This window comes from Acinetobacter sp. NS-4 (genome assembly GCF_037402435.1).
In the GTDB taxonomy this organism is placed as follows: domain Bacteria; phylum Pseudomonadota; class Gammaproteobacteria; order Pseudomonadales; family Moraxellaceae; genus Acinetobacter.
In genome coordinates this window covers 1-57,671 of record NZ_JBBEUE010000017.1, presented here as the reverse complement: position 1 = coordinate 57,671, position 57,671 = coordinate 1, and the positions used below count along the sequence as shown (strand labels likewise).

56 protein-coding genes and 1 pseudogene (1 of these 57 running past the window's edge) are annotated in these 57,671 nt (G+C 44.1%); 20 read left to right on the top strand and 37 right to left on the bottom strand.

What is annotated here, in order from left to right; genetic code table 11:
- Together secD and secF are read left to right on the top strand one after the other, a co-directional pair.
- Positions 1-1,143, top strand: the 3' portion of a protein-coding gene (gene secD, locus WAE57_RS12815; protein ID WP_337710889.1) for a protein translocase subunit SecD. It extends 756 nt beyond the left edge of the window; the window shows 1,143 of its 1,899 coding nt (coding positions 757-1,899); the start codon falls outside the window, past its left edge; it ends in the stop codon at positions 1,141-1,143.
- 10 nt (positions 1,144-1,153) lie between these two features.
- Positions 1,154-2,119, top strand: coding sequence for a protein translocase subunit SecF (gene secF / locus WAE57_RS12810; protein ID WP_337710888.1), 966 nt, complete (start codon positions 1,154-1,156; stop codon positions 2,117-2,119).
- Positions 2,120-2,261: 142 nt separating this feature from the next.
- Here secF and WAE57_RS12805 read toward each other — a convergent pair whose 3' ends face one another.
- The 23 genes and pseudogenes from WAE57_RS12805 to cysM all read right to left on the bottom strand — a co-directional run bounded on the left by WAE57_RS12805 (position 2,262) and on the right by cysM (position 24,703).
- On the bottom strand, positions 2,262-2,696 hold the full coding sequence (locus tag WAE57_RS12805; protein ID WP_337710887.1) for an excinuclease: 435 nt from the start codon (positions 2,694-2,696) through the stop codon (positions 2,262-2,264).
- 20 nt (positions 2,697-2,716) lie between these two features.
- Positions 2,717-3,937, bottom strand: coding sequence for a beta-ketoacyl-ACP synthase (locus WAE57_RS12800; protein ID WP_337710899.1), 1,221 nt, complete (start codon positions 3,935-3,937; stop codon positions 2,717-2,719).
- Complete coding sequence (locus tag WAE57_RS12795; protein WP_086199781.1) at positions 3,937-4,662, bottom strand: 3-ketoacyl-ACP reductase FabG2; 726 nt, start codon at positions 4,660-4,662, stop codon at positions 3,937-3,939. The genes WAE57_RS12800 and WAE57_RS12795 overlap by 1 nt, the downstream gene beginning before the upstream one ends.
- A complete protein-coding gene (locus tag WAE57_RS12790; protein WP_086199782.1) occupies positions 4,659-5,096 on the bottom strand; it encodes a 3-hydroxylacyl-ACP dehydratase in 438 nt (145 codons plus the stop codon). Before WAE57_RS12790 ends, WAE57_RS12795 begins: the two co-directional genes overlap by 4 nt.
- Positions 5,093-6,292, bottom strand: coding sequence for a beta-ketoacyl-[acyl-carrier-protein] synthase family protein (locus WAE57_RS12785; RefSeq protein WP_337710886.1), 1,200 nt, complete (start codon positions 6,290-6,292; stop codon positions 5,093-5,095). The genes WAE57_RS12790 and WAE57_RS12785 overlap by 4 nt, the downstream gene beginning before the upstream one ends.
- Positions 6,293-6,304: 12 nt before the next feature.
- Positions 6,305-6,871 (bottom strand): DUF3261 domain-containing protein, encoded by a 567-nt coding sequence (locus WAE57_RS12780; RefSeq protein WP_337710885.1) that lies wholly within the window; start codon positions 6,869-6,871, stop codon positions 6,305-6,307.
- Position 6,872: 1 nt separating this feature from the next.
- Positions 6,873-8,171, bottom strand: a complete 1,299-nt coding sequence (locus WAE57_RS12775; RefSeq protein WP_337710884.1) for an NAD(P)/FAD-dependent oxidoreductase — start codon at positions 8,169-8,171, stop codon at positions 6,873-6,875.
- A 19-nt stretch (positions 8,172-8,190) separates the two neighbouring features.
- A complete protein-coding gene (locus WAE57_RS12770) occupies positions 8,191-10,515 on the bottom strand; it encodes a hypothetical protein (protein ID WP_337710883.1) in 2,325 nt (774 codons plus the stop codon).
- Positions 10,490-11,137, bottom strand: a complete 648-nt coding sequence (locus tag WAE57_RS12765) for an outer membrane lipoprotein carrier protein LolA (protein ID WP_337710882.1) — start codon at positions 11,135-11,137, stop codon at positions 10,490-10,492. Before WAE57_RS12765 ends, WAE57_RS12770 begins: the two co-directional genes overlap by 26 nt.
- A 5-nt stretch (positions 11,138-11,142) precedes the next feature.
- Positions 11,143-11,562, bottom strand: coding sequence for a thioesterase family protein (locus WAE57_RS12760; RefSeq protein ID WP_237787711.1), 420 nt, complete (start codon positions 11,560-11,562; stop codon positions 11,143-11,145).
- Between the two features lie 19 nt (positions 11,563-11,581).
- Positions 11,582-13,114, bottom strand: coding sequence for an aromatic amino acid ammonia-lyase (locus WAE57_RS12755; RefSeq protein ID WP_337710881.1), 1,533 nt, complete (start codon positions 13,112-13,114; stop codon positions 11,582-11,584).
- Positions 13,114-14,043: an acyltransferase gene (locus WAE57_RS12750; protein ID WP_337710880.1), complete on the bottom strand. Its 930-nt coding sequence runs from the start codon at positions 14,041-14,043 to the stop codon at positions 13,114-13,116. The genes WAE57_RS12755 and WAE57_RS12750 overlap by 1 nt, the downstream gene beginning before the upstream one ends.
- Positions 14,044-14,047: 4 nt before the next feature.
- The gene (locus WAE57_RS12745; protein WP_337710879.1) at positions 14,048-14,782 is read right to left on the bottom strand and encodes a glycosyltransferase family 2 protein; all 735 of its coding nucleotides are present in this window, start codon (positions 14,780-14,782) and stop codon (positions 14,048-14,050) included.
- A 12-nt stretch (positions 14,783-14,794) separates the two neighbouring features.
- Entirely contained in the window at positions 14,795-16,465 is a 1,671-nt protein-coding gene (locus WAE57_RS12740; protein ID WP_337710878.1) for an AMP-binding protein, read from the bottom strand.
- A 12-nt stretch (positions 16,466-16,477) separates the two neighbouring features.
- A complete protein-coding gene (locus WAE57_RS12735; protein ID WP_337710877.1) occupies positions 16,478-17,032 on the bottom strand; it encodes a septation protein IspZ in 555 nt (184 codons plus the stop codon).
- Positions 17,029-17,277: an acyl carrier protein gene (locus tag WAE57_RS12730; protein WP_237787717.1), complete on the bottom strand. Its 249-nt coding sequence runs from the start codon at positions 17,275-17,277 to the stop codon at positions 17,029-17,031. The genes WAE57_RS12735 and WAE57_RS12730 overlap by 4 nt, the downstream gene beginning before the upstream one ends.
- A 9-nt stretch (positions 17,278-17,286) precedes the next feature.
- Entirely contained in the window at positions 17,287-17,547 is a 261-nt protein-coding gene (locus WAE57_RS12725; RefSeq protein WP_086199792.1) for a phosphopantetheine-binding protein, read from the bottom strand.
- Positions 17,531-18,344, bottom strand: a pseudogene (locus WAE57_RS12720) (lysophospholipid acyltransferase family protein). Before WAE57_RS12720 ends, WAE57_RS12725 begins: the two are co-directional and overlap by 17 nt.
- Entirely contained in the window at positions 18,338-18,976 is a 639-nt protein-coding gene (locus WAE57_RS12715) for a beta-ketoacyl synthase chain length factor (RefSeq protein WP_337710876.1), read from the bottom strand. The pseudogene WAE57_RS12720 and the gene WAE57_RS12715 overlap by 7 nt, the downstream one beginning before the upstream one ends.
- A gap of 231 nt (positions 18,977-19,207) precedes the next feature.
- The gene (locus tag WAE57_RS12710) at positions 19,208-21,514 is read right to left on the bottom strand and encodes a bifunctional (p)ppGpp synthetase/guanosine-3',5'-bis(diphosphate) 3'-pyrophosphohydrolase (RefSeq protein WP_337710875.1); all 2,307 of its coding nucleotides are present in this window, start codon (positions 21,512-21,514) and stop codon (positions 19,208-19,210) included.
- 29 nt (positions 21,515-21,543) lie between these two features.
- Positions 21,544-22,935 (bottom strand): 23S rRNA (uracil(1939)-C(5))-methyltransferase RlmD, encoded by a 1,392-nt coding sequence (gene rlmD / locus WAE57_RS12705; protein ID WP_337710874.1) that lies wholly within the window; start codon positions 22,933-22,935, stop codon positions 21,544-21,546.
- Between the two features lie 6 nt (positions 22,936-22,941).
- Entirely contained in the window at positions 22,942-23,763 is an 822-nt protein-coding gene (locus WAE57_RS12700; RefSeq protein WP_337710873.1) for a 3'-5' exonuclease, read from the bottom strand.
- A 19-nt stretch (positions 23,764-23,782) separates the two neighbouring features.
- Positions 23,783-24,703: a cysteine synthase CysM gene (gene cysM, locus WAE57_RS12695; RefSeq protein WP_337710872.1), complete on the bottom strand. Its 921-nt coding sequence runs from the start codon at positions 24,701-24,703 to the stop codon at positions 23,783-23,785.
- 153 nt (positions 24,704-24,856) lie between these two features.
- On the opposite strand from cysM, the gene WAE57_RS12690 reads away from it, so the two are divergent.
- From WAE57_RS12690 to rsfS, 5 genes are all read left to right on the top strand, one after another.
- Positions 24,857-27,667 (top strand): ATP-binding protein, encoded by a 2,811-nt coding sequence (locus WAE57_RS12690; RefSeq protein ID WP_337710871.1) that lies wholly within the window; start codon positions 24,857-24,859, stop codon positions 27,665-27,667.
- A gap of 128 nt (positions 27,668-27,795) precedes the next feature.
- On the top strand, positions 27,796-28,584 hold the full coding sequence (locus WAE57_RS12685; RefSeq protein ID WP_237787723.1) for a crotonase/enoyl-CoA hydratase family protein: 789 nt from the start codon (positions 27,796-27,798) through the stop codon (positions 28,582-28,584).
- Positions 28,585-28,620: 36 nt separating this feature from the next.
- Entirely contained in the window at positions 28,621-29,487 is an 867-nt protein-coding gene (locus WAE57_RS12680) for an NAD(P)-dependent oxidoreductase (protein ID WP_086174371.1), read from the top strand.
- A gap of 34 nt (positions 29,488-29,521) precedes the next feature.
- Positions 29,522-30,316, top strand: a complete 795-nt coding sequence (locus WAE57_RS12675; RefSeq protein ID WP_237787724.1) for a TIM barrel protein — start codon at positions 29,522-29,524, stop codon at positions 30,314-30,316.
- A gap of 77 nt (positions 30,317-30,393) precedes the next feature.
- Positions 30,394-30,795, top strand: a complete 402-nt coding sequence (rsfS, locus tag WAE57_RS12670; RefSeq protein WP_337710870.1) for a ribosome silencing factor — start codon at positions 30,394-30,396, stop codon at positions 30,793-30,795.
- Positions 30,796-30,905: 110 nt separating this feature from the next.
- On the opposite strand, the gene WAE57_RS12665 is transcribed toward rsfS, so the two are convergent.
- The 5 genes from WAE57_RS12665 to WAE57_RS12645 form a co-directional block, all read right to left on the bottom strand.
- Positions 30,906-31,514 carry a hypothetical protein gene (locus tag WAE57_RS12665; protein ID WP_237787726.1) on the bottom strand — a complete coding sequence of 203 codons (609 nt, stop codon included), beginning with the start codon at positions 31,512-31,514 and terminating at the stop codon, positions 30,906-30,908.
- A gap of 21 nt (positions 31,515-31,535) precedes the next feature.
- On the bottom strand, positions 31,536-32,870 hold the full coding sequence (locus WAE57_RS12660; RefSeq protein ID WP_237787727.1) for an ammonium transporter: 1,335 nt from the start codon (positions 32,868-32,870) through the stop codon (positions 31,536-31,538).
- A gap of 380 nt (positions 32,871-33,250) precedes the next feature.
- Positions 33,251-34,705, bottom strand: a complete 1,455-nt coding sequence (locus WAE57_RS12655; RefSeq protein ID WP_337710869.1) for an NAD(P)(+) transhydrogenase (Re/Si-specific) subunit beta — start codon at positions 34,703-34,705, stop codon at positions 33,251-33,253.
- Positions 34,706-34,708: 3 nt separating this feature from the next.
- The gene (locus WAE57_RS12650; RefSeq protein WP_086195869.1) at positions 34,709-35,029 is read right to left on the bottom strand and encodes a proton-translocating transhydrogenase family protein; all 321 of its coding nucleotides are present in this window, start codon (positions 35,027-35,029) and stop codon (positions 34,709-34,711) included.
- An 11-nt stretch (positions 35,030-35,040) separates the two neighbouring features.
- Positions 35,041-36,168, bottom strand: coding sequence for a Re/Si-specific NAD(P)(+) transhydrogenase subunit alpha (locus tag WAE57_RS12645; RefSeq protein ID WP_301432891.1), 1,128 nt, complete (start codon positions 36,166-36,168; stop codon positions 35,041-35,043).
- 971 nt (positions 36,169-37,139) lie between these two features.
- Here WAE57_RS12645 and WAE57_RS12640 point away from each other — a divergent pair.
- Positions 37,140-38,066: a DMT family transporter gene (locus tag WAE57_RS12640; RefSeq protein ID WP_337710868.1), complete on the top strand. Its 927-nt coding sequence runs from the start codon at positions 37,140-37,142 to the stop codon at positions 38,064-38,066.
- 187 nt (positions 38,067-38,253) lie between these two features.
- Positions 38,254-39,447 carry an MFS transporter gene (locus tag WAE57_RS12635; protein ID WP_337710867.1) on the top strand — a complete coding sequence of 398 codons (1,194 nt, stop codon included), beginning with the start codon at positions 38,254-38,256 and terminating at the stop codon, positions 39,445-39,447.
- A gap of 54 nt (positions 39,448-39,501) precedes the next feature.
- Here WAE57_RS12635 and WAE57_RS12630 read toward each other — a convergent pair whose 3' ends face one another.
- Positions 39,502-40,146 (bottom strand): hypothetical protein, encoded by a 645-nt coding sequence (locus WAE57_RS12630; RefSeq protein ID WP_337710866.1) that lies wholly within the window; start codon positions 40,144-40,146, stop codon positions 39,502-39,504.
- Between the two features lie 212 nt (positions 40,147-40,358).
- Here WAE57_RS12630 and dusA point away from each other — a divergent pair, with 212 nt between their 5' ends.
- Positions 40,359-41,378, top strand: a complete 1,020-nt coding sequence (gene dusA / locus WAE57_RS12625) for a tRNA dihydrouridine(20/20a) synthase DusA (protein ID WP_337710865.1) — start codon at positions 40,359-40,361, stop codon at positions 41,376-41,378.
- Positions 41,379-41,583: 205 nt separating this feature from the next.
- On the opposite strand, the gene WAE57_RS12620 is transcribed toward dusA, so the two are convergent.
- Positions 41,584-41,964: a cytochrome b562 gene (locus tag WAE57_RS12620; protein WP_337710864.1), complete on the bottom strand. Its 381-nt coding sequence runs from the start codon at positions 41,962-41,964 to the stop codon at positions 41,584-41,586.
- Between the two features lie 156 nt (positions 41,965-42,120).
- Entirely contained in the window at positions 42,121-43,386 is a 1,266-nt protein-coding gene (gene coaBC / locus WAE57_RS12615; protein ID WP_237787735.1) for a bifunctional phosphopantothenoylcysteine decarboxylase/phosphopantothenate--cysteine ligase CoaBC, read from the bottom strand.
- Positions 43,387-43,499: 113 nt separating this feature from the next.
- Here coaBC and radC point away from each other — a divergent pair, with 113 nt between their 5' ends.
- The gene (gene radC / locus WAE57_RS12610; RefSeq protein ID WP_237787736.1) at positions 43,500-44,183 is read left to right on the top strand and encodes a DNA repair protein RadC; all 684 of its coding nucleotides are present in this window, start codon (positions 43,500-43,502) and stop codon (positions 44,181-44,183) included.
- 82 nt (positions 44,184-44,265) lie between these two features.
- Entirely contained in the window at positions 44,266-45,177 is a 912-nt protein-coding gene (locus tag WAE57_RS12605; protein ID WP_337710863.1) for a bestrophin family protein, read from the top strand.
- A gap of 129 nt (positions 45,178-45,306) precedes the next feature.
- On the opposite strand, the gene WAE57_RS12600 is transcribed toward WAE57_RS12605, so the two are convergent.
- Positions 45,307-46,158 (bottom strand): PHP domain-containing protein, encoded by an 852-nt coding sequence (locus WAE57_RS12600; protein ID WP_337710862.1) that lies wholly within the window; start codon positions 46,156-46,158, stop codon positions 45,307-45,309.
- A gap of 45 nt (positions 46,159-46,203) precedes the next feature.
- On the opposite strand from WAE57_RS12600, the gene WAE57_RS12595 reads away from it, so the two are divergent.
- From WAE57_RS12595 to mnmC, 4 genes are all read left to right on the top strand, one after another.
- Positions 46,204-46,818 (top strand): septation protein IspZ, encoded by a 615-nt coding sequence (locus tag WAE57_RS12595; RefSeq protein ID WP_086176838.1) that lies wholly within the window; start codon positions 46,204-46,206, stop codon positions 46,816-46,818.
- A gap of 26 nt (positions 46,819-46,844) precedes the next feature.
- On the top strand, positions 46,845-47,147 hold the full coding sequence (locus tag WAE57_RS12590) for a YciI family protein (RefSeq protein WP_337710861.1): 303 nt from the start codon (positions 46,845-46,847) through the stop codon (positions 47,145-47,147).
- A gap of 4 nt (positions 47,148-47,151) precedes the next feature.
- On the top strand, positions 47,152-47,673 hold the full coding sequence (locus WAE57_RS12585; RefSeq protein WP_337710860.1) for a hypothetical protein: 522 nt from the start codon (positions 47,152-47,154) through the stop codon (positions 47,671-47,673).
- Positions 47,674-47,740: 67 nt separating this feature from the next.
- Positions 47,741-49,642 carry an FAD-dependent 5-carboxymethylaminomethyl-2-thiouridine(34) oxidoreductase MnmC gene (mnmC, locus tag WAE57_RS12580; protein ID WP_337710859.1) on the top strand — a complete coding sequence of 634 codons (1,902 nt, stop codon included), beginning with the start codon at positions 47,741-47,743 and terminating at the stop codon, positions 49,640-49,642.
- Between the two features lie 112 nt (positions 49,643-49,754).
- On the opposite strand, the gene WAE57_RS12575 is transcribed toward mnmC, so the two are convergent.
- Positions 49,755-50,069 (bottom strand): rhodanese-like domain-containing protein, encoded by a 315-nt coding sequence (locus WAE57_RS12575; RefSeq protein WP_237787742.1) that lies wholly within the window; start codon positions 50,067-50,069, stop codon positions 49,755-49,757.
- Between the two features lie 91 nt (positions 50,070-50,160).
- Here WAE57_RS12575 and WAE57_RS12570 point away from each other — a divergent pair, with 91 nt between their 5' ends.
- Both WAE57_RS12570 and WAE57_RS12565 read left to right on the top strand, forming a co-directional pair.
- Positions 50,161-50,649, top strand: a complete 489-nt coding sequence (locus tag WAE57_RS12570) for a YajQ family cyclic di-GMP-binding protein (protein ID WP_086176843.1) — start codon at positions 50,161-50,163, stop codon at positions 50,647-50,649.
- A gap of 31 nt (positions 50,650-50,680) precedes the next feature.
- Complete coding sequence (locus WAE57_RS12565; RefSeq protein ID WP_301432878.1) at positions 50,681-51,181, top strand: DUF4442 domain-containing protein; 501 nt, start codon at positions 50,681-50,683, stop codon at positions 51,179-51,181.
- A gap of 98 nt (positions 51,182-51,279) precedes the next feature.
- Here WAE57_RS12565 and WAE57_RS12560 read toward each other — a convergent pair whose 3' ends face one another.
- The 3 genes from WAE57_RS12560 to WAE57_RS12550 are packed head-to-tail and all read right to left on the bottom strand — an operon-like array spanning position 51,280 to position 53,041.
- Complete coding sequence (locus WAE57_RS12560) at positions 51,280-51,705, bottom strand: acyl-CoA thioesterase (protein WP_237787745.1); 426 nt, start codon at positions 51,703-51,705, stop codon at positions 51,280-51,282.
- A 1-nt stretch (position 51,706) separates the two neighbouring features.
- Positions 51,707-52,144, bottom strand: coding sequence for a thioredoxin TrxC (gene trxC, locus WAE57_RS12555; RefSeq protein ID WP_086176846.1), 438 nt, complete (start codon positions 52,142-52,144; stop codon positions 51,707-51,709).
- Positions 52,145-53,041, bottom strand: a complete 897-nt coding sequence (locus WAE57_RS12550) for an alpha/beta fold hydrolase (RefSeq protein WP_337710858.1) — start codon at positions 53,039-53,041, stop codon at positions 52,145-52,147. It abuts the gene before it with no gap.
- Positions 53,042-53,165: 124 nt separating this feature from the next.
- Between WAE57_RS12550 and WAE57_RS12545 the strand changes: the two genes are divergently transcribed.
- Positions 53,166-53,501, top strand: coding sequence for a TIGR01244 family sulfur transferase (locus WAE57_RS12545; protein ID WP_337710857.1), 336 nt, complete (start codon positions 53,166-53,168; stop codon positions 53,499-53,501).
- 561 nt (positions 53,502-54,062) lie between these two features.
- Here WAE57_RS12545 and WAE57_RS12540 read toward each other — a convergent pair.
- Complete coding sequence (locus WAE57_RS12540) at positions 54,063-56,045, bottom strand: hypothetical protein (protein ID WP_337710856.1); 1,983 nt, start codon at positions 56,043-56,045, stop codon at positions 54,063-54,065.
- 153 nt (positions 56,046-56,198) lie between these two features.
- Between WAE57_RS12540 and WAE57_RS12535 the strand changes: the two genes are divergently transcribed.
- On the top strand, positions 56,199-57,572 hold the full coding sequence (locus WAE57_RS12535) for a dihydrolipoyl dehydrogenase (protein ID WP_337710855.1): 1,374 nt from the start codon (positions 56,199-56,201) through the stop codon (positions 57,570-57,572).
- The last annotated feature ends 99 nt before the right edge of the window (positions 57,573-57,671 follow it).

Genomic DNA, 57,671 nt, shown 5'->3' with positions numbered 1-57,671 from the left:
GGTAGCAACCGTATTGTGGTTGAACTGCCAGGGGTGCAAGACACTGCTGAAGCGAAACGTGTCTTGGGTCGTACAGCCAACCTGGAATTCCGTATCGTTTCCGATTTGAATGACCAGTATATCGATCCATATACAGGTCAGGTAAAAGGCACACTCCCACCAGGTACAGAAGCTTTTGCTTATGAATCGCTGGATAGCGGTCGTCAATTACTGCTCAACCGTAACCGTATTCTGACCGGTGAACGTGTACAAAATGCATCGAGTGGCTTTAGCCAGGATACCGGTGGTGCTGAAGTAAATATTACTCTGGATAGCGCTGGCGGTAAGCTGATGGCCGACGCAACCCGTAATGCAGTTGGTAAACGCATGGCGGTATTGTTCATCGAGAACAAGCAGAAGATCAGTTATGTTCCAGATCCTGTGACTGGTGCGCAAACTGAAGTTCGTACCCCTTATGCAGAATCTGTGATCATTAATGCTGCTACTATTCAGGCAGTATTAGGTTCCCAGTTCCGTATTACCGGTCTGGATTCACCACAGGAAGCAGCTGAACTTGCCTTGATGCTTCGTGCTGGTGCACTTGCTGCGCCGATGTACTTCGTCGAAGAACGTGTGGTGGGTCCGAGCCTGGGTCAGGAAAACATTGACAAAGGTGTGTTATCGACTCAAATCGGCTTCCTTCTGGTCGCAATCTGGATGGTGGTGTTCTTCCGTTTGTTCGGTGTGATTGCCAACTTTGCACTGGTGTTTAACCTGGCTATGATCCTGACCGTCATGTCATGGATTGGTGCTTCCCTCACCCTTCCGGGTATTGCCGGTATCGTAATTACCATTGGTATGGCGGTCGATGCCAACGTACTGATCTGTGAGCGAATACGGGAAGAAATGAAATGGGGGGCCTCGCCCAAACAGGCGATTGTCGCCGGTTATGATCGGGCCTATAACACCATTTTTGACTCGAACCTGACCACCTTCCTGGTTGCATTCATTCTGTTTGCCATCGGTACAGGTCCGATTAAGGGCTTCGCGGTGACATTAATGATCGGTATTGTCTGCTCGATGTTTACAGCCATTACTGTAACACGTGCCATCGTACAGCTTATTTATGGCAAAAAACGTAACTTGAAAAAGTTGAGCATTTAGGAGATCGAAGATGACTGATATGACTCAACCGAAAAAGAAATACGGTCGCCCGGATGATGAGCGCATCATTGACTTTATGAAGATTGCCAAACCGGCAGCAATCATCTCTATTCTTTTAACTTTGGCCAGTATTTTCTTTATTGCCACCAAAGGTCTAAACCTCGGTTTGGACTTTACTGGCGGTGTATCTGCCGAGCTGAACTATAAACAACCGGCCAATCAGGTCGAAGTTATTCAGGCTTTGAACCAGGCCGGTTTTAAAGATGCGGTGGTACAAACCCTCGGCAGTAACAAAGACCTTTTGGTTCGTATGCCTGTTCAGGACATTGAAGTAGAAGATCTGAATAACGCCATCACCAAAGCGGCTCAATTACCCAACAATCCGGCTGAAGTCCATAAAGTCGACTCTGTCGGTGGACAAGTCGGTAATGAGCTTTATATTCGTTCGGCAGGTGCCGTAGCACTGGCATTACTGTTAATGCTGGTTTACGTGACCATCCGTTTCGAGTTTAAGCTGGCTTTAGGTGCGGTGCTTTCGTTATTCCACGACGTCATTGTAACCATTGGTGTTTTTGCCATGATGCAATGGCCATTTGACTTAACCGTATTGGCAGCCATTCTTGCACTGTTAGGCTTCTCGCTAAACGACAACATCGTGGTCTCTGACCGTATCCGTGAAAATTTCCGTAAGATTCGCGGTGCTACGCCTCTTGAAGTGGTCAATATTTCTTTGACTGAAACTTTACGTCGTACCATTCATACCTCAATGACTTTATTGCTGGTTGTTGTGGCAATGATGTTCCTGGGTGGTGAAGGTTTGCACTGGTTCTCTGTCGCCATGTTTATTGGGGTATTTGTCGGTACTTATTCTTCAATTTATATCGGTACTGCATTTGCCTTATGGCGTGGCCTGAACCGTCAGGACTTTATCGTTCAGGTTAAACCTGAATTTGAAGAAGAAGAAATTCCTAAATGATCCAAGCGATCTAAGTAGTTTCTCTCTAACCTTCTTTGAATAGACATAAAAAAGCCCATCATCTGATGGGCTTTTTTATGTCGGTCAAAAATACAAAACGCTGTACCTAAACCTGAGATTTTATAGATTCAAATGCTCAAGCTTATAGCTTGGCAATATCCCCTTTTAATGCCACTCCTGCAACCGCCATGCCTTTGGCACATTGATAAGTCGTGCTGCTCTTGGTTTCGTTAGATTTATAGAAACTCACGATATTGATCACAGCATTGGCACCCTTTGCCTTTGCGGTGTTCTGGAACTGGATTAAGGCTGAACGCAAAACATGATCACATGATGTTTCAGCAGATTTGGCAAAGCCATTGGTTTTCTTGTTGGTCACCAAGCCTTTCTGAATGACTTTGCCACCAGCGCGCGTACCCGCCAGGTAAAACTTAACCGAACCGTCTAGTGTACCGTCAGCAACGGCACGACTGACTGCTTCCTGAAAGTTAAAGTCATGCATTTGGTCTGCAGCCTGAGCTGAAACCACCCCACCCAAACACAATGCAGCTGTAAGTGCTAATTTTTTGATGAACATGATGTACCCTCTAGTTGTTGTTAGACACGTTTAAAAATCAGGGAGGTATTAATTCCTCCAAAAGCAAAATTATTACTCATAATAATGTCGGCATGTATATTTCTTGACTGTTTGACGATGTAATCCAGATCGCCGCAGGCTGCATCAATTTCATCCAGATTTAAAGTCGGGATAAAGGTATTTCGTGACATCATCTCAATACTGAGCCAAGCCTCAATTGCCCCGCAAGCCCCCAAAGTATGCCCAAAATAGCTTTTCAGTGAGCTGATCGGTTTCTTGCCAAGTACGCGAGCAGTGGCTTGGGTTTCTGCAATATCGCCCTGATCGGTGGATGTACCGTGTGCATTGACATAGTCAATCTGATCTGCCGGAATTTGCGCATCTGCCAAGGCCAGCTCCATACAACGTCCCATCATCTCGGAATCTGGACGGGTCACATGCTGACCGTCGGTATTGCTGCCATAACCGATAATTTCTGCATAAATTTTAGCACCACGTGCTTTGGCATGCTCATATTCTTCCAGAATTAAACAGCCAGCCCCTTCACCGACCACCAGACCATCACGCTTGGCATCGAATGGACGCGGTGTTTTTTCCGGATATTCATTTTGGCTGCTGGTGGCCAGCAGTACATCGAACACCGCAGAACCTGCGGCGCTGAGTTCCTCTGCCCCACCGGCTAGCATTACAGTTTGCTTGCCGTATTTAATCGCTTCATAGGCCTGGCCAATCGCCATAGAACCAGAAGTACAGGCACTTGAAGTGGGCAAGGTTAAGCCTTTTAAGCCAAAATAAACGGTCATGTTGACTGCACTGGTATGCGACATCATGCGGATATACGTGGTGGCATTGAGCTTGTTCATGTTGTTATCAATCAACATGCTGCCAAATTCGCCAATTGCATCGACGCTGCCCGCAGATGAACCAAATGCCACACCGGCTTGACCACTGCTTAAGATCGGATCATGCAATAGGGCTGCATCTTCTAGAGCCTTTTCCGCACATACGGTTGACATCAAGGCGACTCGGCCCATGCCGCGGGTCACCTTACGGTTAAAATGCTTTGGGATGGTATAGGATTCGACTGGGCCGCCCAGTTTGCTGCGCAAGTCGGTATACACTTCCCAGTCGGGCATATAGCGAATGCCACTTTTACCCTGTTCAAATTGACTAAAAATCTGCTCCGCGGTTTCACCCAAAGAGGTAATCCCAGCCATGCCCGTGACCACAACACGTTTCATCAAATCAAGCCCCCATTGACTGAAATCACCTGTCGGGTGATATAGCTGGCATCATCACTGCATAAAAATTTTACGACCTTAGCCACTTCATCAACATGTCCCATGCGTTGCAGTGGAATCATTTTTAAAGCATGTTCTTTCACTTCTTCAGTGACCATTTCAGTTTCAATTAAACCCGGTGCCACGCAGTTAACGGTAATTTTGCGTTTTGCCAGCTCCAGTGCCAAAGCCTTAGTCGCACCAATTAAACCGGCTTTTGCCGCACTGTAATTCACTTGTCCACGATTGCCCATTAAACCTGACACAGAAGACAGGGTCACAATACGTCCGCCTTGTTTCAGGCGAATCATTGGCATAACCAGCGGTTTTAAAACATTATAAAAACCGCCCAGAGAAGTCGAAACCACTTCGTCCCAGTCACTGTCGGTTAAAGCCGGAAATGCTGCATCACGGGTTAAGCCTGCATTCAATACCACACCATAAAATGCGCCATGTTCTGCAACATCTTGCTCCAGCAATTGCATGACTTTTTCGCGCTCATTTACGTCAAATAAGAGTGCATGGCTGGCTTGTCCCAAGGCCTGAATTTCCTGCACGACCTGTTCGGCTTCTTGTAGTCTGGAGCGTGCATGGACGGTGACATCAAATCCTGCCTGTGCCAGTTGCAAGGCAATGGCTTTACCAATTCCGCGGCTTGAGCCTGTTACTAAAATTCGTCTACTCACACTGACTTCCTGATCTCTTCTTTCATTTCTGGCGGCTCAAATACACTCAACATGGCACTAAAGCGATGTTCCCGGTATTCAATTTCACAGTGAAACTGCCCCAGCCCCTCATGTAAATAGCCTTGTTCGGCTTTAATCCGTAGGGTTTCCCCTAAAGCGAAATAAGGCACGGGCAACTGCATTTTACGCGTACCCAATAAAAACCCGATTTTCGGTGGCAAGCCCGACATTTTTCCTTTATGCCCCGCATAGACGCTAATAGTCTGCGCCATCAACTCAATACTGGTCCAGGTCGGTAAACCTTCAGCTTCACAAAACATCAGTTCAGGCCGAATCACCAATTCCGCAATGGCAAACACATCATTGGCTTCAATCAGATGATCGACAAACACCATTGGCTGTTCATGCGGGATAAACTGTACTGCATCCATCATTTCAGTTTTGTTCCAAAAATTAGGCTGATATTGCTGCCGCCAAAGGCAAAAGAATTACTCATGACATATTCTATCGGTTGTTGCAACTGCGCATTCAGCACATAGTTGGCTTCGTCCAGTTCCGGGTCGATGCTTCCAAAATGATGCAAAGGTAACCAGGATTGATCGGCTAGCATCTGCTGACAAATCACCGCTTCAATGGCACCTGCTGCACCCAGACAATGTCCGGTTTTATGCTTAGTACTGCTGATAGGAACGTCATGTGACTGAAATACCGTCTGCACGGCTTTGATTTCCATGGCATCATTTTGCGGGGTTGCCGTTCCGTGCATATTTAAATAGCCAATCTCGCTGGCTGTAATACCTGCCATATCCAGCGCTTTTTGCATGGCTTCGGCCGCGCCTTTTCCTTCCGGATGCGGCGCAGAAATATGCCAGGCATCCATCGACTCGCCGGCTGACATCAGCATCACTGGCGCAGTTTCTTTGGACAATAAAAACAGCCCGGCCGCTTCGCCAATATTAATCCCGTCACGCTGTGCGCCACAGGGCTGACATAAATCATTAGACAGACTTTCCAGACTATGAAAACCATTCAATGTCAGTTTACATAGGGTATCGACACCACCCACCAGTACCGCATCCGCCAGACCGGCATTAATCAAACGCTGTCCTGCTGCCATGGCTTTGGCACTGGAAGAACAGGCCGTCGAAATGGTATATGCCGGACCTTCCCAGCCCAGATACATTTGCAGGCCTTTGGCCAGACTACCCATTTCCTGCTTATAATGATCAATTGCAATCTCGGTGTGATTATTAAAATACTGTTTCAGCAGTTTTTCATTGTCAGCAATACCTGAAGTAGAAGTACCCAGAATAATCGCCAGACGTTTGCGGCCAAATTGCGCGGTATAGTCGCGAATTTCAGTTTCAATAGAACTTAAAGCCGTTAAGGCAAAACGTAGATTACGCGAATCCACATCCTGCAAAAACGCTGGGATATTATCGATTAAGGGCTGTTGATAAGCCCCCACCCAAACCTTTTTTTCTGGAATAAAACCTTTACTTAAGCTCAAGGTATTTTGCGGTGTAGTCAGCGCCTGCTTGATCTGTTCAGCCGTATTTCCGAGTGCAGATAAGCCGACGCTAAACTGAATGCCCACTGCAGGATGTTGTGTCGTGATTTTATCGCCCATAATCATCCCTTCTTATTCAGTGCTTTCCAGATTTGTACTTTCCACATCTGAGTTTTCCAAGCCATCATTGATGCGACTGATGACCATTTGATACGGCACCTGTACATTATTCAGCTCAATGGCATCATCCTGCTGCTGGATATTGAGCACATGCTGCTGATTGATAAACACTTTCTGGGTCTGAGCTGAAGTTTCAACTCTGATATTCTGCTGCTGTAACTGGGCAAAATTCGGATAGGTGGCATAGAGAATATCGCGCACTACAAATTCAAATGGCAACAGTTTCATTTGCTCAATGCGCTGTTCGACATGAACCTTGCGGCCATCAAAACTGAGCTTGAATAACTGCTGCCCGGTCAGGGTCAAAGCCAGCATTTCCAGCTTTGAACCCTGTTGTTGCTGATACAGCAAAAAGCTGAAACTGTGCTCTTTCCACTGAATTTCTAACTGATCCTGACGCTGGTAGTTTTGTGCAGCCCAGGCTGCCGTTGCCAAACCTGGTGCTTTAGGCAACATGGACTGGCAGCCACCGCATAGCAGGACAGTACCAAGCAAAATCCCCATCCATTTCAGTTTCATTCTAGGCACCGTTCATCTCGATGTGTTGTAATTGCGGATCACGGCAATATTCTGCCAGCGTGCTTAAACGCTTTTTGGCATTTTTATAAATTGGATTGGTTGTATCCCAAGCATATCCTGCCAATAGCGATGACACCATACGGCGGATTTTGTCATCCTGATTTTTCGAAAACACCACATCCTGAAATTCACCGCTATACCACGATTCCACATAGGCGCGGAACACCTGAATGCCTGCACGTAACGGTTTTTCATATTGCTCTGTCCAGTCGACCGGCTGTCCTTGCAGCTGCTGATCGACCAGAGGAATGGCCAGACTTGAAGATTTTAAGGCAATCGTTACACCTGAAGAGAATACCGGATCGAGGAATTCACCGGCATTACCGAGCAAGGCATAGTTGCGTTCTGCCAGATGTTTGACATCGGCAGAATAGCCCACCAGTGTACGTACCGGCGTGTCAAATTTGGCATTGCGCAGTACATGTGACAGGCTTTCTTCATCTGCCAGAATACGCTTGAATAAAGCTTCCAGATCGTAATCGGCACTGCCATCAAAGCCATAGTGCTCAAAGAAATCCTGCTCTGCCACCACCCCGAAAGAGCAACGGCCATCGGCAAATGGAATCAGCCAATACCAGGCCCGTGGATCTTTGGCATGCACCGTAATCAGAATTTTTTCGCGGTCAAAATCGGGATCATCCAGAATGCCATCTTCAATATGAGTAAACACGGCACGGCGTACCGGGAAATCAGACGGGCTTTCCAGGTTCAAAAATTTTGGCAGGATTCGGCCAAAACCACTGGCATCGAGTAAAAATTTACCCTGAATCTGATACACATTTTGCTGTTCATCTTTTACGGTTAACACTGGATGCTCCGGAGCAACATCAACATCGACTACTTCATGACCGAAACGGATGTCTGCACCGTATTTTTCTGCCTGTTGTGCCAGCAAATGGTCAAAATTGGCACGGCGCACTTGCCAGGTGGTGCCTGGGCCATCGCTAAATTTCTCGCGGAAATCATAAAAACTGCGCTGCTTGCCCTTTAAGAAGGCTGCACCATTTTTAAACTGGAAAGCAAACTGTTCGACATGCTCACGCACGGTTTCCAGCAAGCCTGCTTCTTCCAGAAATACCATCGATTGTGGCAGTAATGATTCCCCAATGGAAAAGCGTGGAAAATGTTGTTTTTCGATGATCGTGACCTGATAGCCCTTTTGGCGCAGTAATGCTGCTGCCGAACTCCCCGATGGCCCTGCGCCAATAATTAATACATCTGTATGTTGCATAGTGCTCATTGCACGGTACCTTATTTTCTCAGCTCTTTGGCTGATATTGTTGAAGTACAACATGTTTGGCATCGGATGATGTAAACAATGTTGCATAGATAAATGAAAAAATAACCCCAAGTAACACGGTCAGACCAAAGCAGTGAATGGCATAGGTATGGCTAAAGGATAATAACCCGAAACCGAGCAAGGTCGACATCATACATAGGAATAAGGCCATGCCCACCACTTGAGGATGGTCATGTCCGTGTCTATAGAAAATGGCATAGTCCACACCAATCCCGATAATCAGGAAGGTGCCCATAATGCTGAACAGATTGATTTCCACACCCAGCCAGGCCTGAATCGCAAAGGTGGTCATCAACGCCAGACTCACCGGTAGCACCAAAGGCAAAACTGACTTGATGCCATAAATGATGCCCAGACCAATCATCAAGCAGATTAAAGCAGAAACCAGTAACCACTGCGCCTGAATACGGTGTTGCTGGAACAGCTCAGACAGCTGATTCACCGGACGCAATAATTGGGTCTGCGGACTATTCAGCTGCTGCAAGGCAGTTACATCATGGACATTTTGCAACAGCACCAGACGCTCGGTTGGACTCATTTGTAAAAAGGCTAAAGGATGCTGCTTCATTTCAGTAGAACTGAGTAAAGGCTGCTCGGCCAACTGCTTTTGCCAGGCCAGTACTTCTGCCGGATTCAGTTGCAAGGCTGCTGCATAGTCCTGCAAGGCACTGGCTGGAATGGCCTGCAACAACTCAATATTGTGTTGCTGCTGTGCTTTGGATGGCAGCCATTGGCCTAGAGCCTGGAAATTTTCCAGTTTGTTTTGTTCCTGTAACACTTGCAGTTTTTGTAGCAGTTGCTGTTCGTTTTGTTCCAGTTCCTGAGCCGTGTTGCCATGCACCACAAAGTATTCGCTGCTTTGCTGCTGCATAAAGCGTTCACGCACATACTGGTCTTCCTGTTTCAGCTTTTGATCCATACTTTGCAGGTTACGGATATCATCATTGCTTTGCAGCAACATCAGGCTGCTGCCGGTGACGACCGTAATCACAGCGATCAAGCCATAACGCAACCCCTTTCTGGCCTGAATAAAGGTTCGGGCTTGGCCAATAAAACTTAGGCGGCGAATCGCCGGTTCAGCATTTAACGCCGGCAGTCTTGGCAACAATAAAATGCTGGTGATCCATGCCGCAGCCAGCCCCACCATTGAGAAAACAGCAATCTGCCTAAAGCCTGGAAATGGGGTAAAGCTGAGGAAAATATAAGCCACCAAGGTGGTCATTAGACCCATAAACAGACTGGGCAACAACGGTTTCAGTACGGCAAAACCGTCAATATGCCGATGCTGCGACTGCATGGCCATAAAGTAAAAGGAAAAATCGACACAGACCCCGACCAGACTGGCACCAAACACCAAGGTCATCAGGTGAATTTCCCCAAACACCGCATGGGTGATGGCAAACGCCACCAGACAGCCGGTGCCTACGGCTATCATTTCCGTGAGCATCGGACGAACCGAGCGGAAACCGAACAGTACTAACAGGAAAATCCCTACTGTAGAACCAACCCCAATGGTGGAAATCTCTTTTTCCGCCGAGGTGGTACCGAATTGGGCAAACAGCAATGTGCCGGTCCAATGCGGCTCAACTCGCATCTGTTTCAATTTTAAATTTAACTGCGCAATCCATGCGGCAGTTTTTTCCTGATAATCAATATTGTAAGGGCTATTTTTAAGCTGCAACACCATAAGACGGGAAATGCCCTGCTCATCGCGAATGGTGGCAAAGCCATCTTCCAGCGCAATATCCGGGTTCGCCTGTAAAGCGGATAAGCCGACAGCATAACGTGGAAATAATAAGAGCGGGTCTTGTTGTAACAGCTCTGCTGTGACCGGCATACCCGGACTCATGATCTGCAACAGGCCCTGTTCGCTCAGCGCGGTATAGTCCTGTTGCTCTAGCAGCTTTTGATCTGTGGATGACAGCAGACCGGTACGATGCTGATACAACACTTGGGCAAACTTCTCACTGTCCAGCTGTGCATGTAACGGTTGCCATAAATCCGTTGCCGCCACGCTTTGTTTAAAAGTCGCTGTAGCTTTGGTCAGGGCGGCATCATCCTGGGCATTCAGCACCACAAAGACTTTGTCATTCAGCTGCTGACTGACATATTGCTGCGCCCGTTCCAGCCGCGGGTCATGGTGGGCTTCCGGCAATAAAGCAAAGATATTGGTTTGAATATGAATGTCTTTTCTCAGCCATGCACTACCCAGCGCAATGGCAATCACGCAGAGTACAAGTAGCCACAGTGCGGTAAATTTATTTTGCCAGTTGGAAAAGTGCATTTTCCTCAGCCGTTAAGGTTTGGGGTTGGATGGTTTGCTGGCTAAAGCGAATGCTGGTGCTGTTATTGGCTTTCTCGCGAATCACGATACGGTCAACATAACGCTGCCCTTGCGCATCAACCCGAACAAATAATTTCTTAAACAGACTGCTTTTTGGAGTTAAGGCCACACTCCATTGTGCCGGGCTATAACTGGCCGAAACAATATTGAAGTTTTTGGCCAAAGCCGCTTCATTCCCCGACATCAGCTGTAAGAACATGGTCGCGACCGAACCATATGGTGATTTATCAATTTCAATCTGGCTATAGGTACGCTGGGTTTTTTGTACCAGTTTACGCGGCGTCACAATCAGGTCGGCTTTGACCGGATTTTGGATTTTCCAGATCACCCCTTGTGACTTGGAAAATAACACTGTGCCTTTGGATACAAAAGTTTTATTCATGCTCGCCAGTTTTTTTTGCTGTTCAAAATTAGCACGCACGGTTGGGGTTTCGGAGAGCTGGCTAAAAATTTGTTTGAGCTGCGGATTTTGCGCATGTACAGGCTGCGATAGTACAATAATCAGGGACAATATCGCGGCCAACACCAGCCATACTGCACGTTGTAGATTGAGAGATGTCATCTGCTTTACTCCGGTTTAAACTCAGACCATGCGTGTAAACGCTGCAATAAAATTTGCGGTGACTGGAAACACATTTCACGGCTTTCTATATCTACCGCCACTTGCGTGGTATAACCTTTAGTCAGCCTTTTACCACTTTGGGCATCAAAAATCTGATACTCAATTTTCAGGCGGTTTTCCCATTCTTTTAAGATGGCACGCACGCGAATTTTCTGTTCAAACAGGATGCCATGCGCATAACGCACATGACTTTCAATCACCGGCCAGGCATAGCCAGAAGCGCGCATCTGCTTATAGTTATAATCAAACTGATCCAGCAACTTGCAGCGCGCAATTTCAAAATACTTTAAATAATGCCCATGCCAAACCACGTCCATGGTATCTACATCATGAAATGGCACTTCAATCATCACATCGGCATGCATAGTTTATTTCCTGATATTTTTAGCGAACAAGTACACTATTCAATAATTCTAAACTTTCCAGACGATTCACCAGTTGCTGCAACTCCTGTTGCAACGGACGGTCTTCTACCACGTAATCAAAGGTTTGTAATACCCAAACTTTAAAAGCAGTTAAGACTTCAGCTAACTTGCCATCTAACCCTTTTAAGTTCACCGCTTGCACGCTGGCACAGCACAAGGCTGCAATCACCTGTTCAGTCAGCACAATCACGCGGCTGGCATCACGCGCGGCAATGGTGCCCATACTGACTTTGTCCTGGTTATGACATTCGGTCGAGCGCGAAAAAATGGATGCTGAAAGGGTTTGTTTCAAGGCTTCCGCGGTCCATGCCGATACGCCAATCTGTACCGCTTTAAAGCCATGATTTAGCGGCAAACGCTCATCGGTTGCCCCGGTCAGATTGCGTGGCAAACCATTATTCATTTTATAATCGACTAGTTGCGCAAATTGGCGGTCCATTAAATCGGCAATATTGGCAATCATGATTTTCAGGCTATCCATGGCTTGGGCAATATGACCGCCATAGAAATGACCGCCATGCAACACGCGTAAATTCACCGGATCAATCAGCGGATTGTCATTGCTGGAGTTCAGTTCATTTTCAATAAACTGGCGTAACCAGGGTTTAGAATCTTCAAACACACCAATAATATGCGGCGCACAGCGTAGCGAATAACGGTCTTGCAAGCGTGAACTCTGATGTTCTGTTTGCACTTCACTGTTTAGCCAATTCCGCAATTGCGCAGCAATATTTTGCTGACCCGGATGCGGTTTTTGTGCGAACAGCACTTCATCAAAATGACTCGGATTACCTTCTAGAGCCAATACATTCAGCGCAGTAATGCAGGTGCTGGCCAAACTGATCTGTTCAGCTTTTTTATAGTTCAGGCAGGCAATCGCCGTCATCACCGCTGTACCATTCATCAGTGCCAGCCCCTCTTTAGGACGCATTACCAAAGGCTGCATATCTTTTTCTGCATACACTTGGCTGATCGGAACAATCTGTCCCTGATGGTAAACGTCACGTTCACCGACCAAAGCACCCGCAATATAAGATAATGGCGTTAAATCCCCACTGGCTCCAACCGAACCTTCAGAAGGAATTACCGGAATCACGTTTTCATTCAGCATCCACACCAGACGTTGCAGCAAGGCATGCGAAACACCCGAATAACCGCGTGCCAGTGAACATAACCGGGTTACCACCACCGCACGTGCGGTGATTAAATCTAAATTCTGACCGAGGCCACAGCCATGAAAGCGCGATAAATGCAAAGGCAGTTCATTGACCTGATGCGCGGGAATTTCCACCAGACAGGAATCGCCATAACCGGTAGTAACGCCATAAATCACGCCTTCATCTTGCAGCAACTGATCCAGAAAATCGGCGCCGCGCTGAATCAAATCACGCCATTCAGCACTGGCCGGTAAAGCCACTGATTTTTCCTGACGCGCTACAGCGACGACATCTTCAATTGAAAGTGGATTTTCCCCAACAACTAACACTTGCATTATTGTTTGTTCCAGAAATTATAAAAATTAAACCATTGATAGGGCGCACGAATGCAGTGCTGCTCGAGTAATGTCACATATTCACGGGTCGTCGTTTGCATGGCTTGCAGACGGTTTTTCCGTGGGAAATTCAGTTGCTCGGCAATCGGATGAACATGCACTTCAAAGCTGTCGGCCACGCGATAACAAAACACGGCGAGCACCGGAACTTTAAGCAGACTGGCTAGAATCCACGCGCCTTGTGGCCAGTTGGCCTGTTCGCATAAAAATGAAATCGGCTGTACCCGATCCGATTCCACTGGCACACGGTCTGCTGCAACTATGACCCATTCACCGCGATCCAGTTTTTCTTGCAATACCAAGGCAGTTTCAATACCCAGTTCATCCACCGAAACCAGATTGACATCGGCATGGTCGTTCAATTTTTTCAAAAACTGGTTAAATTTGGTGGCATGTTTTTGATAGACCAAGACATTAATTTTCTGTGGATGTTCCGACTTAATGGCACGCAGCAATTCAATATTGCCGAAATGCGACACCACAATCACCGCACCTTTTTGATAATGCGCGCGGAAATGTTCATGTCCATGCAAAACCAGTTGCTGTTCCGGGATTTTACCCAGCCAGCCTTCAATTTTATCCAGAATGCATTCACCAAACTGCATGAAATGCTGATAGCTATGTGCCAGACTCGGTGGATGCGAAAATGGAGAATTTTTGCCGGCAAAATGATGCAATCGGGTTAAATATTGTAGTGAAGACTGACGCGCGACGGTCGAAAACAGCCAGTACCACAGAATCACAAAATACATCAGTGCCCGGCATAACCATCGGCCACCCAGACGATAGAATGCCAGTACCAGACTCAGTGAGGTCATGCCACCACGTTCTTGAATGTCACTCCATTTGCTTGAATTTAGCTCGGCCACAGAATCAACCTTTTACTTTCTGTGCCAGCAATTTTGGCAAACGAATCAGCATCCCGCCCAGCAATTTGGCATGAGCCTTACTCATGCCCAGATTGTCTCGCCAGACATGGTAATGAGAAATACCGCCTTCAGGGTAAATGACTTTGGTCGGTACATTGATAAAAGGCAGATTGGCCCATTTCAGACGCACCAGAATTTCACTGTCAAAGCCCATACGCGGCTGAAATTTTGCAGAATCCAGCACCTTAATGGTAGCGGCTAAAGGATAAACCCGGAAACCGCACATGCTGTCCTTAATGTCAAAAGACAGGCTGTTGATCCATACCCAGATATGAGTCGCATAACGGCCATAAAGGCGTTTTTTCGGTACAGACTCATCAAAAACTGGCTGGCCGATAACCATGGCTTCTGGATTTTGTTGAGATATTTCCAAGAATTTGGCCACATCCTGCCAGTCATGTTGACCGTCAGAATCAAGCTGTAAGGCATGACTGAAACCTAGTTTATGCGCATGACGCAAACCGGTGATCACCGCCTGTCCTTTACCTTGGTTATGGCCATGTTCAACCAGCTCCACGCTTGAATGCTGTTCAGCAATGTGATGTAAAAGCGTAGTGCATGCAGCATCACTGCCATCATTGACCAGAATGATCGGCTTCTGAAAATGATCCAAATGCTCAACCAGCGCCTCAATATAATAAGGATGGTTATAAACTGGAATCACAAAACATTGCTGCATATACATTTACCTTTAAATCTGATCGCTCGGTGTTTTAAACAACAATCGTCCAGAGGCCAAGGTCTGATCTGCATGGCTGAGTTCAAAACTGACTTTGTGCAATTTTCTGGTCAATTTCAATTGAAGCACCATATAAGGCTTGATCAGATCCTGAAATTTCAACTGCTCAAAACCGTTACACCATTCCAGGTCGGCCCAGGTCTGGCGGGCAAAATGCTGAATAAACCCGATCTGACCTACCCCCGGGAAAATAGGATAGTCCGGAAAATGCCCTTTAAAGCATTCCAGTTCAGGTGAAAACTCCAAACGATATGACGCTGAATCCGCATCATTCTGTTGTTCCAATACAATAGGCAATAACATAGGTTGAAATAAGGATTTCATGTATTGTTTATTCAGCTTAGATTGGGAATTTTGCGGTAATTGTGTCAAAAAACGCCACTGTCTTGGAATGGCAATGCTTTCCAGTTTGGCTTTCAACTGGGCTTTTAAGGCTGCGATATACTGCGCTTTGCTGCCATTTTGCAATTGCTGTCTGGCCTGCTCTGACAATACCGCAACACAGGCTAAAATCTGGCGATGTTCACGTTCCAGAATCAGCACATGACACTGCAGCATGTCATCCAACTCGACAATTTTCTGTTCAATTGCATCCAGACTTAAGCGCTTTTCTTCCAGTTTGACAATACGGTCTAAACGTCCCAACAAACGGAATGGGCTTTTTAAATTATCTGCTTCAACCAGTTCAACTTTATCGCCAGTCAAAATCCAGTCTGCACTAAAAGCATGATTGGTTTTAACTTGTAGTTCCTGCTGTTCAGTAGCCTGTATATCGACATTGGCAAACGGTGTCCACAAGGCATCATCCTGCTGTCGGTGCGCAATCCCGCCGGTTTCCGAACTACCAAACACTTCAGTAATTGGTCGGTTCAGATACGGCCGTACACCGGATTCCAGTTTTCCACCGGATGAATATACAGTTAAGCAATCTTGCAACAGCACATCCTGAGTCCAGCGTTTTAACAATGCCGGACTGGAAATGACATAATTCTCTAGTTGGAAAGCAGCTAGTTTTTTCTGAATATCGGCCACATCTTCCGGGAAAGCCAGCTGTGCCTGATAAAAACAGCGCCCGCTTGCCAGTGGCCATAGCAACTTAAACAGCAAACCATAAATATGCTGATGACTCACTGTCGCGATGGCAATCGCCTGCTCAGGCAACTGAAAACTGGCATCCAGCCCCTGCACTTCATTCAGCAACTGCCGCAAGCTGCGCGGGATTTTCTTCGGCTGCCCGGTAGAACCGGAAGTATAAAAATAAACCTGTGCCTGAGTCAGAAAGGCATCATCCAGATTTAATTCAATATTTGGATTTTGTGGAGCGGGGACGGCTTGGCGCTGCAAAAAATAAATGTTCTGTTCAGCCAGTTCTTTTTCTAAGTCACTGACCCGGTGCGGAGGTAGTAATACCTGTTTTTTGGCCAACAGTGCCGCAAATAACAGCACTAAAAATTGATAACTGTCAGGCTCCCAAAGTGCCCAACTGTCCTGTGAAAGTGCCTTAATTTCATGACTTTGTTGTATCACATCCTGCCAGAAATCCTGAAAATGGACTTGGCTTAAATCGGGCTGAATACACAGCGGTTTCAGTGAATGAAGATGATTTTGAAAATGACACAACATAATATTCTGTTTTTATTCCTGAATTTGGTTTAAGCGCTGCTGTCGCTTACGCAAGATAAATTCGCCTAGCAGTAATAATCCCATCAACACATAGGAAATAAAGCCGTTATACAAGACCCAAGTCTGCATGGAGGCAAAGAGTACGGTTGCCAAAGCAATCAGGGCATTTAGCACAAAAAAACCGCACCAGACAATGGTCACTTTACGGGTCCAGATCACCCCGGCTTCGGGTAAATCCGGTTCTGCCAGACGGGCAAAACGCTCAATCATTGACGGTGGTCGAATTAAAGTGGAGGCAAAAATTATACATGCACCCACACTCATCAACACCGGATACAGTTTCAGCCAGGCATGATCTTTTAAAATCAGGCTCAAGCTGCCGCATAGAATGGCAAAGCCAGTTAAAGGCCACAGCAAGGCATTGCCCTTACTGAACAGACGCAATAGACCCAAAACAATCAGCAGGCTGCTGACCCAGACATATTGTCCATGTGCCAAACTATAGCCCACTAAAAAGGGATAGAGCATCAACCCGATTGCCACTATCCCTTTAAAAATCATTTTCATGCAGCAGACATGTTCTGAATCACAGTCACCACATCCTGCACTGTGCGTACACTTTTAAAGTCTTCAGGATTGACCTGTTTACCAGTCAGTTCTTTAATTTTGACTACAAGATCAATCGCATCAATACTGTCAACATCCAGATCCGTGGCTAAATTTGCATCCAGCTGAACATCTTCAGGGGCAATTTCGAACAGATCTTCCATCCATTCTCTAAGTTTTTCCAGTACTTGTTCCTGAGTTAACATCCCAACCTCTTATGCCTGTTGCTGTGCTTCAACCAAAGCCACCAGGCTTTGAATTGATTTAAAATGCTGTTTGGTTTCTGCCGATTCAGCATTCAAATGAATGTTGTAACGTTTTTTCAAGGCCAAACCGAGTTCCAATGCATCAATAGAATCTAGACCCAAGCCATCACCAAATAAAGGTGCTTCAGTTTCAATATCTTCTATGCTGATGTCCTCAAGGGCCAGTACATCAATAATCATTTGCTTTAATTCATCAGCAAGATTGCTCATTTTTTAGATAACTCTTGGTTAAAAAATTGGTGTAATTGATGATTGAGCTGACGCACATTTTTTGGATTTACGGTGGTATTCTCCAAAAGATCATCGACTTGAATGGCATCTAGTACTTTCACGTGAATATGAAATGGACGTGAAGGAACGTGATACCACTTTTCATTCTTGGTTAAGGTTGAAGGCGTACAAGTAATCAGTACCGGACGAATCGGCACGTTGGCACGAATCGCAATATTCGCAGCCCCGCGCTGAAACTCATTCAGTAATCCCCCTTTTGCCGTACGTGTACCTTCCGGAAAAATCAGTAACGAAGCTGACTGATCCTGCTGTAATTTTTCCACACAGTCATGAATAAACTGTTCAGAACCGGCATTTAAAATATAGCCGGCATTTTGCACCGGACCTTTGGTAAACGGATTCGACCACAGTGCCTGTTTCACGACACAGTTGGCCTGCTCCATCAAACCAATCAGTACCACTACATCTACTAGGGTAGGATGGTTGGCAATCACCAGCTCTTGCTTACTGTGCTGCAATTTTTCCAATCCTTCAATGTCATAGGTCATAATTCCAAGTTTTACCATCATTTCGGTAAAGCCCTTGAAACTGTGCTGAATGACTTGCTGGGTACGCTGCTGTCTTAAACCTGGGTTCTGGGTAGATAAATTCACCAAAGGAGCCACCAGCGCACCAATGGCCACACCGCCAATGCCAAAACTGGCAAAACTAAAACCGGTTGCGCCAACACGCCACAGATAGTTGGCTTTTTGTTTAATCTGATTGCGTTTTAACATTTTTGCCATGCCTGAGTTTGAGGATGTTTTAAATCCTGTTCAGATTGCTGCCAAAAATCATAAAAATTCTGAGCATCGATATATTTATGACGATGATTGCTTAACGCATGCATGTCTAGTTGCAGATTTGGCATCTCTAAACTAATGATTGCCGACATGGCAAAACCGCTGAATGGCTGAGCTTCCTGATAAATTTCCGGTAAAGCTTCATCGTAATACACCACCAATACACGTGCATTGGGCTGACCACTAGTCTTTAACCAGGCATAGGCTTCAACCAGTGCTTCACTCCACGATGCAGCCAAACTGGTCGATGGGGTTGCATCCTGACATAAAATTGAATACAGCCCGGCAATGGCATTATGTACGGAAGTTGAAAACTGGGTCGGTGACGGCGTTTGATCTTGCAGTACATCTGCCAGAATTTTTAGCGTCTTATGTTCATCACCATACTGCGATGCCCAGACAATATAATCTACCGCTTCGGAATTCAGCGATTGAATGGCACTGCTTAATGCCAATTTGGCAATCCCCGACAGTCGTCTGCGCTGCATGGCCGGAATTTGTTCGAGGGCTGGAACTGTTCCATCGGCACGACTCATGCACAGTTGTGACACATTGATTTGAAGCATTGCCGTAATTTCCACACCCTTTAATCGTTTGGCTCAAGGCCATTTTATTGGCGGGATTATAGCATTTGTAATAAAAATTACACAAAAAGTATCTTGTAGAAGATTAATTATCTAAATTTATAGTTTTGATTTAATTGCGTATTTTATTGATAATTGAGTTGAAAACTGCTTATACATAAAAAAACCAGCAACACGATGCTGGTTTTTTCAATTCTGAATTTAAGGATTTAATTAATTGCCCTGAACCAATCGGCGAGCACTAATGATACCCGGCTGCTGCTCCAGACGTGCCAACAGACGTGAAAGCTGTGCCAGACCTTTGACCTCAATCAACAGTTTCATGTTGGCAATACCGTCTGCTTCAGAAATGGTATTTACCTGACGGATATTGATCTGATCCGAGAAAATCACTTGAGTCAAATCTTTGAGCAGACCGCGGCGGTCATAAGCTTCCACCACAATCTGTACACTTTGACCACGGGTCGGCTGCATTTCCCAGTCGGCTTCGACAGCACGTTCAGGTTCCTGAGAAATCATGCGTACATAATCCGGACAGGCCACCTTATGGATACTGACACCACGGTTCAGGGTGATATAACCGCCAATCGATTCACCATGCACCGGCTGACAGCACTGTGCAATATGCAGTTCCACATTGTCCAAACCGTCAATTAAAATACCATGTGCCGACAAGGTATGACTGGCACGTGGATTCAAGGTCGGTTTAAGCACCAACTCCGGTTCATCCTGACCAATGTGCATATGACGATTGATCTGATTGATCATGGCATGCAGGCTAATATCGCCATTTACCAGTCCAATCAGGATATCTTCACCCAATTTGACGTTAAAGTGATTGCAATAATCATTCAAATCAATACTTTTAGGATGAATCGCCAGACGTGAAAGTTCTTTGTTGAGAATTTCACGACCCACTTCCAGGTTCTTACTGCGGTCTTGCTGTCTGAACCAATGACGCAGTTTGTCGCGAGCACGTGCGGTCTTAATGTAGCCGAGCGAATTTACCAGCCAGTCGCGATTCGGCTCGCGATCTTTCTTGGTTAAAATTTCGACCTGTTCACCAGTTTTTAGAGTATAGGTCAACGGTACATAGCGCTGATTCACACGTGCCGCATAGCACTTGTTGCCCACTTCAGTATGGACGTGATAAGCAAAGTCTAAAACGGTCGAGCCACGCGGTAATTCTTTAATATCCCCATCACGGCTAAACACATAAATTTTTTCAAAGCCTTCGAAATCTTGAATCTGTTCAAAATTTTCAGTTTCATCATCTGATTTATGCGCACTGGCATCGTTACGTTCCTGATAATGTTCAAGTACGGCACGCAATGAATGCAAACGATGATTGAAGGAATGATCGGTATTTTTCGCGCCTTCTTTATAGTTAAAGTGCGAACATACTCCAAGTTCTGCCTCTTCATGCATATCCTTGGTACGAATTTGCACTTCAAGGGACTTGTTTTCGGCAATGACCGCAGTATGTAATGAACGGTAGCCATTGGCTTTGGGATTAGTAATGTAATCATCAAACTGATGCGGAATATGACGCCAGATTTGATGCACAATCCCTAAAGAGTGATAGCACTCGGGGACGGTTTTGACCAATACCCGAACCGCACGAATATCATAAAGCTGGTCAAAGCTCAGGTTCTTGCTTTTCATTTTTCGATAAATCGAATAAATGTGTTTCACCCGCCCGCTAATCTCGGCTTCAATATTGTACTGAGCCAGCTCATTCTTCAGTTTATCAATCACAAACTGGATATATTGTTCACGCTCAAGCCGTTTTTCATTCAGTAAAGAGGCAATTTCTTTATAGCGTTCTGGTGCCAGATAACGGAAAGCTAAATCTTCAAGCTCCCATTTCAGTTGGGCAATCCCCAGACGGTGCGCCAAAGGCGAGTAAATGGTCAGAATTTCACGCGCCACACGTTCCTGACGTTCTCGAGAAGCTTTGGTCAGCTCACGCAAGGCATAGGTACGTTCTGCCAGCTTGATCAGTACTACGCGAACATCTTCAGTCACTGAAATCAGCATCTTGTAAATGCCGCTTAAATGTTCACGCTGGTTGTTGTTAAAATGATCTTCCAGACGCTTGTTCTTTTCAATCAGCTCGGAAAGCTTACCCATCGCCAGTGTCCCTTGCACCAGACTATAGACTTGCTCGCCAAAATGTTGCTGTACTTCTTCCAGCGTCATCACGCCTTCACGAACGCTACGATACAGCATTGCAGCAGACAAGGTCGCTTCATCGACATGCAGATGCGCCAAAATATCCGCCATTTCAATGCCGGTATAAAAGGTATTTGAGCGATGATCGACTGTCGTTTGTAGCTCTTTATATAAAGTCAGATGGGCAACTTCTTCGAGTTGTTTTAGCGCCGTATCATCTAATATGCCACGAACCCGATTTAACCATTCAGCCAAATCATGTCGAGCTTGTTCGGCATGTTCTACAGTCGCTTCCTCCGACAACTCATTGAGACGTCCAGGAAGTTGCTCACGTACTGTGACCATACCCTACTCCTACTTTTTTACACTTCATATTATAAATCGTTTATTTCTTTATATTTTTCGAATAAGGCAATAGATTCCACATGTCCCGTATGGGTAAACATGTCCATTACCCCAGCCTTTTTTAATCGATAACCATGTTTCGCCAGTACACCCGCATCTCGCGCCAATGTTGCAGGATTACATGATACATAAACGATTCTTTTTGCACCAAACTTGGGCACATAATACATTATTTCTTCCGCACCTGAACGTGGAGGGTCAATCAATAATGCATCAAATCCTTGATTTGCCCAAGAATGCTGCGAAAAATCTTTTGTTAAATCTTGTGAATGGAACTGAACGTGAGTCATGCCGTTTTGTTTAGCATTTTCTGCCCCACGTTGTACCATTTCTTCACTTCCTTCAACAGCGACTACTTGTCCGGCTTCACCGACACAACGAGCCAGGGGTAAAGAAAAATTTCCTAAACCACAAAACAGGTCGAGAACGCGTTCACCTTGCTGCAACTGAAGCAAATCACATGCCAGCTTCACCATCTGCGGGTTAATGGTCGAATTGACCTGAGTAAAATCCAGCGGATTAAAGCCAAATTTCACATCAAACTCATCCAAAGCATAATGCAAACGCATCGCCGCGGTCGGATCATCCACCCGATGCAAACTGTCGCTACCTGCAGGCTGCAAATACAACTGCCACTGTCTGTTTAACGTAAACTGTTTTAATTGGTTGACATCATCGGATGACAATTTTTCAGTATGACGAACCAGCAGTGCAATATCCTGATCACCCATGGCCAATTCTACATGACCAATCGCTGCTTTGCCCTTTAGACTTTGGAGTAATTGTTTTAACTCGGTGATGGAACCAAATTCACGGTCTAGTACCATACAACGGTCAATCGGAGTCAGTTTATTGCTCTGACGCTCACGAAAACCCACCACCAGTTGATCTTTAGCCGGAATATAGCGCACACCAATACGCGCTTTACGGCGGTAATCCTCTCGCTTGGAACGTAATGGTGCCAACCATTGTTCGGGTTGAATGCCGGCAAAATGTTCCAGATGAGATTTCAAGACATCCTGTTTGAGTCGAATTTGCTCATCTTGCTGGATGTGCTGCATATTACAGCCCCCACAGACACCGAAATGCGGACATGGCGGTTGAACACGCAAATGCGAAGGCTGACTCAGAATTTCAACACAATCTGCTTCTTCTAAACGTTTCACCACATTGGTAATTTGGGCTCTCACCGTCTCACCAGGCAAGGCATAAGCAATAAAAACTTTTTTACCGTGCTTGTCACTCGGATGATCGGGATGTGATCCATAGTGTGCTATCCCCCGTCCTTCATGTGAAAGAGACTCAACCTGAAACGTATAAATCGGATATTGAGCTGGACGTGGCTTGGTTCTATGTTTCATGAATACCTAAAGTGTGGGAGAGAAAAAATCTGCAGTGGTAAATTCGGTATGTTGTGAGGTTTCACGCCATACCTGGAGAAAATCCGCATGTTGCGGTTGTTGCTGTAAATACTGGATGGTGGCTTGAATCCAGTAACGATGGTCTTCAGTCAGTAACTGACCTTTCAGCAATAACCAGCGTAAATAGATCAGCCAGGTATTCAGCACATCGCCTTCACAGTAGCTGGTCAGTTTTGACCACTGTTGCGCTCGGACATATTCCGGAACATGGTAAGCACCATCACCGCGCTTGCCCGGAAAGCCCAACAGGTGTGCAATATCATCCAACTTCTGGAAATGACGACCATTAAACATGGCCATGACATCCATTAAATCGACATGACGCTGATGGTAACGGTTCTGGTAATTATTATAGCGCTTTTGCTGATCAATTTCGCCCTGATCAAACAAACTTGGTGCCGAAAGACCATGATACATGGCGCGGAACAGAATCACCGGCAAATCAAATTGCGAGCCATTCCAGCTGACCAATGTCGGATGACGCTTGTCAAAAATGGACAGGAATTTTTTTAAAATCTCCGCTTCGCCGTATTGCTCGCGGCTAAATGAAAACAGCTTCATTGCGCCATTTTCATCAATCCATAGCCCGGAAATACAGACAATTTCATGCAGCGGCAAACGCTGAAAATCCATGCCCGATTCCTGACGGCGCAATTTCATTAACGCCTGCTCAAGATCTGCTTCGGGTAAATCCAGATGATATAAATGCGCGCCTGACTTTAAATCGGTCAGCGTTTCGATATCGAAAATTAAGACAGGTAAGCGCATTTCATCTCACAATTTTGAATTATTCAGGATCGACTACAGAGAATAAACCGGTAGACAGATAGCGGTCACCACGGTCACAGATGATACAGACAATCACGGCACCCGGATTTTCTTCCGCCAGTTTAATGGAGGCCCAAACAGCACCGCCTGATGAAGTTCCGGCACTGATGCCTTCTTTGCGCGCCAATTGACGTGCAGTTTTTTCCGCTTCAATTTGCGGAATATCCATAATGCGGTCAACGCGTTTTGGATCAAAAATGGTTGGAAGATATTCTTGTGGCCAACGACGGATACCGGCAATATTTGAACCTTCAGAAGGTTGTAACCCGACAATTTGAATATCAGGATTTTGTTCTTTCAGATATTTGGAAATTCCCATAATCGTACCTGTGGTTCCCATGGAACTGACGAAATGGGTAATTTTACCGCCGGTTTGTTGCCAGATTTCCGGACCAGTCGTCCGGTAATGGGCATCCACATTGTCCGGGTTGCCAAACTGGTTCAAGACCAGTCCGTTCCCTTCTTTTTGCATTTGCAGCGCCATATCACGCGCCTGTTCCATATTCTCAGACTCGATCAGCTCGGCGCCATAAGCACGCATCGCATCTTTGCGTTCCTGACTTGAACCTGCAGGCATAATGAGTTTCATTTTATAGCCACGCATGGCAGCCACCATGGCCAAAGCAATTCCCGTATTTCCACTGGTCGCTTCAATCAATGTATCGCCTGGCTTGATTTGACCGCGTTTTTCAGCTTGCATAATCATATTGTACGCTGGGCGGTCTTTTACCGAACCTGCAGGATTGTTTCCTTCAAGTTTAGCCAATACTGTTGCTTGAGTATGACTTGCCAAACGTTGTAAACGCACCAGAGGAGTTTTTCCTACATAGTGGTCCAGTAAAAATTCGTCAGCTTGGAAATCAGGGGTAGTATTACTCATTATTTGCACCTATATCGAGGTGCGCCTATTGTATGAAAAAATGCTTCCTCCTGCACCCATTTAGCAGGCTTTTTATTGAAAGTGATTAAAGCGCAGCCAGTTTTAAATAAAGCGTGCTAATATGCAAAGCATAGGGAATCAACTGCTTTAACCATGTCAAATATCAATAAAAAGTTATTTAAGCGTCTACACTTAAATCATGCTTATGGACAACTCATCGCCATGATTTTTGTCCCCATTATGGTTTTGGCATGTGTGGGGGCATTGCTGGTTTTATCCGAAACATCCAATGCATCACGTGCGCAGCAACGTCAAATGGCGATTGCCATTGTGGCTCGCTATCAGCTTACCGCCGAAGCTGCATTCGATCTGCTCAACAACTATCCCTGGCAATATGATCAGGCCCGTAATACCCTGCAGGTGATGCTGGATGAAAAACATCTCATTCGTGCCGCAATTATCGATCCCCAAGGCAGAAACCGTTTAAGTATTGGTTTTCAAGATCAGGAAGCTTGGCCCAAGATTGACGCTAAAGCCGATTTTGTCGGCCCTATCCTGCATAATCACAATCATATCTATGCCTTAAAAATTAATGAACATACCGATAACCCGGCCAGACTGGTGATTGAGCTGGATAACCAGCCCCTGGAAATTGCCCACTACCGGGTCATGATTGTACTGATTGCCACCGGCCTGCTGACTTTATTGCTGCTGTTACTGTGCCTGAATTTCTATTCACGGCGCTGGATTGCGCCGATGTACGAAATCCGGATGCAGTTACAACGCCTGAATGCCGACACCCTTGATCAACACATGGTGATTAACAGTACCGGTGAATTGCGCTTATTGCAGCGCGATATTGCCAATGTGGTCAAGCGCTTGCACTTTAGCTTTCTGGAACTCAAAGAACATACCGAACAGACTGAAGATGATTTGCGCCGCACCCTGGATACCCTGGAAGTTCAAAACATTACCTATCGTCAGGCACGTGACCAGGCGATTTCAGCCAACCAGTCCAAATCGGTGTTTCTGGCCAATATCAGCCACGAATTGCGTACTCCCTTGAACAGTATTGATGGCTTTATTCATTTATTGCTGCGTCAAGGTAACCTGAGCAATGAGCAGAACCTGTATTTGCAAACCATTCGTAAATCATCTGCCCATCTGCTGGCACTGATTAACGATGTACTGGATTTCTCCAAAATTGATGCCGGCAAGCTGGAACTGGAAACTGCACCGTTTGACATGGAAGAAGCCATTTTTGACGTGATGGATATGCTCTCGCCATTGGCGGCACAAAAGCATATCGATATGGCGTTTTATTATGCTGACAATGTGCCAACTCAAGTCATTGGCGATGTCCTGCGCTTCAAGCAGATTCTGACCAACCTGATTTCCAATGCGATTAAATTTACTCCGGATGGCGAAATTATTGTCCGTGCCCGTATGGAACATGATGATATCGGGCAATGTCTATTGCACTTTAGCGTGCAGGACAGTGGTATTGGCCTGAGTGGTACAGACCGTAAAAAACTGTTTGAATCTTTCTCGCAAGGCGATGCTTCAGTGACCCGTCAATTTGGCGGTACAGGACTCGGCCTGGCTATTTCCAAACAGCTGGTGCATTTGATGCAAGGGCAAATTGGCTTTGAAGATAACCAGGAACGCGCACCCACTGAAAAAGGTTCCACTTTCTGGTTCACCGCCATGTTTGTCGTGGAGGAAGATATTGAAATTGTGCATCCACACTTTAATCAAATGCAGGTGGTTTCCTATTTAGCCCACCCTGCAACAGCCAATATTTTACGGCATTATCTTGAAAATTATGATGTTCATCATGTCGAAACCACCTCGATTCTGGACTTGTTCAGTCAGCTGAATAAATTCTCGAAAAGCGATGAAAATACCTGGCTGATTGTCGATCATAGTGGCGATAGTGAAGCTTTGCTGAAAGAAATACGCAACCGCTATCATGGCAATATTGCGGTATATGGCTATCAGATGGCGCTTGATCAAAACATGCTGAACGAGTACCGTGCACGCCCACTGTATCAACCACTCAGCCGTAGTGCCTTGATCCAGCTCCTCAGCAATCAGCCTATTTTCGAGCAAGATGTACATGAAGAGTTTAATGGACAAGGTCTGCATGTACTGGCCGTGGATGACCATTTACCGAATCTGATTGTTCTGGAAGCGCTGCTCGCAGAGCTGAATGTCACCACCACCAAAGCCCTGAGTGGTCAGGAAGCCATTGATATTATCCAGCAGCGTATAGCACAAGGTTTGCCTGCATTTGATGTGGTGTTTATGGATATTCAAATGCCGGTCATGTCCGGTATTGATACCACTCGCGCCATTCGCTCGCTAGAATCGACCTTGGAAGACCATAAACGCTTGCCGATTATTGCCCTGACTGCCCATGCACTGGCGGATGAAAAGCAGAAACTGTTGCAGGTGGGCATGGATGATTACGTCACCAAACCGATTCAGATGGAACAGATTACTCAGATTCTGACCCACTGGACTTCGGAAAGCTTTAAAAAGGCTAAAAGTGTAGAGCAATCCATTCTGATTGAAGCGCTGGATCCCACTATTCTGGATTGGCAACAAAGCCTGCAACTGGCAGCCAATAAAGAAGATTTAGCCATCGATTTACTGAAAATGCTGACGGACAGTTTCCCGACTGAACTGGATGAAATGCAGCAGTTAATCGAGATGGAAGATTTTCCGCAACTGGAACATGTGCTGCACCGTTTATATGGTGCAACCCGTTATGTAGGTGTGCCGCACTTGCAAGAAGTAACCGGTGGATTTGAGCAATTTGTTTCTTCCTTACGTAAAGAACGACGCAAAGCAGATGAAGCCTTTATTCAGGAAACCCTGCAACGCTTTGATCAATTACAGTCCGTGATTCAGCAGGTTGAACAGGCTTCACAGCAAATTTTAAGCAAACAGAATATCTGATCGGGACTGATACTAATTTTGCCGGCAGCGTCCATCCTTAGATGTGACTCTGCTGTCATGTATCTTGGCATGTATCATAGAAATGTCCATGTTATGCTCAAAACCATATAAAAATACAGGTCTATCTCATGGCGTTACTTCGCATAGAAAAAAACAATGGCATCGCAACCGTTTCTTTAAACCGTCCAGAAAAACGCAATGCCATGAGCTTTGCTTTGTTACGTGAACTGGTGAATGCCGCTAAGCAGATCAAAAAAGACCGCTCGATTCGTTGTGTCATTTTAACTGGCGAAGCGCATGTGTTTAGTGCCGGAATTGATCTAGCCGATTTAAATGCGCCGAAAAATACCGCTTACGCGGCTTGGGAACTGATCAAACCGGGACAAAGCCTGTTCCAGAAAGCCTTTTTAATCTGGCAGGAACTGCCTGTACCGGTCATTGCAGCAATCGAAGGTTATTGTCTGGGTGCCGGCATGCAGTTGGCTCTGGCAGCCGATATTCGTATTGCCCATCCGGACACCAAAATGTCGATTATGGAAAGCCGCTGGGGATTGGTGCCGGACATGGGGCTGACCCGTTCCATTAAAGGCATTATCAGTGTTGATCTGGCCAAAGAGCTGACCTTGACCGGTCGTATTTTTGATGCCAACTATGCCAAAGAAATTGGTTTGGTGACTCATCTCGATGCCTCTCCTGTAACTAAAGCACAAGCCATAGCAGAAGAAATGCTGCAACGGTCTCCGGATGCACTTGCTGCAGCCAAACGGGTACTGGATGCCATGGAACATGAACCGAAGAAATCGTTACGTCTGGAGAAAATCTGGCAGCTGAAATTACTGTTAGGTAAAAATAGTAAGTTGGCTCGTAAAAAAGACAAGAACCCTGAAGTTCAGTTTTTACCGCGTCAATATAAGTAAAATAGGGCCATAACAGGATCGTTCAGAGAAAAACACATGAGTTTTGATCGTAATACAAAAATTGCATTCTTAGGCATGGGTCTCATGGGAAGCCGAATGGCAACTCGGCTGATTCAAGCCGGTTTTGAAGTGGCTGTATGGAACAGAACGGCATCCGCCTGTGACGTGCTGATTGATATGGGCGCCACAGCCCTGGACTTGCAGAATATTGGACAATATCCGGTGATTCTGACCTGTCTGGCCGATGATGCTGCCGTACAAGCGGTTTATGACCAGATTCAGAGCAATTTACAGGCCGGACAAGTGATTGTGGATTTCTCCAGCCTGTCTGTGGATAAAACCAAAGTTTTGGCAGAGCAGGCTCAAACTCGTCAAGTCCAGTGGATTGACTCCCCTGTTTCCGGTGGCACGGCAGGTGCCGAACAGGGCACACTAGTGATCTTTGCCGGTGGGGACAGGCAAACCATCCAAGATTTATCACTGATTTATAATGTACTTTCGCAACGTGTGACCCGTATGGGTGAAACGGGCACCGGACAAGCCACCAAAATTTGCAACCAGCTAATTGTGGCAGCCAACAGTACTCTTATTGCTGAAGCGGTGGCTTTAGCTGGACAAGCCGGGGTGGATACAACCCTGCTGGCTCCAGCGCTTGCCGGTGGTTTTGCCGACTCCAAACCGTTTCAGATTTTAACCCCGCGTATGGCCACGCATACTTTTGAACCGGTGCAATGGAAAGTTCAAACCCTGTCCAAAGACTTAAATAATGCCGTACAGCTGGCTGAACAGTTCAATTTAAATATTCCTGTAGCAAAACAGGCACTTTCACAATTGAAAACTCATCAAAATAAAGGCTATGCTGAAGCTGATCTGGCGACGGTCATTCAACTTGTTGAATCTTGAGCAGAACATTTTTTAGCGAGCAAGGAGTAAAAGCATGATTAAGCTAGCGGTAAATTTATCGATGATTTTTACTGAAGTGCCTTTGCTTGAGCGCTTTGCTCTGGCGCAGGCTCATGGTTTTCAGCATGTAGAAATTCAGTTTCCCTATGAACTCAGCATTGAACAGATTCAGACTCAACTGACCCTGCATGATCTTAGCCTGTGCCTGATTAATGTGCCTGCAGGTGACCTGATGCAAGGTGGCAATGGTCTGGCTGGCGTACCGGGTCAAGAAATCGAGTTTCATCATGCCCTGGAACAGGCAATTCAATACGCCACAGCACTGAATGTACCCAGTGTGAATATTCTGGCCGGCAAGCAACCGCTAGATGCAGACTTGTTGCCTTGCTTAAATACCCTAGCAAAAAATTTAAAACTGGCCTGTTCCATGCTTGCTGCACATAACATCCAACCGGTGTTTGAAATGATTAACAGCACCGATATGCCACGCTTTTTGGTGCAGAATATTGCCCAAGCCCAGGAGATGCTGGAAGCGGTACAACACCCTGCGCTGAAAATGCAATATGACTGCTATCACATGGCGATGATGGGTGAAGATGTACTGCAAGGCTTAAAGGAAAATATTCAGGATATTGGACATATCCAATTTGCAGACTGTCCGGGACGACATCAGCCCGATACGGCACAAATTCAATATGCAGAAATTTTTCAGTGGTTAAATCAAAGCACTTATAACGGTTTTACTGCGGCAGAATACCGTCCACAGGCGCATTCAAACCATTCTTTTGCATGGAAAGATAAATATTTTGCAAAACATCCGCAAAGTTAAATTATGAACTGATTTGAAATTCGGCACCAAAACCGCTATATTACACGATGAGATATTGTCCGGAAATTAAACCCTTTATGAATTTAGAACCATCGCCCAGCGCTTCTAATTCTCTCGAACACGCAATGAATGCTCATGCTAAAGATGTACAAGCTTGCTTAAAAGTTGTACATGAAGCCCTATCAGATGTAAAAGCAAAAGATATTTTAGAACTTGATGTCAGCGCAATCAGCAATGTGGCAGATGCCATGGTTATTGCTAGCGGTACATCAACCCGTCACATTAAAGCCCTCGCAGATAACGTTGCTGAAGAAGCACGTAAAGCGGGTTTCCGCCCTATCGGCGTTGAAGGCGAACGTGATGCTGAATGGATCTTAATCGATCTTGGTTTTGTGGTGGTTCATGTCATGCTTCCAACAGCGCGTAAATTTTACGACCTTGAAAGCTTATGGCGCGTGACTCCAGAATCAGTAGCTTAAAAATTTAAACTAAAAAAGCGACCTTCAGGTCGCTTTTTTAGTGCTGCTATTTTTGGGATGCCCAGCCTAGGCTTAAGACTGAACATCCATTCGATCAAGATTGCTGCCAACTATAATAAATGATGTAAATCCACGGACGGATATTTGCTCTTGATGTCCATTTTCACCCGTGCATAAACCTGATCAGCCTTGCTTGGACCATAGAATTCACAATAGCATTCATATGATGCGGTTATCACCTGAGCATAACTGGTGAGCGGTAAACATTCTGCAAAAGCAGCATCATTCAGATTCGCGGATTGCTGAATGGCAATGCCCAGGGCTTGAACATGATTTTTGACTTCCACATTAAAATCATTCAGATCAGCTCTAGCTACTGTCTGTAGCACTCCATTAATCAAATCAAAAAAAGCATCGGCAAAATCGGCTGAAATCGGCACCTCCGTTTGCACTTTTGGCTGGGTATCCAGCAACACCTGTTTCTCAACCGCCGACATTTCACATAACACCTGCTTCAGCATTTCTTTGCGCTGAACACGCAATTCATCGGTATTGCAAATGTCATTCATAAAACGGTTGAGGACAAATGAAGGTTTGTCTCCGTACTCCTGTTCCCAATAATTCAATACCCGTTCCAATACAGTCCCTTGCAGATAATGACTTAAACCGCGTTCAATCGCCTGTTTCTTTTGCATCACAGTGAGTAATTCATTTGGCATAGCGAAACTCCCCTTGTTAGTTTAGTGGCGTTTGGTAATATCATCTGTTTCAAAAGTCACATCACGCTGAAATTCGGGATAAGACAGTTCCGCATGTTCGGTATAATCCAGGCCACGTTGTTCATGTTGCTTACTCACACGCAACCCACCCAGCAATTTGTCCAGAATTTTAAAAACGATCAATGCAACCCCAAAGCCCCATGCAAATGCAGCGCCTATGCCCAAAAGCTGAATCGAGACAATTTGTGAATTAAACATATCTGTTTCAAAGAACAAACCTGCTGCCAGCGTTCCCCATGCCCCGCAAAAACCATGTACCGTCACGGCATCAACCACATCGTCCAGTTTGAGTTTTTCCATCAGACTTGGCAGCACACTCACCAACAAACCTGCAACAAGGCCGGTAATTACGGCAAATAGTGGTGACATGGTGGCACAACCTGCGGTAATACCGACCAGACCACCCAATGAGGCATTAATGGTGGTCTGCATTAAAATTGCTTTACCACGAATCAGGGCATACAGCATATAAGCCACCGCTCCCGCACAGGCAGCCAAATGGGTATTGAGGGCAATTCGGCCAATACTGACATTGGCATTCACGGTGGATGCAGCATTAAAACCAAACCATGCCAGCCAGAGGATAAAACCGCCCAAGGCCACCAAAGGTAGATTATGTGCGGCCAAATGGTGACTTTGTCCATTACGTCCAAAGCGCCCCAAACGTGGCCCCAATACAATAATTCCAGCCAGAGCGACCCAGCCACCAATAGAATGCACCACGGTTGAACCGGCGAAGTCAATGAAACCTAAAGCTTTTAGCCAGCCTGAGCCATCAAAAATACTGCCCCATACCCAGCTGCCAAAGATTGGATAAATCAGGCCGCTGACTACGGTGGCACTGACAATATAAGCAACAAAGTGAATGCGCTCAGCCATGGCTCCGCTGGCAATGGTGGTTGCTGTTGCTGCAAACATCATTTGAAAGAACAATAGATTCCAATGCCAACCATCCATGACATTGGGTGCAAAATGACTGGTTCCGATCCAGCCTGAAGCATTGACCCCAAACATCAAACCAAAACCCACCAACCAGAAGACCAATCCCCCCAGACAAGCATCCATATAATTTTTCATCAGTACATTCACTGTATTTTTGCTGCGTACCGAACCACTTTCGATCAGTGCAAAACCGGCCTGCATAAAGAACACCAATATACCGCCCATCACTACCCATACGCTGTCGAGTGATAAGCGTATTTCCTGAATATTGGCTGTGTTTGTCGCGGTTTCACTTGCAAATGCCGGTAGTGAACATACACATAACAGCAATACTAGATACTTTATTATTTTCATGAACAGTCCCCCTAAAACTGAATCACAAAAATGCAAAAGAAATGCCAGATTATCGAGATTTATCTTTTTATTTAAAAAGGCCGGCAAATGCCGGTCTAACACAACTTATTTTCTAAAAATATCCCTCATCAGCAATACCCATTTAGAAATAAACAGTTAATTGCCATTTTATAAAGCATTTTTGCAATATCGCTTGATCAGGCAGCACCAAAAAAAACAAGAGACCATAGCCTTATAAAAATGTGCCCTGCTCTGTTCTTCAATTTAATTGTTGAAAAGTCATATATTCTAGAATTAAAAAACCACCCGAAGGTGGTTTTTTAATTCTGTCTAAGCTTCTTCTTCAAAAGATCGGTTAGAGCAAGATGTGTAAATGAAGCTTAGTGACCGCCGCCGTTAATCGCTTTAGTCATGTCTTCCACAACTTTCTTGGCATCACCGAAGATCATCATGGTTTTTTCGTTATAGAACAAGTCATTGTCCAGACCTGCATAACCTGTTGCCATTGAACGCTTGATCACCATAATGGTACGCGCCTTATGTGCTTCCAGAATTGGCATGCCATAAATTGGTGAAGTCGGATCATCTTTAGCTGCCGGGTTCACTACGTCGTTTGCACCAATCACCAGTACCACGTCAGTTGCCGGGAAGTCCGAGTTGATTTCATCCATTTCCAGGATGTCTTCATAAGCCACATCAGCTTCCGCAAGCAATACGTTCATGTGACCTGGCATACGGCCTGCAACCGGGTGAATCGCAAAGCGTACTTTCACGCCTTGTTCTTTCAGGATTTCACACAATTCTTTCACGGCATTTTGTGCACGGCCTTGTGCCATACCATAACCCGGTACAATCACAACGCTGTCTGCATTAGACATCAAGAAGCCTGCATCATCTGCCGAACCAGAACGGTGATTACGCTGAACCTGTTCGCCCTTGTCACCAGAAGCAACTGCCGTACCGCCCATTGCACCACCAAACAAGACATTGATGATTGAACGGTTCATGGCTTTACACATGATGTAAGACAGAATCGCACCTGAAGAACCAACCAGTGAACCAGCAACAATCAACATATTGTTTTCTAAAGTGAAACCAATACCTGCTGCTGCCCAGCCAGAGAATGAGTTCAACAGTGACACCACAACTGGCATATCACCGCCACCGACCGGTGCAATCCATACCCAGCCAAATGCAAGTGCAAGTGCTGTCATTGCCCAGAACGAAGTCATGTCGCCTGTTAAGAAGAAGTTGATACCACAACCGAGCATTGCCAGGAAGATAATCGCCTGTACCGGTTTAACCCATGCACCCGAAATGGTTTTTGCCCATTTCTTTGCCGCCAGTTTACCGTAAGCAAATACAGAGGCTGTAAATGTGATTGCACCCACGAAGCAACCCACGAACAATTCAAATAAATGCACGCTGCTCATATGTGCATGCTGTACGCCAGCCGCCGTTAATACCGCTTCATTTTGTGCAAATAATGCAGTGAGCTGGTTGTTATGCAGAATCGCAGCAATGGCAATCAGTACCGCAGCCAAACCCACCAGTGAGTGCATTAATGCAACAGTTTCTGGCATTTGAGTCATCGGAACCGTACGTGCACGGGCAATACCGACAATTGCACCCAGCACCATCGCACCGCCAATCATCCAGACCACAGGATGATCTGCAACGAAGAAAGTGGTGATCACGGCAATTGCCATTGCAACCATACCGTAACGGTTACCTTGAATCGCTGTTTTAGGACCAGACAAACCACGTAAGGTTAAGATAAAAAGAACGGCACCAACCAGGTAGAACCAATCCGCATATTCTCGAATGAATTCCATGTCTTAGCCCTCTTTTTTCTTTTGCTTTGGCTTGAACATTTCAAGCATACGTGCAGTCACGGCGAAGCCACCAAAAATATTGATACTTGCCAGGAATACTGCGACTGCACCCAAAATACTGACCACGTTGATGCTTTGGAATTGCACATTGGCCTCAACCAAACCCGGGATGCCAACAGTCTGTAACATCGCACCCACCACAATAATAGATGACAAAGCATTGGTTACAGCCATCAATGGCGTATGTAATGCAGGGGTAACGCCCCAAACCACGTAGTAACCTACGAAGATGGCAAGGACGAAAATTGTAATCGTTTCAACCATGATCTCTCTCCTTAACCACGCTTCAGCAGCACTTGACCGCCATGAGTTACTAGAAGGGCCTTTTGAATTTCTTCTTCCGTATTGATGGCAAAGTTTTTCTCTGCATCAAACAGTGTCTCGAGGAAATTAAAGACGTTACGCGCATAAAGTGCCGAAGCTTCAGTCGCAACGGTTGCCGGGATATTTGGAATACCTAAAATGGTCACGCCATTATCAGTCACGACATTTTCGCCACATTTTGAGCCTTCCACGTTACCGCCAGATTCAACTGCCATATCCAGGATGATTGAACCCGGTTTCATTTTGGCAACCGTTTCAGCACGAATTAAACGCGGTGCATCACGGCCCGGTAAAAGTGCAGTGGTAATCACGATGTCAGCATTGGAAACGGCTTTATCGACAATCGCTGCCTGGTCTTTGATGTATTGCTCACCTGGCATCCATCCATAACCGTTTTTAGCAGCATCAGCAGCTTTCTGTTTTTCTTCATCCGACATCGGCACGTCTAACCATTTACCGCCCAGCGATTCTACCTGGTCACGTGCAGTTGGACGTAAATCGGTTGCTTCTACCACAGCACCCAAGCGTTTCGCTGTTGCAATCGCTTGTAGACCTGCAACACCGACACCCATAATCACCACACGGGCCGGTTTTACCGTACCGGCTGCAGTCATCAGCATTGGGAACATGCGCTGGTATTCTGCCGCAGCCAAAAGTACCGATTTATAACCGGCCAGGTTAGCTTGAGAAGACAACACATCCATGTTTTGCGCACGGGAAAGCGTACGAGGCAAAAGCTCTAATGCAAATGCAGAAACCTGCTGTGATGCAAACTGATCAAGTTCAGTGTTGCGATACGGGTCAAACATCGCAATAACTGCAGTATTTGGAGCAAGCTTTTGAATTTCGTCACCTTTAGGCGCACGAACTTTCAAAATAATCTGACTGCCGGTATAGGCATCATCCGTAATTTTGGCACCGACCTGTTCATATGCACTGTCAATATAAGCGGCTTTTACACCCGCTCTACGTTCAATGACCACTGTATGACCAGCACTGATCAACTTCTTTACTGTTTCTGGCGTTGCAGCCACACGACTTTCACCGACAACAGTTTCAGTTGGGATTCCGATCTGCATGAGCGTTCCTCAAGCTAATTTTTCTTAAGTAAACATTGCGGTGAGCAATGTTTCCCCCTAAATGCATTTTTGTTGAATTTTTGGATTCTAATTGAACTTTTTTAAATTACCACCCAATATTTATTTAATAAATACCCATATTTTGAACTGATGATTCATAAAAATAATAGTTTCATATAGGATTCGTCGGTTTTACTTTCATTTTAGCTCGTCTTCATGACTTTAAATGCCAGCCTGAAAAAGCCATTAATCTTTATCTTGACCTTTCCGTTCATCATTTCCAGCTGGCTTGTCCCACAAAATTGATCTTTCTGACATTCTTCCTTTAATCAGAATTTAAATAAGTACCCAGAAAGTTGCTTGATTTACTTATCGACTGATTAAATTTAAATAATTTTCTCCCTCTTTATTAGCCAGGATGACATCTTGAATGGGCTTGTTCCCTTAAAAAATAAGCGATTGCCTATCTTGTTTTGCCTAAATCAAGTCTGGAGCGGCATATCAGAAAAAATGCTGATTTTCCTTATTTTTATGTTTTTTTGTTATTTAATGCTTATTCGCCCTAAGTCTAAGGCAATTAAAAAAATAAATTAAAAAAAATTTTACAGCCATTTCGCTTGATGATGTTTTACGCTGGATTTGTCTCAATTCAACATGTTTTGCACAAATTTAGTGCAAAAATTTATTTTTTATACTCATCTTCTTGTTTTTATTAATTTTAAAAGAATAGGCATAGTGAGATAAGGTTTCTAAATAAACGCGTTTGAATAAAATTTAGACAAAAAAAACTCACTTTCCAGAGAAGCCAAGCCAGCTGTCAGTAACCTCTAGAAAATAGCTCTAAGCATCAATCATTCCAAATTGGAATTATAATTCGCATCTTTTTGCATTTAACCTCGGGGCTTAAAAACTTTATAATTCAACTTTGTCTCGATCTTCTTCAGATCAGAAGCCCTAATCAAGCAGGTAAAATGAAACCGACTCTAAGCCAAATACAATTAGGTTCATTATTTGCGATTGGTGCTGCGTTCCTGTTTAGTACCAAAGCCATTTTTATTAAGCAAACTTATGCATTGTCACCCTTGGTCGATGGCACGGTGCTGATGGCTTTGCGCATGACCAGTGCCTTACCGTTTTTTTTAATGCTGTGCTGGTTCAACCGTCATCATAATAAAGAGCTGGCAGCGAAAGACTGGGGGCTATTGGTTGTTGCAGGGCTGATGGGGTACTACTTTTCAAGCTGGCTGGATTTTGTCGGTCTGATGTATATCAGTGCCTCACTGGAACGGATTATTTTATTTCTCTATCCCACCCTAACGGTTCTGGCTTCCAGTGCCATTTATAAGCAGAAACTTAGTCTGAAAAGTATGCTAGCCATCGCCTTAAGTTACGGCGGTACGGTCATTGTGATGTTGCAGGAACAAAGCAACGTCGCGCATGAAGGCCATTTCTGGCTTGGGGTCAGTCTGGTCTTTGCCAGTGCGGTATGTTTTGCCGGGTACTTATTGCTTACTCCACGACTGATTCAACGTTTTGGTTCATGGAATTTTACCGGTTTGGCACTGAGTATTGCCTGTATAGGCACCTTAACCCATTACATGATTGCCACGCCGCAGCCTTTGCTGTTACTCACCCAACTCCCCGTCAGTGTAATTTGGTACGGCATTGCCTTAGGCCTTCTGGTAACGGTTTTACCGACGGTACTGATGGCACAGAGTATTGCCCGGCTGGGTGCTGCACAGTCTGCCATGATTGCTTCGATTGGCCCGATTCTGACCATTATCTTGGCCACCATTTTTCTAGGTGAGCATTTAAATGCTATTCAATGGCTGGGCTGCGTGCTCAATATTATTGGGGTGATGATGATTACCCTATCGAAAAAGAAATTCTCGCATTAATTTTTTATCATTCCCAAATTCAAGCCAGTCAGGCCTAAAACTACGGCTGGCAAAATAGCCCTAAACAAGCCAGCGAAAGACTGCTTTTCCAAAGATTTGTGCCTTCAGATTAATGTGCTTGCTATACTCTGCATGTACATTGCAATCCGAGCAAGCTTCGCCTGCCTGAAATAAAACAAGGACTGTTATGAAGACTTCTTTCGACATCAGCCAAGATAAATCTTTGCTTTGGCTGATGGCCATGGCCTGTGGTCTATGTGCGGGAGCCAACTATTACTGCCAGCCTTTAATCCATTCCATTCAGCAAGATTTTCATGTGGCTGAATCACAAGTGGCCTTAACCGTTACTTTTGCCCAGGTGTCTTATGCCCTTGGGCTGCTGTTTATTGTGCCGGTAGGTGACATCGTCAATAAAACCAAATTCATTCCGCTATTGATGTTTTTGGCCGCCCTTGGTTTATTGCTCTGTGCCTTTGCCATCAACCTGCCGATGCTTTGGCTGGGAACCATTATCGCAGGCTTGTTTTCTGTTGCTGCACAGGTCCTGATTCCCTTAGCCACCATGGCAGTCAAACCGGAAAAAACCGGTGAAGTGGTCGGATTTCTAATGAGCGGGCTTTTAGTCGGTCTGCTACTCTCTACCAGTCTGGCCGGCTTGCTCTCGAATTTATTTCACTGGAAACTCATTTATGTGGTCAGTGCACTGTTGATGCTGCTCTTGGCTTTCCTGCTTAAAAGCAGGCTTCCCCATATTCCGACCTTAAACATGAGTTATGCCAAAATTTTTAAATCTATGGCGGTTTTACTAAAACAGGAACCGCGCTTGGGTTTACGCTCCCTGATTGGCGCTTTTATTTTTGCAGCCATGAGTACCCTGTTTTCCACTATTGCCGTTTTACTCAGTTCCGAGCCGTTTCATTTATCCGATGTACTGGTCGGTGTGGTGACGTTAATTGGTGTGTTTGGGGCATTATCGACCACTAAAATTGGCAAGATTGCCGATCGTGGCCATACCCTCGCACTGACATGGATCGGTCTGTCACTGCTGATGATCAGCTGGCTGTTTTTCTATATTGGCGGACAGGCTTTATGGGGCTATGTTGTGGGTTACGGCATTATCAGCCTGGGTTTGACCGTGGTGCATACCAGCAATCAAAGTATTATTTTCCGCTTGCATCCAGAGGCAAAATCCCGAATTAATTCCATCTACATGACTGCTTATTTTATTGGTGGAGCTTGTGGTTCGGCACTTGGCGTTTATTCATGGCATCATGGAGGATGGAACATGACCTGTATTGCAGGATTGAGTCTGGTGTTCTGCGCGGTCTTTTTTGCATTTCTGGATATGCGTTATCACGCTCGCAAAGCTTCTCTTTCATAAAAAGCTGCTCTTGAAACAGCCTTTTATCTTGGGGCTTATTGCAAATCACTACTCTTAAGAGACTTGCACGACAGGATAAAATGGTTTGCCCAAATCCAGCGTTTTGGCATTTTCCAGAAGTATAAGCATGAACATGGGTAACAATGCCGCCAAGATATTGCAGGCATCCTGTAATTGCCGACGATTGACCGAGCTATTATAGGTGGCCCCGCCATGAATCATCTGATTACGCAAGGTATAAAGACGATTAAAAACAACAAATAAAATATCTACCGAAGCTTTTTCCTGTAAGGCTTTATGGACTTTCTTCTTTTCCTGTTCAAAATCTTCTTTCCAGCTGCACTGGCTGATTTTCTGATTTTGATAATCCCAGAAACCCTGATACACATAGGGATTTTCTAACAGCAGGCGGATGGGATGGCTAAATTTATCCCAAAGAATATGATAGATTTTATGTTCCTGATCTTTCTGGCAGATTAAATACAGGAACTGTCGTAATGTTTGTTTGTCTTGATTCAGCGCGGCATCCTGCGCATAAATGGCATTGAATGAAATCCACAGACTCATGAATTTAAGATCAAGGTCGCTATCTAATTCTAGCGATTTTTTCAGCCAGCTTAAGCCACGATGAATTCTTAGGTTTAAATAATCAGAATGCTCGGCCTTTTTACTTTTAAAGATTTCTTCCAAAAGCATCATTTTAAGTTCTCATACTTTATTATTCTTCTAATTAAACATACTCATTTTTATAATATTTACAATATAAAGAAGTGGTTACACAGTCACTTTTTACTGAATAATCAATATACTAAAAACTCACTTATTTTTTAGTTTTCGATCCTGTGTTGTTGCTTTGAGCAGAAAGAACGTATAATCCGCGCTCCGGTTTTTCATCATTTCAGGTTTACGCCATGACTGCTCTCCAATCTTTACAACCTCGCATTTCGGTCGCGCCGATGATGGATTGGACCACTCGTGACTACCGTTTTTTTGCCCGCCTGTTTAATCCGAATATCATTATGTACACCGAAATGATCACTACCGGTGCCATTCTCTTTGGCGGTGCAGAACGTCATTTGGACTACAACCATGAAGAACACCCGATTGTGTTACAGCTTGGGGGTTCCAATGCTAAAGACTTGGCCACCTGTAGCAAAATGGCGCAAGACTGGGGCTATGATGAAATCAACCTGAATGTGGGTTGCCCCAGCGACCGCGTACAAAACAATAAAATTGGTGCATGTTTGATGGCAGAGCCTGACCTAGTTGCTGAATGTATTGCTGAAATGCGCAATGCGGTCGATATTCCTGTGACGGTCAAACACCGGATTGGCATTGATGACATGCAGTCTTATGAAGAAATGCTGCATTTTGTCGATACCGTGGCCAAAACCGGTTGTGACAACTTTATCGTGCATGCGCGTATTGCCTTGTTACAGGGTTTATCGCCTAAAGAAAACCGCGATGTTCCGCCTTTGCGTTATGAAGATGTCTACCGTTTAAAACAGGAGCGTCCGAACCTGCTGATTGAAATTAACGGTGGAGTAAAGACCTTGGCTGAAACGCAAGAGCACTTAAAACATGTCGATGGCGTGATGATTGGCCGCGAAGCTTATCACAACCCTTACCTGTTAGCTGAGCTTGGACAACTGTGGAATCTGCAAGCGCCTGACCGCTTTGATATTATGGCGCAAATGATGCCCTATATTGCCAAACGTATGGAAGAAGGTGCGCCGCTTTCCATTATCACCCGTCATATTTTAGGGTTGTTCCAGAACTTGCCGGGTGCGCGTAAATGGCGCCAGGCCTTAAGCGGTGGCAATGCCAAAACTTTAAAAGATGTGGAAACGGCATTAATCAATATTCAGGAAGCGATGCAGCGTACTGAAGAATATTTGAAAGAAAATCAGGGTGATCTGGCTTCAAATTGATTGCAAGCGTCCTTATGAGCAACAATGCCAGTCTATTCAAAAATAGGCTGGCATTTTTTTGAATCTTGATTTTTAGCTTTTTATATCGCTAGCAGAAGCCAGTCTTGCACAGTTCCATATAACAAGCACTGAATGAAAAAGAAGCAATAACTGGCTTAATCTAATGCTTAGTATTCATCGCCTTAAACGACGAATATGCATAAAATCATTGACGATTATAAATAGCATGGCCCTGATCTTTCACCGCAGCAATTTTTTTGCCTTCCAGTTTAGCTTGATCCAATTTACCTGCCTGCACCAATGTTCTGGTCTTATCAATCTCGACCACTAATTGATCAAACAAAGCATCTGAGCTTGGTGCTTTCGCATCGTTGGTTTTTAAGTCTACTTTTTTAGAGTCTAAGGCTGCAGTTTTCATATTATCCAGCGCTTGCAGTGCATCTTGCTGATTTTTGGCCTTATTAAAAGCTTTAAAGTTTTTAGAGAGGGTTTGCATATTATGTTCAAGAGCACCGTGTGCAAAACTCAGGCTGCTGGACGATAAAGCAATGGAAAATATTACTGCGGATAAAGTTTTTTTGATCATGTTGATGATGTCCTGTGAAAGATCCATTTAAAAACTGTGGTTATTATTGCGGTTTAAATTGTTCTGAACATTTGTGTTTTAAGCATTAAACATAGTGTAAATCCTATAAAAAATGCAACGGATTCGTTGCATTTTAATGAATAACTTCAGCTTTATTTAAACCGGCTCTATTTCGTGTTGCAAGGCATCATGAATCGCTTCCACCAGCTGCTGGGCAATTTCCTGTTTTGAGGCTTTTTCCAGATCACGCTTCTGCATTTGATACTGCTCGGCAAAGAACACAATCATGGCATTTTCATCAGAGGCAAAACCAATATCAGGCCGTGATACATCATTGCAGGCAATCATATCCAGTTTTTTAGCCACCAGTTTTCCTGCTGCATATTCTTCAACATTCTGGGTTTCTGCAGCAAATCCAACCATAAAGGGACGTTTTTGTTGCTGGGCAATGGTCGCCACAATATCCGGGTTTTTAATTAAAGCCACATTCAGCTCATCACCGGCTTTCTTGATTTTATGCTCAGCCACTTCTGCTACGCGATAATCTGCCACTGCAGCCGTTGCAATAAAGATATCGCAACCTTCATCCAGCATCTGCATACTGGTTTCCAACATTTTTACCGCAGATGACACATTGATACGGCGCACACCATTCGGCGTGTCTAAGCTGACCGGGCCTGCAATCAGGGTTACTTTGGCACCGGCTGCATAGCAGGCAGCGGCTAAGGCAAAACCCATTTTACCAGTACTGTGGTTTGAAATATAACGGACCGGATCAATCGCTTCACGGGTGGGACCTGCGGTAATCACCACATGTTTACCCGCCAGCATGCCAAATTTTTCGGCAATCGCACGCTGTGCCTTGTGGAAATATTCAGTCACTTGTCGTGCTAAATCTTCCGGCGCAGGCATACGCCCTAAACCAATATCGCCACAGGCCTGTGAACCAGCATCCGGCATAATCACATGCACGCCATCTTCCACCAAGGTATTCAAATTGCGCTGCGTCGCTTTGGCTGCCCACATTTGCTGATTCATCGCAGGTGCTACCCAAACCGGTGACTTGGTCGCCAGATATAGGGTACTTAACAGATCATCGGCCAAACCGTTAGCAAATTTCGCCAGAGTGTCACAACTTGCTGGCGCAACCAGCAATAAATCGGCCCAACGCGCCAATTCAATATGCCCCATGCCTGCTTCAGCTTCCGGATTAAGCAATTCAGTATGCACCGGATTTCCCGACAGGGCCTGAAAGGTCAGCGGAGTAATAAAAGCCTGTGCTCCATGAGTCATCACTACACGGACATTAAAGCCTGCATCTTTTAAACGACGGACCAAAATGGCACTTTTATATGCCGCAATACCACCAGTTACCGCTAAAACAATGTTTTTATTTGGAATCACACTCAAATCGAAGCTCACGAACAGGCTACCTTTCTGTTGCAGTGGCGCTCACAATAGCATTAAATAAAGTCATACCCAAGTCAGCGACTCGGGGTAATACCCCTCACTAATAATAAAAAAGTCTAAAAACAATGAATTTATCGATCAAACACTGGCCTGAACAGGAACGTCCACGCGAAAGGCTGATTCAACAAGGCGCAGCTAGCCTGTCAGATGCAGAACTGCTGGCCATCTTTTTACGCTCCGGCTCTAAGCAACATTCTGCCGTAGAACTTTCACGAATGTTATTGCAGCATTTTGGCGGGCTTAATCCTATTTTTGATGCCGATCTTCAGGATTTGAGCCAGTTCCATGGTATCGGTGCCAGCAAATATGCCCAACTGATTGCGGTTAAGGAGTTGGGGCGGCGCTATATTTCAGCACATTTGCAGCAGGAGAAAATTGAACTGAATAATTCAAAAACCTTGCTGGATTTTTTGAAATTTGAATTACTGGGTGAAAAGCAGGAAGTTTTTGCCGTACTTTGCCTCGATCCGCATTTAAGAAAAATAAGCTTTAAAAAAATGTTCTATGGCTCACTTAATTCGTGTGAAATTTCTACAAATCAATTACTTCGTCATGCCATCAATCAACATGCCAGTAGCATCGTGATTGCGCATAATCATCCTTTGGGTATGCCACAGCCATCCAATACCGATATTGAACTTACCCAGCGTATTTTAACGGCCTGTCAATTATTGGAAATCAAACTGATTGATCATTGTATTGTATCGCCGGAAGGATCCTGCTCATTGGCTGAACTGGGACTGATTTAAGCTGCACAAATAATTGTAACAAATATTGACAACAGCCCGACTAACATTGAAGATCAACAAAAATTTTGCTGATACTAATAACATGATTGTTCGTGATCAACCTAGCATATTCAAGCTGCTCTTTTCCTGGCGTGGAACGATTCTGCCCAAGGTTTTGCCGCCTTTAGGTGTGGTTATGCTGATCTCCGCAGTGATTGGCGGACTGTCTTATATTGGTTATTTTCATTTTCCGGAACTTCCCTTGGTGGGCTTCACCTTAATTGGGGTAGTGCTGTCCATTTTTCTCGGTTTTAAAAATACCGCCTGTTATGATCGCTGGTGGGAAGCACGTAAACTTTGGGGCATGCTGATTGCCAATGCCCGGCATTTTGACCGTGACTGCCGCATGTTCAGTCAAGGACGCCGTGAACGGATCATCCAGCATGTCATTGTGTTTGCCAATGTATTGCGTGATCGTTTACGTCATCAAACGGCCAATCCCCTAGCTTTGGTGGAAACCAGCGGCATGAGCCCACAGGCTTTAACCCAGCTTTACCAGCAGGCCAATGCACCGCAATACACCTTGAGCTTGATTCAATGGGAATTGATGCAGGCGCTGAAAGAAGGTGAAATTTCCGATATTATTTATACCCAGATGAACCAGCATGTGGCTGAATTGAGTCTGGTTCAAACCGGTTGTGACCGTATTGCCACCACTCCTCTGCCTTTTGCCTATTCGGTGCTGCTGAATCGTACCGTGTATTTTTTCTGTTTTATGCTACCGTTTAGCCTGGGTTCAACCTTGGGTTTGGCGACGCCTTTAATGGTCGGTATTTTGGCTTATACTTTTCTGGGTCTGGATGCTTTAAGTTCAGAAATCGAAGAACCGTTTGGTACCCAAAGCAATGACCTGCCGCTAGATTCATTGGTACGCACCATCGAGATTGAATTATTGAGCACCTTAGGTAAGCCGACCCCGCCACCTATTCAGGCACAAGATAATAATCTGCTTTAGACCCTCATCCCCTTGCGGAATATATTCATCATCCCAGAGGGAGAAGGAGCTTTTATCCTTTCTAAATTTTAATAATGGATATCTCCTCTCCTTCTAGGAGATGAGAAGTGCCACTTCGCAAGGGAGAGGTCAAACAAAACTCTCCCAAATACCCACTTGCCCTTCTTTAACGCGCGGAATATTACCCAGCTTGATCCACGGCATATTGTCCCCATGAAAATCGCTGCCCACAGATACCTTTAGACCAAACTGTTCAATCATCCGATCCACCATTTGACGGGTTGAAGCCGGCTCAATCGCGGGTGGAAGCTCTATGGCATCCCCACCAAACTTGGCAAAAATTTCGATCAGGTAGCGGATATTGGTGGCAGACAGGTCATAACGGGTAGGATGAGCCAAGACAGCAAATCCAGCACTTTGATGAATCACCTGAATGGTTTCCTCTAAACCCAAGCCATCAAATTTTACATAGGCTTTTTTGCCTTCTTTAATATATTTATCGAAGGCCTGTTGTGGACGGCTCACATAACCTTTTTCTACCAAAGTTTTGGCAATATGCGTTCGGGTAATCCTGTCTGCAACACCCTCCACTTTGGCAATCACATCGGCGTAAATATCTTCACCAATCAACGGAATCAGCAAATCGCAGATCTGTCTGGCGCGAATCGCCCGAATCTGTTTTTGTTGTTCCAATAAGGCCAGCAAAGGTTGCGGATTTTGCATATTCAGCGCAACAACATGTACAGCATAGTTTTTCTTGGTTGCCGGACGTGACCATTGGCTGGAAATTTCCACGCCAGAAATAATCTTTAGCGGTAAATCTAATGCAACTTTTTCAGCTAATTTTAAGCCATCCATGCTATCGTGGTCCGTCAGCGCAAGGGTATGAATGCCTTTTTCTATGGCTGCATGCACAAGTTGTTCTGGAGACAAAGTTCCATCAGAAATATTACTATGTGTATGTAAATCTACGCCTTGCATAACTTATACTATGTCATTTATTTGATCAGATTTAGATACTCTAACATGAAAGCACTTTTAGACTTTGTGCCACTCATTATTTTCTTTTATTTATATAAAACTGTTGATCCAAAGGATACCGAGCATCCGCTATTACATTTGATCGGTTCGGCGGGAGGTATTGATAATAACAACATTTTGGTGGCTACCGCGGGTCTGATCCTCTCAATGCTGGTGGTGTATGGCATTCTATTTATCAGCCAGAAATTCCGTTTAGAAAAACAGCAATGGATTGTGCTGTTTATGACTGTCATTTTTGGTGGTATCACCTTAATGCTGAGCGATGATTTTTATATCCGTTTAAAAGCCGCACTGTTGAATCTGGTCTTTGCCGGTGCTTTCCTGCTTTCGCCTTATTTTACCAAAGATAAAAATCCGTTGATTCAGCGTTTATTTGGCCCTATTTTCAATTTAACGGCTAAAGGCTGGAAAAATTTAAACTTCGCATGGGCTGGAATGTTTGCGTTCATGTCGTTCTTGCATGTTTTCTTCGCATTTATATTTGCCCATGGAAAATATTGGGGCGAATTTACCGCATTTGGTGACATGATTGTGATGTTTTCCTTTATCATTATTCAGTTTATTGTCTTGCGCAAACATTTTAAGTCGCCTGAAGCCTAATTCAGGTCAACTGATCGAGAAAGAATATGCCTTTATTCGTGGTAACTTGTACTGATAACGAAGGTACAGTCGAAAAACGTCTAGCTACACGTCCACAACATTTGGAACGTCTGCAAAAATTAAATGATGAGGGTCGTTTAATTGTGGCAGGTGCGATGCCTAAAGATCCAGGCAATCCACAAGCAGGTTTTTATGGCAGCACGATTATTGTTGACTTTGAAAACCGTGACGCTCTAGATGCATGGCTACAAGATGAGCCTTTCTTAAAAGAAGGCGTATATGGTCATATTGATGTGAAACCTTTTAATAAAGCTTTCCCTCAAGGATAAAATCATGCGTGTTGTAGTTTCAAGCTTATTGGGTTTCTCTTTAATCTGTTCAACAGCTTGGGCAGTAGAACCTGCTCCTGCTCCGACACCTGCTGTAGCCCCTGCTGCTCAAGCAACGACTGCAACACCATCTGCACAGACCCAAAAGCCACAAACTTTAGCTGCAAATAAACCGGGTACTGTTCCTGCTGCCAATCTGGATGTCAATGGTTTACCCCAGGAAGCCAAACCTCTAACCGCAGAGCAACTTGCAAAAAATAAAGCAGTGCAAGATGCCAAAGTAAAAGCACTAGTTAAAGATCAAGCCACACGTTTACAGCAACTGGAAAAAGCCAATTTAGATGCCTTGTCGCAGAACCAGGAACTGCAATTGAAAAATGACAGTTTGGGTGTTCAGGTGCAAGTATTGCAAAGCGAGCGTAGCGCACAAATGTTTTTATACGGTGCAGCAACGATTGCGGTTGGTGTATTGCTGGGCTTCCTGATTGCAAGTTATGTGTACACCAAACGTCGTCGTCAGTGGTAATTGTGGTACTGACTGCTGTATTGAGTTTATTGCGTTCTTACTGATTCTTTTAAAGGTAATTTAGGTTTTGTCTAGCCGCATTCAAACTGCCGATCTGGATTGGCAACAGGTGGAAGGAATTGATGTTCCCGTTTCCAAACAGTTCGGAGACGTTTATTTCTCTAAGGATAATGGCTTGCTTGAAACACGGCATGTGTTTCTAAATGGCAACGATTTATCTACCCGTCTGGCAAAGCTGAGTGACTTCGAATATTTCTGTGTCGGTGAAACCGGTTTTGGTACAGGCTTAAATATTCTGGCCCTGTGGCAGCTTTGGCAACAGGTTCGCCCAGACAATCATAGCCATCTACATGCCATTTCTGTGGAAAAATTCCCCCTAAGCAAAGATGACCTGATACGTGCCCTCAATGCATGGCCGGAACTCAAACCCTTAGCTGAACAGTTGATTGCCCAATATCCTTTGCCGATTGCGGGTTGTCACCGATTGTCTTTCCCTGATGAGCGTTTTAGCCTGGATTTATGGCTAGGAGATGCACATGATGTCTTTCCCGTCGTGGAAAAAACGGCAGCAGTCAACGCATGGTTTTTAGATGGCTTTGCCCCATCTTGTAACCCGGATATGTGGGAAGAAAACGTTCTCAACAATATTGTGCGTTTATCGGATATAGGGACGACATTCGCTTCATTCAGCGTTGCCGGCGTACTGAAACGCGGCCTGAAAAATCACGGTATTTCTATTGCACGTCCGCGCGGTTTTAAGCATAAGCGTGAAATGCTTAAAGCCATCTGGAATGCGCCTGAAGATCAGGTTGAATCTTGCAATGATTTAAATTCCACTGAAAAACAAACTGAACTAAGCGCTGCGATTTTTAAACAGCGCCAGATTGCGATTATTGGCGCAGGAATCGCAGGTTTAAGCTGTGCCTGGGCATTTGCTCAGCGTGGCCATCAAGTGACAATCTATGACCAGATAGCACCTCTTTCCGGTGGGTCTGGCAATCCTTTGGCCTTGCTCAATCCGAAACTGTGCCCGATTGAACAAAGTTCAGATCATTTAATGACTTTAGCCTGGCAGCATGCATTAAATCATTATGCAATCTTTAAAGCTTTCCGCCCGATTCAGGTGAGCCAATTGGCGCTGAAAAATGCCGATGAATTGCTCGGTCTTGCACAGCAGTATCCTAAAGGCATTCTTCAAGCGGAATCCGCCACAGACAGTATTCTAAGCACTGAATCGCCCAGTCTCAATTTATTACAGGCCGGTGCTGTTTCGCCGCATCAATTAGCTGAGCAAATTCTCAAACATCCTTTAATCCAATATCAGCAGGTAGAAGTCACCGAAATCAAACAGGCGAATTTGGTGAATCTATTCGATGCTACACAGCAACTATTGGGTGAATTTGATCATGTGATGGTTTGTGCTGCACGACAAAGCCAAAATTTCTTTGAGCATTTCCCTGTACTAAAACCCATTCGAGGTCAGGTCAGTTGGGTCAACAATTCTGCACAGCCCTTAGACTATAAACAGGCCTATAGTTATGGCGGCTATTGCATGCAGCTAGATGCAAATCATCTTATTTTAGGGGCGTCATTTTTTCCGAATCGCGATGATGATGAAGTGCTACTAGAAGATCATGTGCATAACCAAGAACTTATCCACAGTGTCTTTCCTGAATATAGCAAAACTTTAGCACCCGTGGACAGCTGGCAAGGCCGTGCTTCAGTACGTGCACAAACTCAGGATTACTTTCCTGTCGTAGGTCAGGTAAAAGATGATCAGCAGATCTATACATTGACGGGTCTGGGTTCGAAAGGATTTTTATTTGCGCCACTGTGCAGTGAAGTTTTGGCCGCTCAGGTGTTGGGCGAAGCTTGCCCAATTTCATCGACTTTACTGAAAAAACTCAGTGCCAGACGTTTTGAAAAGAAAGTGAAAGTGAAGAAGCCTTATTTTAAGCCTAATCTTTAATTCTTCCTTGGTCTTTAACAAGAGAAATTCCCTCTCTAGGAGAAGATTAAGAAGAGGAAACTTTCTATTTGCCAATAAAAAAGCGCCTTTCGGCGCTTTTTTCACAAGATGATTATGCATCTTGTTCTAGTGGCATGCCTGCATCACGAGCAGCGCGAGTACCGCCCATCAGAATGACATATTCACGTGAGCTATCCAGACCCTCTAACTTCTCAGCTGCACGTGGAGCTTTACTACCACCACCGCATAAAATGTAAATAGGCTGATCCGACTCCACCTGAGTTAAGCTGTTTGCACTCAAGCCATCAATGGGCTGATTTACAGCACCTTTAACATGACCTTCAGCAAAGGCTTTTGTATCACGAACATCCCAGATAACTGCATTTTCTGGGAACTCAAATGTTGTAATTTCTTGTTTACGGATCATTGTGCACTCCTTTGATGTAAACAACACTTGGCAAATGAAGAAAACATCCCTAGCATCTCAGATATTCTTTCCCTTTGTAAAGGTCTAAACCATGCCTTCTTTCGATATTGTATCTGAATTAGAAATTTTTGAAGTAAATCATGCTGTTCAAAACACGCAAAAAGAAATTGCAACCCGTTTTGACTTCCGCGGACAAGACGTTTCTATTGAACTCAATGAAAAAAACAAAGAAATCAAAATCAGTACTGAAAGCGATTTCCAATGTGAACAAGTCTATAGCATGCTGGAAAATCATTTCTTTAAACGTAAAGTCGATATTCAGGCGCTTGATCCACAGAAAATGACCGCTTCTGGCAAAAATGTGATTCAGGTAGTCAAGCTTAAAGATGGCCTTGACTCTGATACTGCAAAAAAAATTAATAAAGCCATTAAAGAAAGCGGCATTAAAGTGCAGTCTTCAATTCAAGGCGACAAAATTCGTGTAACTGATAAAAAGCGCGATACTTTGCAACAAGTGATGGCATTTTTAAAAGAACAGCAATTTGGTGTGCCTTTGCAGTTTAACAACTTTAAAGACTAATGCTGTAATGCAATAACAGCCGAGAAACTTCATGACACCGACCAACCGCTTATCTAAACTGGTAAAAGTAACCTCTAAATTACCTCAGGGCATCCGCAGTAGACTGTGGAGCAAAGTATTTGGTCGGGTCGTGCCGATGGTCGGTAGTGCGCAGATTCGCTATCTGGAAGTCAGTCATTCCAAAGTGGTGGTCAAGATTGAAAACCATCGTGCCATGCAAAATCATATTGGTCAGGTGCATGCCTGTGCCATGGCACTGATTGCTGAAACCGCTACCGGTTTTGTCACTGGAATGAATGTTCCTGACTCCTGTATTGTGCTGATCAAAAGTTTAAAAGTTGATTTTAAACGTCCAACCAAAGGTGCGATGGTTGCAACTGCCACATTAACGGATGAGCAGCAAAAACTGATGCAAAGCACTGAAAAAGGCGAAACGCTGGTAACAGTCCATGTGACAGATGAATCAGGTGAACAACCGATTCAGTGTGAAATGCTTTGGGCTTGGGTATCCAAGTCACATTTAAAGAACTAATTTAATCTTAAAAATTTACAACCATATCAATGTATTTCTAAATACCAGACCATTAATATGATAAAAAGCCCAATCATGATTGGGCTTTTTATTTCGAATTATTTTACGGGTTGTGATGCCTGATATTTTTGTTTGACCTCATCCGGAATTTGACGCTTTGCACCTTTTACATCTACTGCAACAAAGGTAAATACGCCTTCGGTTACGCGAATAGGTTCACGTGAATCATCATGGCTATCCCACACTTCAATCTGCATTTGAATAGAAGTATTACCCACTTTTAAAATCTTGGTATAACAACTAATCACATCACCGACTTTGACTGGAACCAGAAAAGTCATCTGATTAATCGAAATGGTTGCACAGCGTCCTTTACTAAAACGTTCTGCGTGAATTGCACCTGCCAAATCCATTTGTGAAACAATCCATCCACCAAAGACATCACCACTCCAGTTGGTATCTGCTGGCATCGCAATTGTTTGAAGGGAAAGCGTTCCTTCCGGTTTTACATGAATATCTGACACGTTAACTCCCAGTATTGGCATTTAAATGTTGATCTAGCCACTGTTGTAGCTCTGTAGATCGTAGCGCACCACTTATTCTACCAATTTCATTGGTTTTATTCATCAAAACTAAAGTGGGAATACTGCGCACGCCAAAAGCACCACTGAGCTGAGGTGATTCCTCGGTATTGATTTTTGCAAAAATCACTTTGGGATTCTGTTTTGCGACCTGTTCAAAATGGGGAGCCATCATCTTGCAGGGACCGCACCATTCTGCCCATAAATCAATGAGTACAGGTAATTCACTGTGGGTGACAAAGTTACTAAAATTGTGCTCATTCAATTCAATGGGAGCCAGAGGAAGAAGCACTTGGTGACACTGACCACAGTTTGGATTGGCTTCTAGTTTATCTTCAGGTACTCGATTTCTAGCACCACACGCAGGACATACAATAATCATTTAGCTCACTCCAATATGTTGATGTAAAAATTCTAATTGGGTTGATATGGCTTTTTCAAACCATTGACCATGATAGATATCAAAATGCTGCATATCCCATTCATGGTATTGTACATAAGGTGCAATATTGGTTGCCGTTTCACGACTGGATTCAATCGGAATCAGGCTATCTAGTTTGGAAGCAATAAATAAAACAGGCACACTAATTTTACGAACATCCTGAATAGGACGATAACGGATCAGATTGAAAAAAACGCGTGCTGGAATCTCACCACTCCAGAAATAATCCGGGTTAACTATAGATAAATATCCCTCATAACTATCTGCTGTAGGCATAAAGCATAAGCCTTTTCTGTCCACAACAGGTAATGTTTTGGGGGACATTCCTACTTTCGCGCCCATATAGTCCTGACTTGATATTTTTAATGCTTTCGGGAGTTGTTGTAAAGGATAAAGCTTGGCGCTTTCTGTACCATCAACAAACGGCACCTGTACCATAACGGCCTGGACATTTTTCAATTCTGCTGCCAGATTTAAAGCATAGCCTCCGCTTAAGGAGGTTCCCCAAAGCACAATGCGTCGCGGGTCAATTGATTTTCGCTCTAATACATGCGCAATCATGGTGCGCCAATCTTCTAATTGAGATTGAATCGATACCAATTCACGTGGGCGACCTGTGCTCCCACCCCAATAACGATAATCAAACAATACCACTGCATAACCCGCTTGAGCAAAACGCTTGGCATACTGAACCAGTTTAAATTGACGCAAGGCCGCCAAACCATGCGCCATAATAATGACAGCAGGCTTATGTTCAGTTTTGGGACGGTAAAAATCTGCAGCAATAACCTCTTTCCCACTATTTACATAAAGTGGTTCAACTGTATAGGAATGCATACGCGCTCCATTGCGTTATTTTATGGTTGTAATCGCTTATAAAAATTTCAACAGATTAAGCTCCAGTTTCAGCTTAATGCTATCATAAAGCATAAATCTATTTAACGAATTATGGAGTGACGAAATGAGTGAAAATGTCGGCTTTGCAGGTCAAATCACCCCGGAACAGGTAGCACAAGTTGCTGAGAAAGGTTTTAGATCGATTATAAACAACCGTCCGGATATGGAAGGTGGTTCAGAGCAACCTACAAGTGCCCAAATTGAAGAAGCTGCGCGCAATGCAGGTTTAGATTACGTTTTCCAACCTGTCGTTGCGGGTCAAATTACTGAAGTCGATGTACGTACATTTGCAAATCACTTTAATGAACTTCCAAAACCTGTATTGATGTTCTGCCGTACCGGAAATCGCTCAAATAATTTATATCAAATCGCAAAACAAATGGATTTATTGGATGACTAAGCACGTTGTTGACCGTGCTTTTTTAGTTTCATTTTGACCTTTAATGCCGAGTTGTTTATATAACCTATTGATTCAATCTGTAGGTTAAGCTTTTCTGGCGGTATTAGGAGGTCAAATGACAACAGATCAATTTGAATTTTTTAAGATTTTAAGTCTATCACTTCACATCCGCCTGATGAGTGATAAGGCTATTTGGCTTCATTCCATCAATTAAGACCTATTGTTGAACAATTGCTTATCAGCGTTATTTACTCCCCCGTTACCGATAGTAAAATTTTTAAAACAGACGAGGGTGGAATTTGTCGAATATGATTATGGGCTTACAAAACCTATATTAATGATAGATCGAAGTGGCACTTGCTCTTACCTATTATTTAATGAAGCAAAATTAGGATTGTTCTATGAATAAAATAATTGTTCTATTTCTTATTTCATGTGTCATTGTGGGATGTAGCTCAATGAATGTTCGGCCTACGGTTGGGGTGAGTGCAGGCACTTCTATTTAATATACTTTAAATAAAAAACAGCGCCAAAGCGCTGTTTTTTGTACAAATATAATTTCTATTGATAATCTACATAAATCGTTGATACTTTACTATCTGGCGAAGAAACAGAAACTTTCAACGTATCTCCTACCGCACATTCTTTTAGACGATAACCATAATAAGTTTGGGTACTGTTTTTAAAAGTTGTTGGCGCTTTAAGGTCGAATACGCTTGCAACCGGTGAACTTCCACTTGCCAGCTCTGCAGTACAAGCTAAATTATTATTTTTTGTATTATCTTCAGGTGTAACACTTATTGTTGTACCTGTTGGCATAGGTACACTTTGAGCACTATTTCCATACATATTAAAAGACAATAAACTTCCACTCGCATTCACATTGGTAAAAGTTGGTGTATTTTCAGCAAATGCAAATAAAAGCTGCTGACGAATTACGCCATCTAAGTTGTTATCACATGTCCCTACAATATTCGGCTGTATAATTTTGGAAGGCGCGCATGTTGCCCCACTTGCACCACGCTTATACAAATATTCACCTAAGTTAGCACTATAAAGGTTATCTTCATTATCATCACGGAAAAAATCACCAATATTGCTAAGTAATGTATCTATACCAACAGTATAAATATTATCACCATCTTGATCACGGAAGGATTTATCACCCTCTACATAAGCCAATACAGTCACACGGTTATCTAAAGGACGAGGATTTTGAGTAATCAAAGTCACTGAACACTGGCCATCTTTAGATGAACAATTAGGCGTAATACTTCCGCCTTCCGCAACAAAGCTAATGACCGTTCCATCTGGAACTTTATTACCATTACGATCTGCCATTCTTGCTGTAACAATAGCACTATCACCATCAATAACATTTTGTAGTGAGTTCTTAGATACCGATAAACTTAAACCATCCTGAGTTACACGTCCTGTAGAAATGGCTACATTCTTAGATAAAGCGGATACATTAGGGTTAGATACCAAAGTCGCTTTGATCTCAACTGGACCTGGTATATTTCCAGGATATAATGTTACAAGTACTTTACCAGCAGGATCACTTTTAATCGTTTTTACAGCACGATTACCTAATACAACAAAACTTAAATCTATAGGTGCACGTAAAAGTTCAATACTCACATCTTTATTTGCAGCTGGAATACCATTTGCATAAAGTGTAAATTCAATTTGACCCGATGATGCGGAACCACTGCTTTTAATTCCCAAATTTATTGCATCAGAAGTATAAACCAAAGAGTTTGCTTCAATTGCAGCTATATCCACCTCAATTGTTTTCGCTAGGATATTGGAACCCATAGCAGTAATCGTTTGCTTACCTTCACATAATTTACCAGCTGCATCTATAGCTCTATAGGCTGTAGTAACATCACCTTGGTTAGACGATATAACGGTAGCAGGTTCAAATGTACCGCAACTTGCAGAGAAATTTACAGTAACATTATTTTGATTAACTCCACTTTGGTTCTTTGTTTTTAACGTAATATTAGTAGAACCACCAGATTCAAGCATTGTATTTGCAGCACTTAAATTGTCTAATGTAATATTAAGTGATTGCAATGAAAATGGTATTTCTTTTGCCGCAACAGTCTTACCATCATAATCTGCATTAGCTGAAATTTTATAAGCACCGTTTGTATTATTATTTTCCGGGATAACAGAAATGGTAGCTTCACCATCAGAATTGGTTAACACAGCACTATTAGAAGTGCCAAAAATGACACCACCTGTAGCTGTAAAAGTTACTAATGCGCCACTGATGCCATGACCTGATTGATCAGTAACTTTTACTTTCGCTGTTACACCTTCCGAGGTAATGACTTGAGTAATATTTCCATTTGAATCAATTAATTGAATAGTACTAATATTAACAGATTTTACTTCTTCGCCTGTGCTAGGATTCGAAGCATTACCTGAACTAGAACCTTGCTTATTAAAATACCCCTCACTACCACCACCACCACAACTTGCAAGTAAAACAGCCAAAGCAACTGTAGATAATTTTAAACTAATATTTTTACTCATGAATATCCCCGGAACCCTCAAAAATTTTAGAGCTTGTTCTTAATTAATATTGCGTGATATGTAATCATAGTTAGTACTTTATGTAAACAAAAGCATGATAAATGTTTTACCGTGTTAACCTAAAAATATGATAAAAAAGTGAGCCATTTCACAATGTATGACCTAATTATTATCGGTGCTGGCACTGCCGGAATCGCTGCTTATCAAGAAGCCATTAAATACACTCAAAATATTCTTATTGTTAATGATGGCCCGTGGGATACCACCTGTGCCCGTGTCGGCTGTATGCCAAGTAAAGTTCTTATCTCCGCTGCAAATCGTATGCATGATATCCAAAATGCCAACTTGGTCGGGCTGAATGTTAAAGCTGAAATTAATACATCTCAAGTAATGCATCATGTTCGAATGCTTAGAGACCATTTTATAAATGCGACACTCAAAAATGTAAATAGCTGGGCAACTGAACATAAAATATCGGGACAAGCTCAATTCGTTAATCAAAATACGATAATAGTAAACGGTCAGGAATATCAGTCTAAAAGTTTTATCGTAGCTGTAGGCTCTACCCCAACCTTCGATTCCCAGTGGAAAGAACAACTCTGTGATCGACTCATCACATCCGATCAAATTTTTGAATTAGAAAAATTACCCCAGTCTTTGGCAGTCATCGGTAGTGGAGTGATCGCTATTGAATTAGCACAAGCCATGCAAAGATTAGGTGTCAAAACAACCGTTTTTGCTCGTAGTCGTAAAGTTGGAGCATTAAGCAGCCCAGCTCTGCAAAAATTAGCCCAAGATGAAATCAGTAAAAATTTGAATATTAAATTCGAAACATTACCGACTACAGTACAGCGTGGTACTCAGGAAGTTATTATTAAATTTGAGGAAAATAATCAACCTCAACAACTTAATGTGGAATATCTCTTGGTTGCAACAGGTCGTAAAAGTTATTTAGATACATTGCTATTAAATAATATTGATCATACATATACCGATCTTAAAAAACTTCCAGTTAACAGTAAAACCAAACAGCTGGGAGATTATCCTATTTTCATTACAGGTGATGCACATACCAACACCCCTATTCAACATGAGGCAGCACATGAAGGACGTCAGGCTGTACACAACTGTTTAAACTATCCTACAATCAAAAGCTTAAAAACACTCACACCTTTAGCTATCGTATTTAGTGCACCAGAAATGGCAATCGCAGGACAAAGTTTTAAACAACTTAGCGATGCAAAAATTGAATTTGTCACCGGCATGGTTTCCTATGAAAAACAGGGTCGTGCTTTAGTGCTAGCTAAAAATAGTGGTGCTATTGAAGTGTATATCGATCAATCTTCACGCAAGCTTTTGGGTGCAGAATTATTTGTAGAAGCTGCGGAACATATGGCTCATATGCTGGCATGGATGATTTCAGAAGATTTAACCGTAGATGAAATTTTAGATAAGCCTTTCTATCATCCAACTTTAGAAGAGGGTTTAAGAACGGCACTAAAGCATGCTAGAAGACACTTAAACTAAATAATAAAGAAGTTGATTCACACTAAAAAAGCCCCTATTAATTAGGGGCTTTTTTATTACTTTGGTGATATTTTTCTAGTTTTATCTTTCCGATGTGCA

Bases quoted from the DNA above. Each gene is read 5' to 3' on its own strand.
- WAE57_RS12595 (WP_086176838.1), top strand. From the start codon at position 46,204: ATGAAAGCACTTTTAGACTTTGTGCCACTCATTATTTTCTTTTATTTA.
- WAE57_RS12725 (WP_086199792.1), bottom strand. From the start codon at position 17,547: ATGAGCAATCTTGCTGATGAATTAAAGCAAATGATTATTGATGTACTG.
- WAE57_RS12600 (WP_337710862.1), bottom strand. From the start codon at position 46,158: ATGCAAGGCGTAGATTTACATACACATAGTAATATTTCTGATGGAACT.
- WAE57_RS12785 (WP_337710886.1), bottom strand. From the start codon at position 6,292: ATGGGCGATAAAATCACGACACAACATCCTGCAGTGGGCATTCAGTTT.
- WAE57_RS12645 (WP_301432891.1), bottom strand. From the start codon at position 36,168: ATGCAGATCGGAATCCCAACTGAAACTGTTGTCGGTGAAAGTCGTGTG.
- WAE57_RS12540 (WP_337710856.1), bottom strand. From the start codon at position 56,045: ATGAGTAAAAATATTAGTTTAAAATTATCTACAGTTGCTTTGGCTGTT.
- secF (WP_337710888.1), top strand. From the start codon at position 1,154: ATGACTGATATGACTCAACCGAAAAAGAAATACGGTCGCCCGGATGAT.
- WAE57_RS12565 (WP_301432878.1), top strand. From the start codon at position 50,681: ATGACACCGACCAACCGCTTATCTAAACTGGTAAAAGTAACCTCTAAA.
- WAE57_RS12745 (WP_337710879.1), bottom strand. From the start codon at position 14,782: ATGCAGCAATGTTTTGTGATTCCAGTTTATAACCATCCTTATTATATT.
- WAE57_RS12620 (WP_337710864.1), bottom strand. From the start codon at position 41,964: ATGATCAAAAAAACTTTATCCGCAGTAATATTTTCCATTGCTTTATCG.
- WAE57_RS12650 (WP_086195869.1), bottom strand. From the start codon at position 35,029: ATGGTTGAAACGATTACAATTTTCGTCCTTGCCATCTTCGTAGGTTAC.
- WAE57_RS12605 (WP_337710863.1), top strand. From the start codon at position 44,266: ATGATTGTTCGTGATCAACCTAGCATATTCAAGCTGCTCTTTTCCTGG.
- WAE57_RS12730 (WP_237787717.1), bottom strand. From the start codon at position 17,277: ATGTTAACTCAGGAACAAGTACTGGAAAAACTTAGAGAATGGATGGAA.
- WAE57_RS12715 (WP_337710876.1), bottom strand. From the start codon at position 18,976: ATGCTTCAAATCAATGTGTCACAACTGTGCATGAGTCGTGCCGATGGA.
- WAE57_RS12780 (WP_337710885.1), bottom strand. From the start codon at position 6,871: ATGAAACTGAAATGGATGGGGATTTTGCTTGGTACTGTCCTGCTATGC.
- WAE57_RS12635 (WP_337710867.1), top strand. From the start codon at position 38,254: ATGAAGACTTCTTTCGACATCAGCCAAGATAAATCTTTGCTTTGGCTG.
- WAE57_RS12710 (WP_337710875.1), bottom strand. From the start codon at position 21,514: ATGGTCACAGTACGTGAGCAACTTCCTGGACGTCTCAATGAGTTGTCG.
- WAE57_RS12630 (WP_337710866.1), bottom strand. From the start codon at position 40,146: ATGATGCTTTTGGAAGAAATCTTTAAAAGTAAAAAGGCCGAGCATTCT.
- dusA (WP_337710865.1), top strand. From the start codon at position 40,359: ATGACTGCTCTCCAATCTTTACAACCTCGCATTTCGGTCGCGCCGATG.
- WAE57_RS12775 (WP_337710884.1), bottom strand. From the start codon at position 8,171: ATGAGCACTATGCAACATACAGATGTATTAATTATTGGCGCAGGGCCA.
- WAE57_RS12685 (WP_237787723.1), top strand. From the start codon at position 27,796: ATGGCGTTACTTCGCATAGAAAAAAACAATGGCATCGCAACCGTTTCT.
- WAE57_RS12770 (WP_337710883.1), bottom strand. From the start codon at position 10,515: ATGCACTTTTCCAACTGGCAAAATAAATTTACCGCACTGTGGCTACTT.
- trxC (WP_086176846.1), bottom strand. From the start codon at position 52,144: ATGATTATTGTATGTCCTGCGTGTGGTGCTAGAAATCGAGTACCTGAA.
- cysM (WP_337710872.1), bottom strand. From the start codon at position 24,703: ATGAGTAATACTACCCCTGATTTCCAAGCTGACGAATTTTTACTGGAC.
- WAE57_RS12535 (WP_337710855.1), top strand. From the start codon at position 56,199: ATGTATGACCTAATTATTATCGGTGCTGGCACTGCCGGAATCGCTGCT.
- rsfS (WP_337710870.1), top strand. From the start codon at position 30,394: ATGAATTTAGAACCATCGCCCAGCGCTTCTAATTCTCTCGAACACGCA.
- WAE57_RS12800 (WP_337710899.1), bottom strand. From the start codon at position 3,937: ATGAAACGTGTTGTGGTCACGGGCATGGCTGGGATTACCTCTTTGGGT.
- WAE57_RS12690 (WP_337710871.1), top strand. From the start codon at position 24,857: ATGTCAAATATCAATAAAAAGTTATTTAAGCGTCTACACTTAAATCAT.
- WAE57_RS12550 (WP_337710858.1), bottom strand. From the start codon at position 53,041: ATGCATTCCTATACAGTTGAACCACTTTATGTAAATAGTGGGAAAGAG.
- WAE57_RS12665 (WP_237787726.1), bottom strand. From the start codon at position 31,514: ATGCCAAATGAATTACTCACTGTGATGCAAAAGAAACAGGCGATTGAA.
- WAE57_RS12660 (WP_237787727.1), bottom strand. From the start codon at position 32,870: ATGAAAATAATAAAGTATCTAGTATTGCTGTTATGTGTATGTTCACTA.
- WAE57_RS12790 (WP_086199782.1), bottom strand. From the start codon at position 5,096: ATGATGGATGCAGTACAGTTTATCCCGCATGAACAGCCAATGGTGTTT.
- rlmD (WP_337710874.1), bottom strand. From the start codon at position 22,935: ATGAAACATAGAACCAAGCCACGTCCAGCTCAATATCCGATTTATACG.
- WAE57_RS12585 (WP_337710860.1), top strand. From the start codon at position 47,152: ATGCGTGTTGTAGTTTCAAGCTTATTGGGTTTCTCTTTAATCTGTTCA.
- WAE57_RS12755 (WP_337710881.1), bottom strand. From the start codon at position 13,114: ATGCAAGTGTTAGTTGTTGGGGAAAATCCACTTTCAATTGAAGATGTC.
- WAE57_RS12760 (WP_237787711.1), bottom strand. From the start codon at position 11,562: ATGCATGCCGATGTGATGATTGAAGTGCCATTTCATGATGTAGATACC.
- WAE57_RS12805 (WP_337710887.1), bottom strand. From the start codon at position 2,696: ATGTTCATCAAAAAATTAGCACTTACAGCTGCATTGTGTTTGGGTGGG.
- WAE57_RS12740 (WP_337710878.1), bottom strand. From the start codon at position 16,465: ATGTTGTGTCATTTTCAAAATCATCTTCATTCACTGAAACCGCTGTGT.
- WAE57_RS12700 (WP_337710873.1), bottom strand. From the start codon at position 23,763: ATGCGCTTACCTGTCTTAATTTTCGATATCGAAACGCTGACCGATTTA.
- WAE57_RS12570 (WP_086176843.1), top strand. From the start codon at position 50,161: ATGCCTTCTTTCGATATTGTATCTGAATTAGAAATTTTTGAAGTAAAT.
- WAE57_RS12655 (WP_337710869.1), bottom strand. From the start codon at position 34,705: ATGGAATTCATTCGAGAATATGCGGATTGGTTCTACCTGGTTGGTGCC.
- WAE57_RS12680 (WP_086174371.1), top strand. From the start codon at position 28,621: ATGAGTTTTGATCGTAATACAAAAATTGCATTCTTAGGCATGGGTCTC.
- WAE57_RS12545 (WP_337710857.1), top strand. From the start codon at position 53,166: ATGAGTGAAAATGTCGGCTTTGCAGGTCAAATCACCCCGGAACAGGTA.
- radC (WP_237787736.1), top strand. From the start codon at position 43,500: ATGAATTTATCGATCAAACACTGGCCTGAACAGGAACGTCCACGCGAA.
- WAE57_RS12640 (WP_337710868.1), top strand. From the start codon at position 37,140: ATGAAACCGACTCTAAGCCAAATACAATTAGGTTCATTATTTGCGATT.
- WAE57_RS12675 (WP_237787724.1), top strand. From the start codon at position 29,522: ATGATTAAGCTAGCGGTAAATTTATCGATGATTTTTACTGAAGTGCCT.
- WAE57_RS12575 (WP_237787742.1), bottom strand. From the start codon at position 50,069: ATGATCCGTAAACAAGAAATTACAACATTTGAGTTCCCAGAAAATGCA.
- WAE57_RS12590 (WP_337710861.1), top strand. From the start codon at position 46,845: ATGCCTTTATTCGTGGTAACTTGTACTGATAACGAAGGTACAGTCGAA.
- WAE57_RS12765 (WP_337710882.1), bottom strand. From the start codon at position 11,137: ATGACATCTCTCAATCTACAACGTGCAGTATGGCTGGTGTTGGCCGCG.
- WAE57_RS12735 (WP_337710877.1), bottom strand. From the start codon at position 17,032: ATGAAAATGATTTTTAAAGGGATAGTGGCAATCGGGTTGATGCTCTAT.